The organism is Kitasatospora sp. NPDC127035 (genome assembly GCF_042726075.1).
In the GTDB taxonomy this organism is placed as follows: Bacteria; Actinomycetota; Actinomycetes; order Streptomycetales; family Streptomycetaceae; genus Kitasatospora.
The window spans coordinates 1-46,155 of sequence record NZ_JBHXDN010000075.1 but is presented as its reverse complement, the minus strand read 5'-3'; the positions used below and the strand labels follow the sequence as shown (position 1 = coordinate 46,155).

Sequence of the window (46,155 nt, the reverse complement as noted above, 5' to 3'; positions counted from 1 at the left end):
GGCATACCAATGGGCAGCTTTAAGTTTGTTGGCTACCTCAAGCACACCTGGTCAGAGCGGCATCAGTGTTGCAACTAGAGAGAAGACTGACACGCCAGCCTGATCGTTCCGGTCTTCCTCAAGCCCGGAGAGGAGCCCGGGGACATCCTGGAGTCCGATTCCTACGGCCCGCTGGTCAAGATCCTGACCGCTTTGCGCAGCCACGACGCCAAAGTGGTGGAGGCCCTCGCGGTGCCGCAGAAGTCCGGCAAGCGGACCAAGGGGCGCAGCGCCGAGGCTGCTTCCGGCCCTGGTGAGAGCATGGTCGGGGCGGGTGGTGGAGGGGCGTTCACGCTGCCGGTTCGGTTCCAGGCTCCGGTGGACGAGAACGTGCTCGCGCTGTTCATCGCCTCGCGGGTGCTGGTCGGTGAGACGCAGTTGTGGCGTGAGGGGATCGGTCACGCGCGACGCTGGTTCGAGGAGACCGGCGGCCTCGACGTCCCCTATTCGGCGCTGGTCGGGGAGAACGGGAATTACCCGCTGGGAAAGTGGCTGTCGGACCGGCGCGGGGAGAATGCGAATGGTGAGCTGGCGCCATACCGGGTGGAGATGCTCGACGCGCTCGGCATGATCTGGTCCGTGAGCGACGCTCGCTTCGAGGCCGGCCTGGACTGGGCGCGGGTGTGGGCGAAGGGCCACGGCGGCTCCTTGGCGGCGCCGGCGCGGGCGTCGGTCGGCGGGTACGCGATCGGCACGTGGCTCTCGGAGCTGCGGGCCGCGGCGCAGGTCCCGGCCGGCGAGCCGGGGGCGCTGGCGCCGGAGCGGCGGCGGGCGCTGGAGGAGATCGACCCGTGGTGGTGCCCGGTGTGGCCGGTCACCTGGCAGCGCGCCTACGCCACCGCCCGCATGTGGTGGCTGGACACCGACGGCCTCGTCGACTGGACCTCCCTGCCCCTGGACACGGTGTTCGAAGGCGAGCAGCTCGGCCGCTGGGTGCAGGCTCAGCGGGCTGGCTGGCCGGATCTGGAGGAGGACCAGCGGGACCTGCTGTCGGCGATCGGCATCGAGGCCGACCCTGAGCTGGTGGCCGCGAAGGCCGCCGCCCAGGCGAAGCCGACCGTGTCCCGCGGCGACAGGTTCGCCCAGGGCCTGGCCGCGCTCGCCCAGTTCGTCGAGCGCGAGCAGCACCCCCGGGTCCCCCGCCCGCACAAGGAACAGGTGGAGGCCGTGGAAGCCGGCCCCGGCGGCGACGAGCAGGTGGTGGTGTCGCACTTCGCCCTCGGCACCTGGCTCAACAACCAGAAAGCCCGCCGAGCCAAACTCACCCCGGGCCAGCTCGCGCAACTCGCCGAACACGGCGTCGAATGGGCGTAACGGCAGCGTTGGGATTCCCGGGACATTCACGTGATTCCCGTACACCGGCGAAGTCGGCAGGTCAGGGCCGGTCGGGCCTGATCGTGGATGAGGGCTCGACCGGGAACACCAGCTCGACGCCCCTCGACGGACGACCCACGCAGTTCCTGCTGGACTCACGAGATGCATCAGTCAGAGGCCTCAGAGGCCACTCAAGCGTCGGCGCAGCGGTAGGAACTCACACAGCTCGGCCGCTGGGTGCAGACGCAGCGCGCCGGCTGGCCCGCCCTGGAGGTCGACCAGCAGGACCTGCTGACGGCGATCGGCATCGAGGCCGACCCTGAGCTGGTGGCCGCCAAGGCCGCCGCCGAGGCGAAGCCGACGCGCTCCCGCACCGACCGGTTCCAGCAGGGCCTGGCGGCGCTGGCGGCCTTCGTCGAGCGGGAACGGCATCCCCGGGTGCCCCGCCCGCACAAGGAACCGCTGGAGACCGTCGAGGCCGGCCCCGGCGGCGAGGAGCAGGCCGTGGTGTCGCACTTCGCCCTCGGCACCTGGCTCAACAACCAGAAAGCCCGCCGGGCGAAGCTCACCCCGGGCCAGCTCGCCGAACACGGCGTGGAGTGGGCGTAGCGGCCCGTCCTACCGCCGGGCGGTGAGTTGCCCGGCGGTAGTCTGCTGCGGCCTTGAGAAAGCGCCAAGAGGCCGTCACCTGTGGCTGGCGGCCGGGGTCTACAGTTCGACGTCCAGCCAGGCGATGTCGTTCAGTTCGACGTCGAGGCCTCGGGCTCGGTGGCCGTTGTCCTTGAAGTAGTGCTCGCGCAGGCCTTCGGCGAGGATGCGCTCCTGCTGGGCCTGGGTGGCGCCGGCGTCGCGGGCCTCGTACAGCTTCTTGGCGACGTCGCCGGGCATCTTCTGGGTGATCGTGCGGGCCCGGGGGTCGTCGGTGGAGCCGGCTGCAGAGCTGTAGCCGAAGGTGCCGCTGATGTGGAGCATGAAGCCGTTCTTCTCGGCGGCCTTGCGGGTGCGGTCCTTCACTCTCGGCTGCCACTTCGCGCGGACCTGCTGCTCGACCTTGGCCGCGGCCGCGGGCTTGGGGACGCCCTGGCCCTTGAGCCAGCGCTGCACAGTGCGCTGCGAGACGTCGAGCTCGGCGGCCAGGGCCTTGGTGGAACCCTTGGCGCCCTTCAGCAGGAACCGCATCCGCGCCGGCACGGACTGCGGAATCGGGCGGGTGCGCTCGGCGCGCTCCAGGCCCTCGTCGATCTCCCCCATCGGACTTCTCCTTCCTCGTGCTGGTGATGTTCGTGGTGGCTGGTTGCCGGTCGGCGGTCCGCTGGTGGTCGTGGTGTGTGGGGCCGGGCACGCGTGGTGCGGGCCCGGCCTGGTGCGGCTACTCGTCGGCGGAGACCTGGCCGCCGGCCTTCATGTGCCGGGCCGGGTTGGTCCCGTCGGCGATCAGCTCGGTGATCTCGGTCATCGGCCGGGAGCCCTCGTGCTTCACGTGCCCGGGGCTGACGCCGAGGCGCAGCGAGGTGGTGAGGGTGCCGTCCGGGCGGGTGAGGACGTCCAGGGCGCCGGGGCCCGGGGCGGCGAAGACGGCGCAGTCGGAGAGGACGGCGAAGGCGTGCAGGCCGGTCTGGGCGTACATGCGGATGAGCTTGCGGTGGAGGTTGACGGTGGCGGTGTCGATGACCAGGGCGCGCATCAGTGGGTCCCAGGTCGGGCGGTCCAGGGCGGCCCAGCGTTCGCCGGGCTTGTAGCCGTGGCCGCGGGGGCGTTCGCGCATCTTGCCGATGGTGCCCTTGGCGGTCTGCTTGATCGCGGTGAGCACGGCGAGCTCGGCCGGGTCGCCGGTGGTCTTGAGGTTGGCCATGGCGTCGAGGAAGGCGAGCGGGTCGTGGTCGGCGAGGGTGAGTGGGACGCCGAGGGCCGCCATGGTGTCGACGTACGCCTGCCGCAGGCGCTTGTGCCACGGGTCCAGGTAGGGGCCGTGCTCGTGCCGCAGCCAGCCCTCGGTCGGCTGGACCCGGGCGCCGAGCTCGGTGGCGTAGGCGACCTTCACCGTGGAGTACCAGGCAGGTCCCGTCGGGCGGGAGCCGTCGGCGGTGAACGGCGAGGGGAGCAGCGGGTTCGTGTCGACGCCGGACAGGTCCACCAGCCAGCTGCCGGGGATCTTGGGGTCGAACACCGGGTTCAGCTCGTGCACGGGCCCCGAGAGTGGCAGCACCAGGCGGCCGGCGGCGGCCAGGAAGGCCATGTTGATGTCCAGGCCGACCGCGAACGGTGCGGCCTTCTCGGTGTCGGTGAGGGGGCGGTGCCAGTCCCATGCCTCGGTGACCAGTTCGCCGCCCGCCTCGCGGTCCTGGGCGAGGGGGTGGACGTCCGGGACCTCCGGCGGGGCCGGGTCGAACGGGTCCTTGGGCCGGGAGCCCTCCACCGGGCCGGAGGTCCAGCCGGACTCGGTGCGCACCGCGCGGGTCGGCGGGCGCAGTGCGGTGACGAGTTCGAGGCCGGAGACGGCGGTGGAGCCGCGGGGGGTGAGGACCCGGGTGGCGTAGGTGCCGAGGAGGCGGGCCAGGTCGGCGGCGTCCAGGTGCTCGGGGATGGTCCAGCCGCCGGAGGCCAGGGCGTCCCAGGCGGGGATGCACAGCTGGACGCACTGGCGGCGGCCGTCCTCGGGGGTGCGGTAGATCCGGGCCCACGGGCCGAGGCCGCGCTGGGTGAGCAGCCAGCCGGCCTTCTCGACTGCCTTCACGGCCTTGTGGGTCTTCGGTAGCTGGCCCAGGCGCTGGACGTACTCGGTCTTCTCGTCGCGGCCCATCCGGGGCAGCCCGAGCTCTGCGAGGGCGGCGTCGGAGACGACGACCAGGGCGTCGCCGTCCTTGCCGTGCCGGTGCAGCCGCGGCGAGCCGAACTTGGCCTCCAACGCCCACTCCACGACAGCCGCCAGCGTGCGGCCGGCCGGAGCGGTCGACGCCACCGTGCCATCGGCGAGGTAGGCGACGAACGTCTTGCCGTCTGGGGCGACGTCGAGCACCGCGAGCGGACCGGCCGGGAACCGCGCCGCCGCAACCGCCTCCCAGTCGGACGGACCCTCAGCCGCCGAAGTGGCCTTGGCCGGAGCCTTGCGCGCCCGTGAGGAAGCCGCCGGACGCGACGGCGTCGCACGACGCGCGGGTCCAGCCGCAGGAGCGCCAGCGGGGGCGGCCTGGCGGGGAGCGGCGGCCGGAGCCTGCTCGGCGGCAGCCGGCTGCGCGGCCGCGGCCGCGGTGCACCAGCCGCCCATGTGCACCGGACGGCCACCCGAGCGGTACGGCGTCGGGCGCCCGCACCGCACGCACGGCTGCGGCTGACCGGTGACCAGGTCCCCGGCCGCGTCGCGGTCCAGCTCCACCGCCTGGTCCGCCTGGTCCGCCTGGTCCGCCTGGTCGCCGCCGAACGCCGCCGGCACGGGAGCGGGCACGGTCGGCGCCGCCTCGACCGGGCCAGCCGTCGTCGGCACGGCCGACGGAGCCTGAACGCTGGCGGGTGCGAGGCCGGCGGCCTGGGCCCGGCGCAGCCACTCGGTGGGCTCGACCGTGCCGTGGCGCAGTGCCAGCGTCGCGAGGAACCGGATGTACACCTCACGCTTGGGCGGGCGCGGGTCGGTCGACCCGGCCTCCCAGCGCACGATCGTCTCCCGCCGGGTCTTCAGCGCCTTCGCCAGGTCCTCCTGGGTGTACTCGGCGGCCTTGCGCAGCCGCTCCCGTTCGGCGGGCACCGGCAGGTCGTCGGCCGGCTTCGGCCGCTCCAGCAGCGCGTCGATCGCCGCGAACAGGTCGTCACTCATGCAGCACCTCCCCTTCCATCACCCACCCTAGCGTGAAAGTAACTTCTGGATCGCACATTTGAGTCACGCCACCCCGGCCGGAGGCACACGGCACTGCCCCGCCGACGAGAGAGGTCCAGTCACCAGGACGCGAGAGGAAGAAGAGGAAGGAACTGCCTTCAGGACCTGCGGCTCTTCGAGAGGCTAGGGGCCATGGTTTCCGGGATCTTCCGTGTGTCTCCTCTCGCCGGGGAGACGACCCTCTCGCTTCTTGACCGGGTCGCTGCCCGCTACGGCCTCAACTCTGCGGCTCTGCTGACGACCTGGCAGTGGAAGGGGCAGCGCCCTCGGCATGAGAGCGGTGCAGGGCGGGCGGATGCCGAGATGCTGCTGGACACGGCCGGGCGGCGAGCCCTGGCCGGGTTGTGCGGGGTGCCGGAGGAGGTGCTGGAGCGGGCACTGCCGGCGTGGGGCGTGGACGACGAGAAGCTGGCCGCAGCGGCGGGTGCGGACGGTCCGCGGGCGGTGTGGCGGGTGGCCGGCGCGGCGGTGGGGCCGGCGGCGTTCGGATGCCGGTCGTGCGCGGCGCGGCGGACCGGGGCGCCAGTGCGGGTGGTGCGGTACGCGCCCCGCTGGGAGCGGGTGTGCGCGCGGGCACGGCCGGTGGCTGCTGGACACGGACGCCGACCACGGCCTGGAGTTTCTGGATGTGCGCGGCCTGCCGGAGATCGCCGAGGCACAACGGCGATGGGCGGGAGTGGTCCGCCGGGCGCAGCGTGGCGGGGTGGAGGCGGCGGCGGTGTTCGCGGTGGCGCGGGCGGTGGTGTGCCAGTGGTGGGACCATGCGCTGGGGTGGGAGCAGGAGCGGATCTGGCCGGCCCGGCTGCACCGCCTGGCCGGCGGGGACGCGGGGCCCGAGTTCTGGTGGTGGCGGGCGGTGGCCCGGGAGGCCGCGACGTTCCCCGAGGTCGTCGCGGTCGCCGGGACGCTGGTGGACCCGGTGGTGGCCGAGTTGGTATGGCAGGACAGCGGCGGCGAGCGGATCCGTCCCTTCCCGCCCGACGGGGCGCTGTGCCGGGAGCTCGGCCGCAGGCTCGCCCGCCCCTGGCTCGGTGAGGTCGGCGCGGTCCCCGACAGCAGCGCGCTCACCGCCTGGTGGGGAGCACTCGTGCGCCGGCGCCGTGGCGCCGGCCGGAGCGGTGAGCGGTTCCTGGACCCGTGGTGGGTCAAACGCGAGGACCAACCGGTCTCCGTGGCGGCGCAGCTGCGGAAACTGGCCCAGCGCGCCGACGGCACCATCAGCTGGCGTGCCGCAGTCCCCCGCCCTGAACGCACCTGGATCAAGGACAGGCTCCGCGACGCCTCCGGCCTCCTGGCGCAGCTGGACCTCGACGACACCGCACCACTCGCCGCAACCACCCAACAGCTGCTGGACACCCTCGACAAGGCCATCGGCACCCTGACCGAGGCCAGCACCGGCATCGCCAGCGCGGCGCAGACCGCAGGCATCCCCCTCGACCAGCTCAGCACCTGGACCCACATCCCCGCAGAGAACCTCCGACAGAACATCGACGACCACCGCGACAACCTCGAGGAGCAATACGGGTGACGACGCGGGAGAGGCCAGTCCTCGACGGGGGAAGTCACCGGTGCATGCTCCTGGACCGGGGCCCGGTGTGTTCCGGGTCGCTCCCCTGCAGGGTCTGTCGAGCCGGTTGACCGTACAGGCCCGCTGCCTCCGAGTCGGCGAACTCCCCGGCGAGCGGTGGTCGAAGTCCTTAGCGCATGGTCAGGGGCGTTGTCAGTGATACGGGGGTTCCGGGCTATGAGGCTGCGGCCTGTGGGACATCTGGAGGATGGATGCGGCAGGTGAGGATGCGACAGGTGAGGATGCGACGGTGCTCGCGGGCGGACGTGATCCGGGCTCCGACCGGGTCGAGGCGCGGATCGTCGGCGCAGGTACCGAGCTCGAACGCATGCCCTGGACCCGGGCCGCGCACGGGGTCGCGTTGGAGGAGTTGGCGTCGGTGCGAACCTTCCCCGTGCAACGCGGGCGTCGGATCGCTCCGGGGTGGTGGTGGTCGGCGTCGACCGGGCGCCTGGTGCACTACGGCTTCGGCGCGATGCGCACCCAGATCATGCTGCTGGACCACGATCCACAGGTGGTCGCGCTGGCCTGCAGCCCGGTGGAGCTGGCGTGGCTGGGAGAGGACGACACCGTTGCCGTGCATGCCCCGCACCTGATGGCACGGCTGCGGGACGGCAGCGGCCTGCTGGTCGACTGTGCGGGTGGCGAGGGCGTCCCCGCCCGCCTAGCCGACCATGCCGCTGCGATGGCTGCCGCGGCCCGGGCCGTCGGTTGGCACTACCGCATCGCGCGGCCCCCTGACCCGGTGCTCGCGGCCAACGTGCGGTGGCTGTCGGGCTACCGGCATCCGCGCCATAGCGGCAGCACCCCGACGGGGCGGGTCGCCGGCCTCTTCGCTCAGCCGCTCCCGCTCATCGAGGGTGTACGGCGGCTCGGGGAGCCCATCGCGGCATGGCCGGTGGTCTTCCACGCACTGTGGAGCGGGGTGCTCAGCGCTCCCCTGGACCAGCCGCTGCACGAGCGGACCGTGGCCACCACGACGGCAACCGGGGCCGCAGGATGAGCGGCACCGCGCTCGCCGTGGGAGACCAGGTGCGGTGGGACGGCCGCGCCTGGACGCTCGCCGCGCTCGAAGGCGCCCGCGCACGCCTCCTCGGGGAGGCGGGTGCCATCTCCACGGTGCTGCTGTCCCACCTGCTGGCCGATCCCCAATTCGAGGTCATCGGCGGCCCGCTCCAGGTCAAGATGGCGGCGGCCGGGCTCCTGGACACGCTTCCCGACCACGTCCGTCAGCAGGCCTTGGCCTGGGAGCGGCACGTGCGGGAAGTCGAGTCGGGCGCAGCCGTCCCCGGCGGGGTGCCGCGGGCGGTGTACGACCCGGAGGTGACCACGTTGGCGCAGCGCGAGAGGGCCAAGGCTGCGGAGCTGACGGCGGCCGGGGCGGCGACGAGCGTGACGACGGTGCGCCGGATGCGGGCGCGGTACCGGGACCAGGGGGTGTGGGGGTTGGTGGACCGGCGCACCACACGCCCGGCGTCTGCGGTGGGGCGGGCCGATCAGCGGGTCGTGGAGGGTGTGATGGCGGTGCTGGGGCGGCAGCGGGATCGGTCGACGGGCACGCTGACGCGGTTGCGCGACCAGGTCCGCTGGCACCTGGAGGAGGTGCACGGTCCCGGGGTGGTGGCTGTGCCGCCGGCGTCGACGTTCAACCGGCTGGTGCACGTGCTGGCCGATGGCCAGGGACTGCTGGGCAGCGCGGCGCAGCGGCGCTCGCACGGCTCACGGCCGGCGGCGCCGTTCAGGCCGACGGTGGCGCTGCGGCCCGGTGAGCTGGTGATGATGGACAGCACCCCGTTGGATGTCCTGGCGGTGCTGGCGGACGGGGTGACGGGCCGTCCGGAGTTGACGATCGCTCTCGATGTGGCGACGCGGTCGGTGTGTGCGGCGGTGCTGCGGCCGCCGGGTACCAGTGCGGTGGACGCGGCGGTCCTGCTGGCGGAGATGGTCGCGCCGACGCGGATGCGGCCGGGCTGGGACGCGGCCTTGGCACTGCAGCGCTCGGTGGTCCCCTACGAGCGGCTGCTGAGTCTGGACGAGCGGTTCAAGGGGGCGGCGGCGCGGCCGGTGATCGTGCCGGAGACGGTGGTCGTGGACCAGGGCGCGGTGTTCGTGTCCTCCTCGTTCCTGGGCGCGTGCGAGAGTCTGGGAGTCTCGCTGCAGCCGGTCCCGCCCGCGAACGGACCGGCGAAGGGTGCGGTGGAGCGGACGTTCGGGTCGATCAACCACCGGTTCTGCCAGTACGTCGCCGGCTACACCGGGTCCAGCGCCGCCGAGCGCGGGCGCAGGGTCCAGGACGAGGCCCGGTGGACGCTGCCGCAGCTGCAGGAACTCTTCGACGAGTGGCTGGTGTCCGGGTGGCACGCGCGCAAGCACACCGCGCTGCGGCACCCGATGCTGCCGCACCTGTCGCTGTCGCCCATCGAGATGTGGGGTGCTCTGGTGGGCATCGCCGGCTACGTCCCGCTGCCCCTGGCGTGGGAGGACCACATCGAACTGCTGCCGGTGCGTTGGCAGCCCGTGAGCGATTACGGGATCCGCTTCGACTACCGCACCTACGACAGCACCGTTCTGAACGGGCACCGGCGCAGCCGCACCTCCGCCGGAGCGGCCGTGCAGTTGGAGGTCCACCACAATCCCTACGACCCGGCCCGGATCTGGGTCAGGCTACCGGGCGGCTTCCAGGAAGTGCCCTGGATCCACGCCACTCAGGTGAGCATGCCGTTCACCGACGCCGCCTGGCGGCACATCGTCAGCACGGTGGCGCGCACCACTGACCGCGACGCCCACGAAGTGGCCCTGGCCCGGGCCCTGGACACGCTGCTGCGGCGCGCCGGGGCAGGAACGGGCACCCGCCGCGAACGCACCATCGCGGCCCGCGCCGCAGCCGCGACCTCCCTCGCCCCGGCCGGCCTGGCGCTGGCGCCGGCGCCTGCGGACACTGCTGCGACTGGCGGCGCCCCGGAGCAACGGAGCGAAGGCCCCGATGTCGAGGACGCGCAGCGATTCCAGTGCGCCGAGGACCTGGCCGAATCCGGATTCGACGAGAGCGACGACGAAGGCGAGGAGGGCTGCGTTCCCGATCCCGGGCCGACGCGCCCCACTCATGTGCTGAACCCCTACCTGGAGGCCCAGCAGTGGCTGTAGTGAATCCCGCCCCCGGCCAGGGCGAAGACGAAGCGTTCGACCCGGTCAGCACCTGGGTGGGCTGGCAGCGCTACGTCGACAACGCCCCCGGCGACCAGTCGGCCGACGCCAGCGGCTGGACCCGGGAGCAGCGCCTGGACTACCACTCCGAGTTCGTCGTGGTGCGCACTCCGGCGATGAAACGGGTCTCGCTGGAACTGCAGAAGATGCTGCTCGTCAACCGGCGCCACCAGGGCACCGCCCGGCGCGGCCTGATCGTCTCCGGGCTGCCCAGTACCGGCAAGACCACCACTTTGATGGAGCTGGGACGGATCTTCGAGCTCACCGACCGGCGCAGGCACCCGGGGGTCAAGGACCGGCTGCCGGTGGCGTTCGTCTCCGTCCCGCCCGCCTCGACTCCCAAGATGCTGGTCAGCGAGTTCGCCCGGTTCCTGGGCGTGCCCGTGCTGCGCCGGATGAACCAGGCCCAGATCACCGACTCGGTCTGCGCGACCCTGCGCGAGCTGCGGACCCAGCTGGTCCTGGTCGACGACATCCACCTGCTGGACACCCGCACCCGCTCCGGCGCCGAGACCTCCGACCAGATCAAGCACCTGGGCGAACGTATCGCCGCGACGTTCATCTACGCCGGCGTCGACGTCGACACCTCCCCGCTGCTGGTCGGCCCCCGCGGACAGCAGCTCGCCGGGCGCTTCAAACTCCTGCGCAACGACCCCCTGCCCCACGGCACCGCCGAGCAGCGGCAGACGTGGCTCGAGCTGGTCACCGACCTGGAGAGCGCACTGCGGCTGCGGCACCACCGCCCGGGGACCCTGGCCCGTCTCGCCCCCTACCTGCACCGGCGCACCGGCGGAGTGATCGGCAGCCTGTCCCACCTCATCCGAGAGGCGGCCATCACCACCATCGCGGACAACACCGAGCGCATCACCAAGAAGCTCCTGGACGGCATCGAGCTCGACATCCGCGCCCAGCAGCAACTCCTCGCCCCTGCCCCGACCCGGCGCAGCCCCACCGGACGGGACGGGAGAAACCGATAGCCGCCCGGGCGCGGAGTGCTGGAAGCCAAGCCGGACGTCCTGCGCCGTGCGACTGCCTCGCGCGGACCCCTTCGAGAGCGGAGCAGTACTGCTGTGACCATAGAGGCGAGGCGCGCGCCGTCCTCACGGCTGTTCCCTATGGCGCCGTGCGCCGTCCGGGCGCGGCCCCTGGGCCGGGAGACGACCCTGTCGTTCCTGCAGCGGCTGGCCGCCCGCCTCTGTACCACCGCCCCGGACCTGATCGCGGAGTTCTTCGCCTTCGGCAACCGCCGCCCCATGTCGTCCTTCCCGCGAGGCGGCGAGGTGTACTTCAACACCGAGGCCCGTAACCGCCTCGCCGCCCTCGCGCAGGTACCGCCCGCGCACCTGGAGCGGGCCCTGCCCGCCTGGGCGCAGCTCGAACCGGCCGGGCGCCACGACGCCGGACCGGCCGTCACCTTCTACAGCGCCACGTCCATCGCGCCGACCGCGGCGGCCTGCGCGCGCTGTACCGCCGCACGCACAGGCCGCGCCGAAACCGCGAGTCTGTACACCGCCGGCCACCAGCACGTGTGCCGCCGCCATGCGGTCTGGCTGACGGATCCTCACGACGCGGTCCAAGGAAGGGGCGGGCTCGGGCCCGCCGATGCGGGCCAGGCGGGCGGTGAACCGCGTCGCGGCCTCGCCGGGCAGGTCCTCAGCCGTCGGCAGGACCAGGTCCGAGAGCTCAGCCTGGCGGGGCTGCCCGAGATCGCCGCTGCCAGCAGCCGTCACGCCACCTGGCTGCGGCGTCGTTGCGGCATCGCCGACGCCTTCCCGCTCGCCCAGTCCGTCACCGCGACCTGGTGGGACGCCGCCTGGCCGCAGGAGCAACGCTGGCCCCGGCTGCGCGACGCCCTGGCCCACGCCAACCCCCACGCGGACATCCCCGAACACATCGCCCGCGCCGTCGCCACCTACCCCGACAGCGTCGTCCTGGCCGGCTTGCTGGCCGGCGGCTTCTGGCAGCAGCAGGTCCGGGCCCAGAAGCACAAACCCCACACCCCGGCCGACACCCCCGACCTCACCCGCGAGCTGGCCACCCGCCTACGACGGCCCTGGCTGGTCCAGGCCCTGGCCGACGAGTCCTCCGGTCCGCTGACCGCCTGGCTGCACAACTGCTGGCGCCCACGCCCCGCCAAGGAGGGCAGGCGCAGAAGCCTGTGGTGGATCGCCCCCGCCTACCGCACCCCCGCCACCGCCCCCGCGCGCCGCACCGCACCGCGCTCCTCGACAGCCCCCGCGGCCGAGGGCGACACGGGCCCGGCCGCGGAAGACGACGCCACCGTGCAGGGCTTCGCCCGCGGCTACGCGCTCGCCGAGGCCTTCGCCCAGGAACACGGACACCTGTCCATCCCCTACCGGCACCGGCGCGACGGCTTCCAACTCGGGCTGTGGCTGTCCAACCAGCGCGCCTACGGCCCCCGGCTGGCGCCCGAACGCGCCCGCGCGCTGAGCGCCCTGGACCCGTGGTGGAACCCTCCGTGGAGCACCCGGTGGCAACGCATCTACCAGCGCGCACACCACCAGGTGCAAACCGGTGTCCTGGTCGATCCCGGCCAGGGCTTCGACGCCTTCAGCGAGAACATGGGCAGCTGGCTGTTCGACCAGTGCCTGAAGTACCAGGACCTGCACCCCCAGCAACGTGCCCTGCTGGCCCGCATCGGCATCACCGCGCACAGCGCCGAAGCGGCCCGCCGGCGCCGGCGCAGCATCGAGGACTCGCGTACCGAAGGACTCGCGCACGCCCGCGCCTACGCGGCGCGCACCGGCCACCTGTGCGCGCACCCCGAGGACACCCACGACGGCTTCCCCATCGGCCAATGGCTCTCCAACCAACGCAGCCGCACCCGCGCCGGAACCGAGGCCGCCGGCATCGCCGACCAGCTCACCGCCCTGGACCCCTGGTGGGCCGCACCGTGGCCCACCCACTGGCAGCGCACCTGCTACACGGTGAGCACCCTGGTACGGGCCGGCCATGTCCTTGACCCCGCCGATGCGTTCGCCGGCTTCGACGACGCCGTGGGCCAGTGGCTGTTCACCCAGTGCGCCACCTACCAGGACCTCGATCCCGGACAGCAACAGCAACTCGCCGCCTTGGGACTGACCGTCCAGGTTGCGGCCACCGCCCGGCCCGACCCCGCCACCAGCGCGCCGAGCCTGGAGACCGGGCTGTACTACGCCCGCGCCTACGCCCGCCAGCACGGCGACCTCGACGTCGCGCCCCGCGCCCGCCAGGACGGTTTCCCACTGGGGGCGTGGCTCGCACGCCAGCGCCACTACGCCATCACCCGCGCAGCGGCCTCCACCACGCCGTGGCCCGGCGCAGCGCTCCTGGCGGCCCTGGACCCCTGGTGGAACCCGCCCTGGGGCGCGGACTGGAACAAGAGCTACCGCGCCGCACGGACCCAGGCCACAAGCGGCCTGGAGCTGGACCCCGAACGGGGCTTCCCCGGCACCCCCGACTGGACCGGGCAGTGGCTCTATGCCCAGTGCCTGGCCTATCCCGCCCTGCACCCCGAGCAGCAACAGCGACTGGCGCTGCTCGGCATCACCGCAGAACGCGCCCGAGACGCCAAACCGCGGCGCACCACCCAGCAGGAGTCCTTCAACACCGGCCTGGCCCACGCCCGCACCCAGGCCCGGCGCCACGGCCACCTCTCCCTGCCCAACAACACCCGCGCCGGGAACTACCCGATCGGCTCCTGGCTGGCCACCCAGCGCGAGAGAGCCACCGCCGGCCGGCTGCCCGCCGACCGCACCGACGCTCTCGCCGCCCTCGACCCGTGGTGGAACCCGCCCTGGGGCATGACCTGGCAGATCACCTACCACACCGTCAAAACCCAGACCACAGGCCGCACCCTCGACCCCGCCCAAGGCTTCCCCGGCCTGCCCGCACACACCACCCGATGGCTATTCACCCAGTGCGCCGCCTACCCCACCCTCACCCCCGGCCAGCAGCACCTCCTCGCCGACCTCGGCATCACCGCGCAGCACGCCGACGCCCTACGCCCTCAGCACGAACCCCGCCCACGCACCGGCCCCGGCACCGAACGACCCCGCCCCACCACCATCCCCTCCGGCATCGACGCCGGCCTGCGCTACGCCCGCACCTACGCCCACCAGCACGGCGGCCTGGGAAGCGCCCACTACGACGTCGAACACGACGGCTTCCCCCTCGGCTGGTGGCTATACGAACAACGCAAACGCGCCAACGCCCACCTACGCCGCACCGGCCAACCCTGGCGACGGCGTCAGGGCCGGGCTGGACGGGAACGGTGTTGGACATCGGGTCGGCCTTCCGGTCTGGCAGGCCGGGGTGGGCGTGGTGGCCGGCCCCCGGGCAGGGCGAGGGCGCCCGGACGCGGCCGACCCTGCACGGGACCCCCTTGTCCTCCGTCTGGCCCCACGCGTGCCGCGGTCGAACAGTCGCGCATGTGCGCGGTAGTGGCCCCCGTACGCGAGGGCCAGGCACCCGGGCCTCCTGCTGCCCTCGGACTCGACGTCCTGGAGCATGGCGGGAGACCCGGGTTCTGTGCCCGACCCGGTGGTGAGGAGCCGAGCAGGTTCTCGTGACCGGACACGCGCTCCCTATGACCGGCAGAGCTCAGCACCCTGCGTCTGTGGAGCGGAGAAGGCCAGGGCAGGGGGTGGTCGGTGTCAGGAGATGGAGAAGACCGATGCCCAGTTCTTGCTGGCCGAGCTGGCGGATGCGGTATTGGCGGTAACCGCCTGCCCCGCGGTGGCGGTGCCGTCCAGAACGAAGCCGGTGGCCGGGTTGGTCAGGGTGTAGGTACCGACCGCGTTCTGCGTAACCTGCCAGCGCTGGTTGGCGGCGCCGAGGTAGACGGCTTGCAGCGAAACCTGGCCGCCGGCGGTGGCCGGTGCGGTCAGGTAGAGCGGGATCAGGCAGCTGTCGTAGATCCGCACGGTGCCGTCGCCGTTGGACGTGAACTTCCAGCGCTGCGAGGCCAGGCTGGTGTCCAGCGCGGCGAACACGGCCACCGTCGAGACCGTGACGGCGCAGGTCCCGCTGTGCTGGAGGGCGACGCCGCCGCCGTTGCTGAGCACGTGGTAGGCGTTGTCACCGACGACCGTGGGCCCGTAGTTGATGGCGTGGGAGTCCAGCGCGGTCAGCGCGGCACCGGTGGTGGACAACGGCGGCACGGCCGTCGGGCGGACGTTCCTGAACCAGTCGGCGAAGGTCACCGGCGTGTTCGCGGCCAGGGTGGTGATGCTGCGGTTCCAACTGCCGTCCACCTGGTTCCACAGCTGGAGCAGCGAGGCTGCCACGTTGCCCTGCACATGGTCGCCGGTCTGCCAGCCCGCGACGTGGGTGAACGAGGTGGAGTCGCCGTTCGGGAACACGTAGCGCTGGTCGCCCAGGAGGTAGGCGGCCACAGCGTCGCCGAAGCCCTCGGTCCAGGCGCAGGTGGCGGACGACGCCAGCTGGATGTAGTGCGGGTTGCAGTTGGTGACGGTGGGGAACGTGCTGTTGTAGAGGCGGTGCTGGAAGAAGTGGCCCGCTTCGTGCAGCACGGTGTGCTCGGAGTCGGGGTCGCTGTCGCCCAGGTGGACGGTGTTCGCCAGGTCGTAGTACGGGCCGTCGTTGGACCCGGTCTGCCAGCGCAGCGTCAGCGTGGTGCAGCTCGCAGCACTCGTCTCGGCGGTCGTCCAGCACGGTGTGGTCGAGTTGGCGCGTTGCGACCAGAGCGGGTTGACGGTGTCGAAAGCGTGCCAGGCACGGTCCGAAACGGTCGGGTTGACGGCACCGAGAGCGACGTTCGCCGATACGTTCGACAGCGTCGGAGTGTTGAGGGTGTACACCGTTCCGGAGGAGTTGGTGACCCGCCACACCTGGTTGCTACGGGTGGCGAACCGTACGAACACGCGGTCCAGGGAAGTAGTGTTGACCGGGGTGTAGCAGAGGTTGAACGAGCCGTCGGCCGCACCGGTCAGCTGCGTGCCGGAGTTCAGCTTGTGGTCGGTCTCGGTTGCCAGCTCCCGACCCCACAGCTCGACCGAGGCATTACGGGCGCCCCTGGTCAGAGTCGGCTTCGCGGTACCCGCCTCGGCGGACTGGTAGTCGAACTGCAGAGTGCCGCTCACACAGATCGGGGACACGGCGGACGCGGTGCCTGCCGACAGCGGCACCAGGACGCCGGCCGCGAGCACCGCCGGAACCAGCAGGCGCAGCAAAGCTCTGGGTCTACGTAACATAGACAACCTTCCGAAGGGCGCCCAGGCCCGCCGACGGCAGACCTGGCGCGCGGGGGACCGGGTGGATCCCGGCCCTAGAGACGCCGCCAGGTACCGGCGGTCCGAACCGTGAGCCATCGTCGGGGCAACACCACGCCGCTGCCAGGGGCGCACAGAGGCACAGCCAGCAGTCGTGCGGCCTAGGTGAAGACTCGGCAGGGATTTTGCGCGCACACCCGACGGCCGTCTCGACCGGCCGTGCGCCCCTCAGCCGCCGCAGCACTCTCGTCCGGTTTCACCGCTGAGCTGCGATTTTCCGGCAGAGCCCAGAGGTGAAGTCGGCGCGGTGGGGTGCTTGTCGAGTGCACGGAATCCCGTGCGCCCCCGTGGCCGTACGGATCGAGGCGGGCCCCTTGGCGCGGATCTCCTTTGTGGAGAATCCCGGCAGCTCAGTCAGGCAAGCACGTCACCGATGGCATCCACCCGAACCGAGGGAGGCGATCGACGACGCCCTCACCCACGCCCAGAACCCCGCACGCGCCTGACCACCCACCAGGCGTGCGAGGATCGGCACTGCTCGACCCCGGCCGGCCACCGCTCTGCTTGTACCAGAACCCGGTGGCCGGCCCCGGCCGGACACCGGGGCCCCGCCCCTGACAGGCGATCTTGACCAGACGCTGTCCCAGCCTAGTGAAACGACCCAAACCGGACAGGCTGGGACGCTGGTGGGACATGCCGGGGAGACCTCGGCGGCGTCCTCGGGCAGAGACCGGCGGACCTGGCGACGATCAGCCCTTACCGGTACGAGCAGATCCGCCGGGTTGGGGGGCTCCAGCCCCGGCGGGCTTCACATCCCGCCGGGGCTGTTCGATCCGAGGCTGGGCTCCGTCGTCTGACGTGGCGGTGACCGGCGCCCCGATCCCGCGCCGGTGTCATGGCCCCGCACGGCCCGCCCCGGCTACGCGGTCTCCGGTGGTGTCGGGGCGTCGCGGTTCTCCGCGCGGCCCGGCGGCGGTCAGGCGGTGTAGGTGTACCTGTCGTACTGCAGGCCGGAGGCATAGGACGTGGCGACGGTCAGGGTGGTGCCGTCGAGGGTGGCCGCCTGGCTGAGGACCTTTCCGGCGGCGTCCTTGGGGGTGTGCTGCAGGACGGTCCAGGGGCCGGTTCCGGTGGCGGGCTCCTCCAGGATCCACTGCTGTCCGGCGCCCGCGACGACGGCGATCAGCTGCCCCTGCGTCGGTCCGGGCAGCAGCACCGGCCGCACCGAGGGATAGGTCTTGGGTGTGGCCTCGCCGAACGACAGCGGGGCCAGGCCGCTCCAGGTTCCGGAGGTGTTCTGCTGGAAACTGAGCAGGGTGCCGTCGGGGGTGGTGAATATCCCGATCAGGGGGAAGTTCCTGGCGCGGGCGACGGCCAGCGGGCCCGTGATGTTGTTGGCGGGGTTGGTGAACGCCGGCCAGGTGCCGTTGGGCGGGGTCTGCCGGATCAGCCATGCCTGGGCGGCGGTGTTGACGTGGAAGAACGCCTGCCAGCCGTCGGCGGTGGACGTCGTCGCCAGCTCACGTACGCCGCCGCCGAACTTCTGGGCGGGCGGCCAGCCTTCGGCGCCCCGGGTGGTGGCCCAGGGCTCCGGTCCATGTCGAGCCGGGGGTGATCCGGTGGGGAGGAGCCCGATCGCGGCTGGTCGGCGCGGTCGGCAGAGACGAACCTGATACGAGGGCGATCGGCCCTTCAGTGGCACCGGACGTCGCCCACGATCCCGTGAGAGGTGCACATGCGGTCCAGCTCGATGACGAGGTCGCTCGTCAGCCTCACCATCGCCGCCGGTATCGCCGCCGGCACCTCGGCGGGCGTGGCCTTCGCGACGCCCGAGTCTGCCGCCCGGCAGGCGGCAGACTCCCGGGCCGGCGCACGACTCACAGCCGTCGAGAACCCAGGCCTGAGCGCTCGGAGGCCGAGTACGTCCAGGGCCGGCCGGCGAACTGCTGGGGCTACCCGGGCCCAGTCAACGGCCTGTTGGACACCGAGAGCCGGAAGGCGCTCCAGCGCTTCCTCCAGGAGAGGTGGGGCTACGTCGACGCGATCGACGGCATCGCCGGACCGAGACCGTCAAAGCGCTGCAGCGCCAGCCGAGGGCCGAGGAGCGCTACACCGGTCCGATCGACGGCATCGCCGGACCGAGTACCCGGGAGGCGTTCAAGCACTTCGCCGCACCCAAGTACTGAACCCCGCGACGGACCCCGGCAGGGTCCGGGCCGCCGGGCGGGTCCGGGCGCGCTGCCGGTTGCTACGCTCCGGTGCGGCCGGGGAGCGCCCGGCGCGATGCCGTGGAGGTGCCGTGATGACGGACAGGTCAGCGGAGTTCAGGCCCGGCACGATCGACACGCGGCCGGTGCGGCGGGCCGCGTTCGCGGCGCTCGTGAGACCCCCGGCGGGGACCTCGACCCTGTTGGTGTCGGACGCGGACACCGGTGAACTCGTCGAGGTGGCAGGTCTCCCGCACCGTCCGGAGCCGGTGCCGTTGGCACTCTCCTGGGACGGCACTCACCTGCTGGTCCGCACGGGGCCAAAGGACCAGCCGGACCGGGACCTGGTGCTGCTCTGCCTCGCGACGAGGGAGCGGCGCGTGTTCGACGCGGACGCGGACGGCCTCGTCCAGCATGCGGCGCTCTCGCCCGACGGCCGGTCGATGGCCACGCTGGCCGACGAGGACGGCGTCCGGGTGGGCGTCACCGACCTGGCGACGGGCGCGCGGAAGCCGCTGTGGTCGGCCGAGGGCTGGCGGTCGGACGGTGGGGTGGCGTGGTCACCGGACGGCACACTGCTGGCGGTGGCCTTCATCGACGAGGAGGAGGACCGCACCGACACGGTGGTCCTGTCCGTGGCGGACGGGTCGGTCCTCGCCCGCTACGAGGGGCTCGTCATCTTGGGCAGCCCCAACGGCGTGTGGACCGGCGGGCGGGAACTCCTGCTGGTCGAGGAGTTCCCCGAGGAGACCGTCCCGCCGCTGTTCCTCCACGACGTGACCACCGGATCGGTCCGGCGCTTCGACCAGGTGCCCTCCCGGGGCGGCGGGGTGTCCGCGGTGACCGCCGGCAGGCTGGTCCAACACCTGCCCGGCGGCCTGTTCAGCTGCGCGCTCGACCGTAGCGACCCCCGCCCCGTGCTCGGACTCCCCCCGACGTACGGGGTCGAATTCTTCGACGTGAGCGGTACCGGAGCACCGGGACCGGCCACGAGGTTGAGCTCGCCACCAAAGTCCGGCACACCGGCGTCCGGGCCGCCCGAGGCACTCCCCCACCACAGCGCAGCCACAGGTGCGATAAGCCCGCACCGGATCAGCGGCCCGCCACACCGCGGCGGCCGTCCCCCGGTCATCGATAGCCGTCACATCACCGTACTCCCCGCCGGCCCCGGCACCGACAGGCTCTTCTACCGAGTTCGCCCCGGTGCCGAACGAGCCGGCGACGAGCCCACGCCAGCGCCACCGGTAGAAGACACCCGTCATCGCCGGAAACAGCAGCGGGCCGCCAGTGACGGGGCCGGGCAGAGCGGCCCGGCCGAGGGCGCGGCCGACGGCCGGGTAACACCCTCGTCCACCAAGTACGCACCGACCTGCCCGACCTGCTCCCCACCTCGACGCCCTGCGTCTCCCCGGGGCCCGCCGGATCGCCGAAACCCTGCACCTGACCACCGGCAACGACGCCGTCACCGCCCACGACGTGCCCGTCCTCACCGACCTCGGCCCGCTGCGCCGCCTCGGAGGCTTCGAGGGACACCCCGCCTACGGTGCGCCGGAGGCAGGACAGCGAGCGGACACCGACGCCCTGGCCGCTGTCGTCGCCGAGCGCACCGCCTGGATCGAAGCCTCGTTCTCCACCGCCCAGGAAGCGGAGACGATCCCCTGGGCCGAGACCGAGACCGAGTTCCGCTGGGCCGCTGAGCAGCGGGAACCGGCATCCGGCCGGCTCGGCCGCTGGGCCAAGCCGGCCACGGAGGCCCTGGGAGCAGACGCCGAGATGGCCGAGCAGGTCGAAGGGCGGCGTCGGATTCCCGGGGAACGGGCGGCCGACCACCTCAACATCAGCTACAGGTGCGACTGGCCGTACGTCATCGCCGCAGGCTGGATCGCCCCGGCCGGCTCACACCGCAAGAGTGTCGGGACGGTGCGCACCCTGGAGGTCGTGCTCTACCGCACAGGCGAGGGGGTGGAGGGGGCGTGGACCTTGAGGTAGCCCACGGCGTCCGGCTCCAGCCGGCCCTTGAAGAGTTCGGTGCGGGGGTCGTGGCCGATGGCGACGAACAGTCCGGCGGCGGGGTGCTCGCGCGGTGCGCCGGTGAACGTGTCGCGCAGGACGAGGCCGGCGGGCATGCCGTTGTCGGTCTCGCGGAGTTCGGCGACCTCGGTGTCGAAGGCGAGGGAGATCCTGTCGTCGGTCAAGGTCCGGTCCTGCCTGGCCTTGGAGGCCCGCAGGGTGGAGCGGCGGTGGACGATGGTGACGGAGTCGGCGAAGCGGGTGAGGAAGGTGGCCTCCTTCATGGCGGGGTCGCCGCCGCCGACCACGACGATGTCCTTGCCGCGGAAGAGGAAGCCGTCGCAGGTCGCGCACCAGGACACCCCGCGGCCGGAGAGTTTGTCCTCGCCCGGGAGGCCGAGTTTGCGGTGGCTGGCGCCGGTGGCGACGATGACCGCCCTGGCGCGGTGGACGGTGCCCCGGAGCCGGTGAGGTCCTCGATGACGCCGGAGAGGTCGACGGAGGCGAGGTCGTCGTCGATCATCTCGGCGCCGAACCTTTACGGCCTGGGCGCGTATGTCCTCGATCAGCTTCGGGCCGTCGACACCGTCGGGGAGACCGGGGAAGCCGGGGAAGTTCTCCACCTGGGTGGTGGTCAGCGAGCCGCCGACGAATATCGCGCGCTGCCGAACAGCAGCGGCTTGGGCCGGGCGCGGACGGTGTAGAGGGCGGCGGTGTACCCGGCGGGGGCGGAGCCGATGATGATGACCTCGCGCACGTCGGCGCCGGCCCGGGTGGCGCCGGTGACGAGTAGTCAGTTCTCCTGGCCGGTCGCGGTCTTGGCGTCGATCTCGGCGATCAGGCCCTCGATCAGCGTCTTGATCTCGTCGCGGATCGGGCGGACGGCTTCGACACCCTGGCCGGCCGGGTCCTCCAGCTCCCAGTCCAGGTACGTCTTGCCGGGGAAGTACGGGCAGGCGTCGCCGCAGCCCATGGTGATCACGTAGTCGGACGCCTGGACGGCCCCGGTGGTGAGCACCTTGGGCGTCCGGTCGGAGATGTCGATGCCGAGCTCGGCCATCGCCGCGACGGCGGAGGGGTTGATCTGGTCGCCCGGGACGGACCCGGCGGAGCGGACCTCGATCCGGTCGCCCGCGAGGTGGCGCAGGAAGCCGGCGGCCATTTGGGAGCGGCCGGCGTTGTGGATGCAGACGAACAGCACGGCGGTGGCGGGGGCGGTCATCGGTGATTGTCCTTCGCTCGGTCAACGGCCGGGGCCGGGGCGCCGGGCCGCAGTGCGGGTCCGGCCGGGGCGGGGCCCTACTGCCGAACATGTCAGCCCGGGCTGGTATCAGCAGTAGCTGATGTGACAGTATCAGCCCATGCTGATGTCAGTCGACACTGAACTGTTGCGGGTGCTGTCCGACCCGCTCAGGCTCCAGATCGTGACCCTGCTGGCCCGCGAGACCCTGTGCACCACGCACCTGGTCGAGGAGACCGGCGCCCGCCAGACCAACCTCTCCAACCACCTCAAGGTGCTGCGGGAGGCCGGGGTGGTGGACACCGAACCCTGCGGACGGTTCACCTACTACCGGCTCAAGCCGGAGGTCATGGAGACCCTGTCGGGCCAGTTCGCCGACCTCGCCGCCACCGCCCGCGCGAACGCCGGCACCAAGAGGTCCTGCTGATGGCCCGCGCCGAAGCAGCCCGGGACACCAGACCCGACCAGGCGGAGTCCGTCGCCGGAAGGCTGTCCTTCCTCGACCGCTACCTCGCGGTGTGGATCCTCGCCGCGATGGCCGCAGGCCTCGGCCTGGGGCGTCTGGTACCCGGGATGAACGACGCGCTCGCCAAGGTCGAGATCGGCGGGATCTCCCTGCCCATCGCCCTCGGACTGCTCGTCATGATGTACCCGGTGCTGGCGAAGGTCCGCTACGACCGCCTCGACGCCGTCACCGGCAACCGCAGGCTCATGGCCTCCTCCCTGGTCGTCAACTGGGTGCTCGGACCCGCCCTGATGTTCGCCCTCGCCTGGATCTTCCTGCCCGACCTGCCCGAGTACCGCACCGGCCTGATCATCGTCGGCCTGGCCCGCTGCATCGCCATGGTCATCATCTGGAACGACCTCGCCTGCGGCGACCGCGAGGCCGCCGCCGTCCTGGTCGCCCTCAACTCGGTCTTCCAAGTCATCGCGTTCGGCCTGCTCGGCTGGTTCTACCTCGACCTACTCCCCGACTGGCTGGGCCTCGGCGAAGGCGAGCACCTCGACATCTCCATGTGGAAGATCGCCCTCAACGTCGTCGTCTTCCTCGGCGTCCCCCTGCTGGCCGGCTTCCTCACCCGCCGCCTCGGCGAGAAGAAGCTCGGCCGCGAACGCTACGAGACGAACTTCCTCCCCCGGATCGGCCCCTGGGCCCTGTACGGGCTGCTGTTCACGATCGTGATCCTCTTCGCCCTCCAGGGCAGGACCATCACCTCCCAGCCCCTCGATGTCGCCCGCATCGCGCTCCCGCTGCTGGCCTACTTCGCGATCATGTGGTTCGGCACGTTCACCCTCGGCAAGGCCCTGGGCCTCGGCTACGACCGCACCGCCACCCTCGCCTTCACCGCCGCCGGCAACAACTTCGAGCTTGCCATCGCGGTCGCCATCGCCACCTTCGGCGTCACCTCCGGCCAGGCCCTCTCCGGAGTCGTCGGACCCCTCATCGAGGTCCCGGTCCTGATCGCCCTGGTCTACGTCTCCCTCGCCCGGCGAAGGAAGTTCACCACCGCAGCCACCTGAAAGCCACACCCGGCACCCCCGGGTGATCCGGACCTCACGACCGGCCCGACCGACCCATCGACAACGTAGGGCCGCCGGACCGATCGCGGCGGTGAGGACCCGCGCGGGCCGGTGACAGGATGGCCCCGTCACCGGCCCGCGCCGTTCGTTCAGGACGGCAGGGTCACGGTCTCGACCCGGCGGACCAGGACGCTCAACGCGACCAACTACTCCAGGGCCTCGCACTCGGGCAGCCCGGCAGGCCGGCCCCGGGACTGTCGGAGCCGCGGACAGTGGCGAAACAGCTCTCCCCGAAGGCCGCCCCGCGCCGCGGCGGACGCCGGCGAAGGTTCTGCTGCCCCCGTCGACCAACAGCCGCCAGCCGCCAGCAATCTTGCGAGTCCCGGCAGGATGCCGCTCAACCCACCAGGGCGCTGCGGCGCTCGATCACCACCACGTCCCTCCACACGCCCCGGTGGCGGGCGATCCGCTCCCGGGTCCCGATCACCCGGAAACCCGCCTTCGCGTGCAGGGCCAGGCTCGCGGTGTTCTCCGGGAACACCCCGGACTGGATCGTCCAGATCCCCGCCGACTCGGTCGAGGCGACCAACGCCTCCAGCAGAGCGCGGGCGATGCCGAAACCGCGGAACCCCGGGTGCACGTAGACGGAGTGCTCGACCACCCCCGCGTACACGGGCCGCGCCGAGACCGCACTGACGGCAGCCCAACCCAGCACCTCGCCGGCGAGCCCGAGCGCGACGTGGCGGTGGCCGGGCAGGCGAGCGGCGCCGAACGCCTCCCAGGACGGTGCGGCGGTCTCGAAGGTGGCGTTGCCCTCCTCGATCCCGGCCCGGTAGATCGCCAGGACCTCGTCGGCGTGCCCCGGCGCCATCGGGGCGATGAGAGGGATGACGTGCGGCAACAAGCGCTCCCCGGTCAGCGGTTGAGGTCGAGCAGGGCGGCCATGCCGGCCACCACCGAGGGGGCGACCCTGTAGTAGACCCAGGTGCCACGGCGCTCCGAGGTCAGCAGCCCGGCCTCCCGCAGCTTCTTCAGGTGGTGGGACACGGTCGGCCGGGAGACCCCGACGTCCTGGATGTCGCACACGCACGCCTCCCCTCCCGGGTGCGAGGCGACCCTGGAGAACAGCCGCAGCCGCACCGGGTCGCCGAGCGCCTTGAACATCGCCGCCATCCGTACCGAGTCCTCCGCCGAGAGCTCGGCCGAGGTCAGCGGCGGGCAGCACGGCACCACGTCCGGCTCGGCCAGCGGCAGCTCAACACTCAGATTCGACATACGTCTATGTTGACATCCGTCTAATCCCGGCGGCAAGGTCGGAGACGCCACCACATCGATAATCGTCGAATCAAGAGGGTGGGGGCGGCCCAGCGCCGCCCACCCGACGCGAAGGGAAGACAAGCCGCCATGACCTCCGACACCGGCTTGCCCGTCCTCGTCATCGGCGCCGGCTGGCCGGACCTGGAGGAGGAGCAGCGGGGCCTGCTGTCGGCGGTCGGCATCAAGGAGGACGCCGAGCTGGTGGCCGCGAAAGCCGCCGCTGAAGCGAAGCCGACGGTGTCCCGCATCGACCGGTTCGCCCAGGGCCTGACCGCGCTGGCGGCCTTCGTCCAGGAGCACGGCCACCCGCGGGTGCCCCGCCCGCACAAGCAGGCCCTGGAGAATGTAGAAGCCGGGCCCGGGGGTGAGGACGCCGTTTCCGTGTCGCACTTCGCCCTCGGCACCCGGCTCAACAACCAGAAGGCACGCCGGGCCAAGCTGACCCTGGGGCAGCTCGCGCAGCTCGCCGAACACGGGGTGGAGTGGGCGTAGGTACAGCGGCGGGGTAGTGGTCGGCACCTCGCCGGGCGGGAAGTCGCCGGCCGGTTCCGCCCGCGCGCGGGTCGGCCGGTGGCTTCCCGTATTCACTCACGGTCACGAGGGAGGGTGCCTGCCTGCGCAGCCGGGAACAGACCCGGTATGCGTCTCGGCGCTCTGCTGTGGGCCGGGTTACGGTGGACTTGATCACGGTGCGGCGCTCCTTCCCGCTATGGGGCCGCAGTGGTGATGGGAGCTGGGTATGGACGGTCTGGGCGGCGGATCGGCTTTCTCCGGGGGGTGTGCGTTCGCGGGTCGCGAACGTGAGATGCGGGAGTTGCTGGGCGCGGTGGGCGCGGGGCGTCCGGCGGTGGTCCTGGTGGAGGGGGAGGCGGGGGTCGGCAAGTCGCGGCTGGTCGCGGAGGCGTCGGCGGTGCTGCGTGCGCAGGGGCTGCGGGTGCTGGCGGGCGGGTGCCATCCGCTGCGGGAGCCGCTGGCGTACGGGCCGGTGGTCGACGCGCTGCGCCGGGTCGGGCCGTGGCTGCCGTCCGTGGAGCGGCTGGACGTGTCGGCGGGGGCGCTGGCGCCCCTGCTGCCGGACCTGGCCGGCGCGCTACCCGAACCACTGCCCGAACCCCCGCCGGGTTCTTCCAGGTCGGGCGCGCACCGGTTCCGGATAGCGGCCGGGGTGCGGACGCTGCTGGAGGCGATCGCGCCGGCGGTGCTGGTGGTGGAGGACGTGCACTGGGCGGACGAGGCGACCCGTGAGCTGCTGCTTCTGCTCGCACGGGACATGCCCGCCGATGCGGCGCTGGTGCTGACGTACCGGGCGGAGGACCTGCCCGGCGGCGGGCCCGTGCTCGGTGCCGCGTTCCGGCGTTCGCCGGGCACGGGCGGGGCCGAGATCCGGCTCGGCCCGCTGGGCGAGCCGGAACTGCGGGCGATGGCGCGCGAGGTGCTCGGCGACGAGCCGGCGCCGGCGCTGGTGCGGACTCTGCTGGAGCGCAGCGGGGGTCTGCCGCTGGTGATCGAGGAGGATCTGGTCACCCTCGCCGGCTCGCCGCGCGGTACGGACCTCGCGGTGTTGCGTGTGCCGCGGAGTCTGGGTGAGGTGCTGGCCGAGCGCCGGGCGCGGTTGGGGCCGCAGGCGGCGGTGCTGGTGGATGCCGCGGCGGTGCTCGCGGTTCCGGCCGGGCAGGCGTTGCTGGCCGAGGCCGCGGGCCTGGACGAGGAGCGGGGTGAGGCGGCCCTGTTGGAGGCGCTCGGCGGGGCGGTGCTGCGGCAGGTGGGCCCGGACTCCTACGGGTTCGGGCATGCCCTCGCGCGGGAGGCGGTCTACGGCTCTCTCCCGGGGCCGGTGCGCAACCGTGTCCACCGGCGGGTCCTGGAGGTCCTGCAGGCTCAGGACCCTGCGCCGCTGGTGCAGATCGCCCACCACACCCGCGCCTCGGGTGACCGGGCGGCGTGGCTGTCCCGGGCCCAGGCCGCCGCCGACCAGGCCAGCGCGGTCGGCGACCACGGCACCGCCGCCACGCTCCTGCAGGAGATCCTCGACCAGCCCGGCCTCACCTCCGAACAACTCACCCGTGCGGCTATGGCCTTGGCCTTGGCCGCACACTTCCGTACGGACCGCACCGCCTCACTCGCGGGGCTGCGCCGGATCATGCTGCTGCCCGGCCTGCCCACCGCGGCCCGTGGCCGGATCAGAGCTGCCGTCGCGACGGCGCTGATCTACGACGAGGGTGATCCGGGGAGCGAGGAGGAGCTGCTGACCGCCCTGTCCGAGGTGGAGGAGAGCGACCCGGTCTCCACGGCCAGGACGCTCGCCCTGCTGGGTCTGTCCCGGACCGGCCGTTTCTCACTCGCCGAGCAGCGGGCCATGGTCGAACGCGGACTCGCCCTGCCGGCAGCCGGCGAGGACCACTACGCCCAGTCGCTGCTCCACCTCGCCAGGTTCAGCCAGCAGTGCGTGGCCGCCGATCCCGCCGCCGCCGAGCTGGTGGCGGCGCTGCCCCGCGAGAGCGACGACGTGCGGGTACTCCAGGGCACGGTGCTCTTCCTCGGCACAGGTGCCGTGGACGCGCTCGCCGTCGGCAACGACGCGCGGGCAGCGGCGGCGCTCGCCGAGGAGAGCGCGATGGCGGCGCGTACCCACATGCGGATGATGGACCCGTATAGCCACTCCTTCCAGGTCATGCTCGACTGGCAGGCCGGGCGCTGGAACGAGGCCGAACGGGGCCTGGAATCCTTCCACGAGCGTTATCCGGACAGTCCGCTGGCCGAGGGCGGATTGCTGGCCACCGTCCGCGGCCTGATCGCCGCCGCCCGTGGCCGCACCGCCCAGGCCGCTACCGCCTTCGGGCAGGTCCTCGCCCGCGAGGGCCTGCACCTGGAGGCGCTCGGCGCAGCCGCCGGCGCCGCCCGCCTCCACCTCAACCGAGGCGACCCCCACGCCGCCTGGCGGGCTCTGACCGACCCGCACGACTTCCTCGCCTTCCTCGACCGCAAGGAGGCCTGGGCCCACGCCTGGGACCTCGTCCCCACCGCCGTCGAGATCCTCCTCGCCCTCGACCGCACCGACGAGGCCGAGGCCCTGACCACCCGCCACACCACCGGAACCGAGGGCCGCGACGCGCCCGGCGCCGTCGCCGAACACCACCTGTGCCACGGCCTGCTCCTGCAAGCCCACGACCCCGACGCCGCGATGACCGCCTTCGACCTCGCGGCCGCACGATGGACCGCCATCGGCCGCCCCTACCCCGCCGCCCTCGCCACCGAACGCGCCGCCCGCACCCGCACCGACCTCGACGACGTCTCCACCCGCCTCACCGCACCGATCACCACCTTCGAACACCTCGGCGCCACCTCCGACGCCGCCCGCTGCCACCGCACGCTACGCGAACTCGGCAAAGCGACCTCCAACCCCCGCGGCCGGGCCGGCTACGGCGACCGCCTCTCCCCCCGCGAAGAACAGATCCGCGACCTCCTCACCACCGGCGCCACCAACAAGGACATCGCCGCCGCACTCTTCCTCTCCACCCGCACCGTCGAGAACCACGTCGCCCGCGTCCTGGCCAAACTCCGCACCACCCGCGCCGACCTCACCCACGGGTCCCTCTGAACCCGGCCCTGTTTCCGTGCCTGCTGCCTGGTGCCTGGTTACCGGGGGTGGCGAAGGCGTCGGAGATGCCGGGGCGTCGCCGGATACGTTCGCGCGATCCTGCGCTGAGCACGGTCGGACCAGGGGCGCCGTCCCATGCCCTTGCGGGGGTTCCGGCGGCGGTCCTGGGCCCTGCCCGAAAGGGGGTGCTGCCCGTTCCCGCATCACCCGGTGAAGGTCAGTGACGGGTGGCGCCGACGATGACCCCGAGGCCGATCAGCGCGATGCCGCCCGCGCCGCCGATCGCCGACAGGCGGCGGTCCGAGCCGGCGAGCCAGGTCCGGGCTGCCGACGCGCCCAGGCCCCAGACGGCGTCGCAGAGCAGGCCGATACCGGCCGGGATCAGGCCGAGGACCACCATCTGCAACGGGACGGGCCCGGCGTCGTGGTTGACGAACTGCGGGAGGGTCGCGGCGAAGAAGACCAGGGCCTTGGGGTCGGTGACGCCGACGAACAGGCCGTCCAGGACGGTGCGCAGATCGCCGCGCCGTTCGCCTCCCTCGGATGCCAGGTCCGTGCGCAGCTTGTCTCGGTGGCGGAACGCCTGGACGCCCAGGTGGACGAGGTAGGCGGCGCCGGCGAGCTTCACCGCTGTGAACGCGGTGGCTGAACTCTGAACGAGGGGGCCCAGGCCGAGGGCGACGGCCAGGGCGAGGGTGTAGCAGCCCAGAAAGTGCCCAGGACGGTGGCGAGCGCGGTACGGCGGCCGTGGGCGAGGGCGCGGCCGACAACGAACAGGACGCTCGGGCCGGGGATCGCGATCATCACGAGGGACAGCGCGGCGAACGCGAGGAGGCTTTCGGGATTCACCATGGGCCGTACTTCCTGATCTGGCCACGCGGCCGGCGAGAGTGCGCGGCGCGTGCTTGCTCTGTGCGGGGGGGGTGCCTCTATGTCCTTCGTCAAGGATGTGGCGCCGGTTTTGGTGCTGTTTGGGGTGGTCATGCGGCAGGGGTGACGGCTGGGGTTCGGGACTCGTAGAGGGTGCCGTCGCGGAGCATGGCGAACAGGACGCTGATGCGTTGGCGGGCGAGGCGCAGGAGTGCCTGGGTGTGGGTTTTGCCGCGGGCTCGTTGCCGGTCGTAGTAGGTGCGGGAGGCGGGGTCGGCGTTCATGCAGGCGAAGGCCGAGAGGAACATGGCGCGCTTGAGCTGCCGGTTTCCTCCTCGGGGTGCGTGTTCTCCGTGGATGGAGGTGCCCGAGGACTTGGTTGTGGGCGCGAGGCCGGCGTAGGAGGCGAGGTGGGCGGCGCTGGGGAAGCCGGTGCCGTCGCCGACGGTGACCAGCAGGACGGCGGCGGTCCTGACGCCGACGCCGGGCATCGAGGTCAGGACCGGGTGAAGAGGGTGGGCCTCCAGCAGGGTGTTGATCTGGGCCTCCAGGGCCCGGCGCTGTTCCTGGACGGCCGCGAGGGATCGGGCCAGGGACGGGATGACCACGTCGAGGGTGCCGGTGCCGGGGACGACGACGGTCTGTTCGTCGAGGGCGTCGAAGACGTCGTCGATCAATCGTTGGGCCATGCGCGGGGCTTTGGGGCGGATCAGTTCGACGAGTCTGCGGCGTCCGGCTTTTCTCAGGGCTGCCGGGGATCCGTGGCGCTCCAGGAGCCAGGTGACGGCCTGGTGGTCGAGCCGTGGTCCGAGCACGCGCTCCAGTGACGGGTGGAACTGGGTGAGCAGGCCGCGTATCCGGTTGGAGGTGCGGGTGGCCTCGGCGGCGAGGTCCTGGTCGAACCCGGTCAGGACGGTGAGTTCGGCGGTGATCTCGTCGGTGAGTCCCAGCGAGCGCAGGGTGTGGGGCATGGTGCGGGCCGCGTCGGCGATCACGGCGGCGTCTTTGGCGTCGGTCTTCGCCTCGCCGGGGTAGAGATCGGCGATTCGCCGCATGGCCAGTCCTGGAAGGTAGGCGACCTGGCAGCCGGCGTCGCGGGCGACGGTCAGGGGCAGGGCGCCGATGGAGGCGGGCTGGTCCACGATCACCAGGACGGTGCCGAACTTCGCGGTCAGCTTCTCGAAGACGGCCCGCAGCTTCGGCTCGCTGTTGGGCAGCGGTTTGTCGAAGACCTTCTTGCCGGCCGGGGTCAGGCCGTGGCCGTGATGAGCGCTCTTGCCGACGTCCAGGCCGAGGAACACGCCCACGTCTTCGGTGTCGAACATCGCACCCTTCCAGGGGAGTCGGACGGGCCGGCCTCGACGGTGGTGTCGTACGCGCGCATCCACGTTATGCAGACCTGCCGCCCGCGGGCCGTCCGGCATTGCGCCGGACCGGGCGGTGGCCGGACCTCTCATCAGCGTCTCCGACGACACCCCCGGGCCCGGTGACACCACCCCCCAGGTCATCTCTTCGACAGGGGGACACAGTCATGCCGGGCCCGGAGGCCGGCGGCCCTCTTGCAGGACCGCGAAAAACATAACGGGGGACATCGCAGCTCAGCCGAATGTGACGCCGCCGCCGCTTCGGCGGACCGGTGAGGCAGCGCACCGGAACCGGCGAAGCAGGAGGGACTAGTTGGAACTACAGCGCCGCACAACTGCACTGTCAATACTCCGGCACCCGGACATCCACCGAAGGCGGGGAATAGACGGCGCGATCCCGGCACCGGGCGAAAAAGGTGGACCACTACTCCGGTTCTTGATCCACTCCGGCCGATTCCCTCGGCGGCAGTGACACCCCCGGGGGAATCCGCAGGCGGGCCGCCGGGCGGGCGACGACCTGCGATCCACCTCCCGAAGCGGCCACCCCGGGCAGGGTTCGCGCGGTGAAGTACCGATCAAATCAAGGAAGTTGTTGACAATTCGCCGCCCCTGGCCGGCCGACGCGTCCACTGGGCCCGGAGGTGACGTTCGTCTCCCTGCGAACTTCACACCGGACCTCCCGACCGGACGACCGGCACGCCCGACCGACCCGCACAGGGCGTCACAAGCGGAGAATTCCCGGCCCGCACCCGCCTCTTCTCCTACCCCGCGGCGAAGGCGCGCGGCGCACAGAGGAGCCCATACGATTGTGCTATCCGCCCCACCAGCATTTCGGGCCTTGACACCACTCCCCCTCACCGGCCGAAGATCAACACCCGCCCACCGCACCCTGCTCGCCCACGCCGACCCGCTACGCCCGGCACGGCCCCGGAGGCGGCCGCAGTGTTCGAGGGCGAGCAGCTCGGCCGCTGGGTGCAGGCGCAGCGGGCCGGCTGGCCCGGTCTGGAGGCCGACCAGCGGGACCTGCTGACGGCGATCGGCATCGAGGCCGACCCGGAGCTGGTGGCCGCCAAGCAGGCGGCCGAAGCGAAGCCGAAAGTGTCCCGCACCGACCGGTTCGCCCAGGGCCTGGCGGCGCCGGCGCAGTTCGTTGAGCGGGAGCGTCATCCCCGGGTGCCCCGCCCGCACAAGGAGCCGGTGGAGGCCGTGGAGGCCGGCCCCGGTGGCGAGGAGCAGGTGGTGGTGTCGCACTTCGCGCTGGGCACCTGGCTCAACAACCAGAAGGCACGCCGGGCGAAGCTGACCGCAGGGCAGCTCGCGCAGCTCGCCGAGCACGGCGTGGAATGGGCGTAGCGGGCGGTGCTGGGATTCCCGGGATATTCACGTCATTCCCGTGCACCGACGAGGTTGGCAGGTCAGGGCCGGTTGGGGCGCCCAAGCAGCATGGTGGCCCACCGGGGACACCCGCTCGATTACCCCCCCCGCCGAGCCGGACTTTCCCGCCGGCTCACGAGAAGCGCTGGTCAGAGACCACTCAAGCCTCGACCCGGCGGCAGGAACTCACAGAGGTCGAGCGGGCGGAGGCGGCAGCGGCCGGGCCGGGGCGGGGCGGGGCGGGAGAGGATCGGCAGGGGCGCATCCAGGCGCCAGGCCGCGGGGGCGATCGCTCGTGTCGGATCCGCCGGGACGGGCCACGGCGAACAGGCGAGCGACCGGTCGTCGGGCTGCCTGTTTCGGCATGGCGGACGGTCGGTCTGGCGCTTCCCGAGGGTGCCGCGCCGGTCGCGTTCGGCGGTGACCAGGCGGGCGCCGCCGACGACGGCGATGTCACTGGTCACTGAGGCCGGGCGGGAGGCGGAAGGGCTGCTCCCGGTCGGCGAGTGGTGGTCCGGCGCTCGGGTTGCGCACGCTCACGGTGCCCTGGGACGTTCCCGACTCGACGTGGTTCAGGTCCAGGCGGGCGTGGGGAACACCTCGAAGGTCTCGCTCACGGGACGGTCGACCTCGATGAACAGCCACATCGCGGCCGGCTGGGCGGAGGCCGCGCTGGCATTTTGCATGACCATGCGATGGATTACTCGAATTTGCTCGTAATGCTTTATGTTTTACCAACTCTTGACAAGCTGTTTGCGAAGGCGCTGTAGTTGCCCCACTCACTCCCGCTCTAGCTCTTCTGGAGCCCGCATGATGTCTTCATGGCGTGGGGGAATGCTGGTGGCCTCGGTCGGCAGCGCAATCCCTCAGCCACGGCCAAGACCTTCACGGTGGACCCGCAGCAGATCTTCGAGCTGCCCGGCGGCACCCAGGGCGCGTACCGCTTCACCGAGAAGGACGGCCTGCGCGCCGCCTTCACCGCTCAACGCGGCACACCGACCGGCATCACGCTGCAGCCACACGAAGTGGTGGTGTTCGAGGCCGCGCCCACCACCGGCACCGCCGCCTACACCGCCATCCCGCGCGACGGCTGGACGGCCACCGCCGACAGCACCGAAACCGTACGGGAGAACGGCCAAGCCGCCAACGCCATCGACGGAAACAACTCCACCATCTGGCACACGCAGTACGGCACCGGCATCACCCCCATGCCGCACTGGATCGACATCGACCTGGGCCGGTCCCGAACCGTGGGAAGGCTCGACTACCTCCCGCGCCAGGACGGCGGCACCAACGGCACCATGGCCGACTACCAGATCCTGACCAGCACCGACGGAAACAACTGGACCGCCGTGGCGAGCGGCACCCTCCCGCCCGGTTCGGGCGTCAGGACGATCACCTTTCCCGACACCACCACCCGCCACATCCGAATGAAAACCACACGAGCCGCCAACGGTGCCGGCTACGCCTCAGCCGCTGAGATCAGCCTCCACCAGCGACAGGCCACCGCGCGATGACCGTGCCGGTACCGGCAACACCATCGGCATGATCGGAAGGCCGACCCACCCCATGGTGGGTCGGCCTTCACCCCGGCCCACACGGTGCGCGCCCAAGAATCAGAGCGTTGCAGGAGCCCCGACCGAGCCGCGCACGAGATCTCCCCACGCCTACTTGACGCCGTGTTCGGCGAGCTGCGCGCGCTGCCGCCATCAGTTCCTCCCTCCTGCTCCGCTGTCTTCTCCGCCGAGGCGTCCAGAGCGAAATGCGACACCACCGCCTCCTCCTCACCCCAGACCCCACCTCCCGCCGACCCGCCCGTCGCCACCCGAGCGGCCTTATCCGCCCACGCCCCGGTGATCCGCAGCTCCCACGGAAGGGACAGCCGGTACCCGGCGCGGAGCCTCAGGCACGAAGCGGCTCTACGGCCAGGCTCACCAAGATGTTCGACGCAACACCCCGCCCAGCCGTCCTTCACCCTGGACATCCCGCACCTTCTCGGGGATCTCGGGTGACCCGCCGAAGCACCGGACAAAACCCCAGACCGATCCGCGAGCGGCCGACTACCGGTCCGCGCGGAGAAGGGACACGACATGCGCAAATCCTGGCTTCTCCTCATCGCCGTCATCCTGAGTCTGCTGGTACCAGCTGTACCCGCGGCCGGCGACACGGCCACCACGACGACCACCACGGCCGGCCTGGCCGGAAGCCCCGGCACCACCTACACCTTCGCCGCCCGGCACAGTGGCAAGTGCCTCACCATCCCTCGAAGCGACTCCGCCAATGCCGTCCAGGCCGAACAACGGACCTGCGTCGGCGATCTGAACCAGCAGTGGAGCCTGGAGGACGCCGGTTCCGGATACGTCCGTGTCACCGCCCGACACAGCGGACGTTGCCTTACCGTCAGGGGAGCCTCCACCGCCAAGGGGGCGGCCGTCGAGCAGTACGATTGTACCGGGCAACCGAACGCCCAATGGAGGCTCGACAAACAGGGAAACGGCACGTACCGCCTGATCGCCCGGCACAGCAACAAGTGCCTGAACGTCCAGGGCGCTGTGGCGGGTGACGGTGGCCAGTTCATCCAGTGGCCCTGCGGCCAGAGGGGCAACGAACAGTTCACCCGCAGTTCCGCCACGACGCAGGTCGTCACCTGGGCGGCGAGCGCAGACATCGTCGAGCCCATCGGCCACGACCTGACCCACCGCCTCATCGTCCGCACCGCCACGGCAGGCAGCGCGGTGCGGATCCGGCTGTCCAACGCCTTCGGCAGAGAGCCGGTGACGTTCGGCGAGGTACGGATGGGACTGCGGTCGTCGGGCGCCGCCCTGACGCCCGGCAGCAACCGGCCGCTGACGTTCGGTGGTGCCACCTCGGTGACCGTCCCCGCAGGGGGCTCGGTGTACAGCGACCCGCTCGACACCCCGGTCGCGGCCGGCTCCGACCTCGCGGTCAGTCTCTACGTCCCGCGGGAACCCGCTGTCATGTCCGGCCACCGCAACACGCGGCAGACGTCCTACGTGGCCCACCAGGGAAATCACGCGGCCGACCACGCCGGCACCGCCTTCACGAAATCCGTCGAGACCTGGTCCTACCTGGATGCCGTCGTGGTCGACGCTCCCGCCGGTACCGGCACGGTCGCCACACTGGGCGATTCCATCACGGACGGCTGGTGGTCCTCCCTGAACGCCAACCGCCGCTGGCCGGACGTTCTCGCCGCCCGGCTCCAGAGCGCTCCCGGGAACCTAATCAAGGGCGTGGCCAACGAAGGCATCGCCGGAAATGAGGTACTGAGGGACCGCTACCCGTTCGGCGGCAAAAGCGCGATCACCCGGCTGGACCGCGACGTGCTGTCACAGCGCGGACTGCGCACGATCGTCCTGCTCGAAGGCATCAACGACATCTTGAACGGAAAGCCGACCACCCAAGCGCTGACCGACGGCTATCGCGCCATCGTGGGCCGCGCGCACGCGGCCGGCGTCTGCGTGGTGGGGGCGACGATCCTTCCCTTCGGCGGGGAGCAGGCCACCGCAGACGAGAAGATCCGCCAGGAGACGAACGCGTTCATCAGGAGCAGCGGGCTCTTCGACGCGGTCGTCGACTTCGACGCGGTGATGCGTGACCCTGCCCAGCCAACGCGATTGCGTCCCTCGTACTACAGCGGAAGCGACACACTGCACCCGAATGACACGGGCATGCACGCCATGGGAGAGGCAGTGAACGTGGACAGCCTGCGCTGCAACCGCTGACAACCGCCGCGACCCCGTCAGTCGGCCCCACGGCTCGTAGCCCGGCCGCCGCACCATCCGGCACCGGACCAGCGCCGACCACGACACGCCTGCCACACCCCCGGGATCTTCGTCGGCGACCCGTCTCGGTCGCCGACGGGGATCCGGGGGGCCTCCGGAGGCCTCTCTGCCGCAGGCTCGCTGCCAGTCGTAGTAGGCCCTGGAGGCAGGGTCGTGCAGGGCGGCGAACGCGGAGACGAACATGGCCCGTTTCAGCAGCCGGTAGCGGCGACAGGGTTCGAGGGCGTTGCGGAGTGCGGTCGGTCGCCGGGTCCTTCCGGGTAGTCGGGAGACACGGGTGGCCGGCACCGATGGACCGGTGCCGGCCGGGCCGGGCACCGACAGAACCACCCAGTCTGTCGGTGCCCGGAGTTCTTCCGGGGGCGCTCAGAGCTCCGTCCGGGCCAGACGTCCCCTTGAGCGATTGCAGGTAGTACCGGGAGCGTGCCCTGGAGGGTCGGATCCACGACTAGTGCTGCGTTCCTCAAAGCAGGTATACGTAGCGGCGTCGTGCTTGTCGGATTGGCGGGGCTGGACGGCCCCATATCCAGGGACGGGCAAGTACGTTGAGCTGGGCTGTGGCAATGCGGATGGCTTGGGCGATCTCGTCGGGGCCGGAGAAGGACCGCCCGGCGAGGGCGGCCTTGCGGAAGATGCGCCACCAGCCCTCCTGCAGGTTGAGCCAGCACGCACCGACCGGGATGAAGACATGTCGGATCCGTGGGTGGTCCTCCGGCCAGGTCCGGGTGGACAGACTGTTGTGGGATGACAGGTTGTCGGTCACCACGTAGATGTCGCCCGTGGGATTCGTGTCCTCGAGCATGTGGAGGAACTGCTGGTAGAAGGCGCTGTTGCGGGATCGGGCGGTCATGGTGACCGCCTGTTGCGGCAGTACTTCCCAAAGGGCACCGACCTGACCCGCCACACACCCGACGAACTGCTGTCCGCCGCCGCAAAGCTCAACAGTCGCCCACGCAAAACGCTCGGCCTGGGAGACCCCAGCCGAGCGCATGCATAGACTGCTCGCGGCCTGATCAACCAAACACGTGTTGCAACGACCCCTCGAATTCGCCCCGCGTGGCGGCCTTACCGCCTTCTACCGTGCGGTGTGCCACAGCGGGGCGGCGGTGCGTCAGGCCGGGCGCGGACCCTCGGCGCGGGCGAGCGCCGCGCGCCAGCCGCCGTAGGAGGTGATCTCGCGGGCCCTGTCCAGGGCCTGAGGTTCGCACAGGAATCCGGTCACGAAGGTGCCGTCCGCGAGTTCCACGGTGCCGAGGGTCATCGGACGGGGCAGCTTCGCGAGGAGCGTGCCGAGCCCCTCGGTGGAGAGTTGCCACACCTCCGCCTCGATCGCCGCACCGCCCTCGCGGGTCCGGACCAGGCCCGGTCTGGGCGGGACCGTGTCCAGCGCGTACAGCCGGTAGACGGGCGCGGTCGTGGTCGTCCGCACCAGCCGGGCGCCGAGGGCGAGCAACTGTCCGTTCAGGGGCTGTCCGCCGAGATGCGCGCCAACCACGGCGAGTCGCACCGGCGGCGCGGTGAGCGGGTGGGCGATGCGGGCGAGTCGCGCGTCCGTGAACGCCGGGCCGATCAGCATGACGCCGAACGGCCGCCCGTTCACCTCGCCGGCCGGGACGGCGACCGCCGCCATGTCGAAGAGGTTCGTCGAGTTGGTGAACCGGCCGAGGCGGGCGTTCGTGCCCACGGGGTCGGCGGCGACCTCGGCGAGGGTCGGGTGCCCCGGCGTCGTCGGAAGGAGAACCGCGTCCGCGTCGCCCATCGCCGCCAGCGCCCTGGCCTTGAGGGCGGACAGCTTCGCGCGGTCCTCGTAGAGCCGGTGGGCCGGGACGTCACGGGCGCGGGAGATGATCGCGGTCACGGTCGGGTCGAGGTCGGCCGCGCCCGCGCGTCCGTCGAGGAAGGCCCCGACGGCGGTGTAGCGCTCGGCGACGAACGCGCCCTCGTACAGCAGCGCGGCCGCCTCGATGAAAGGCGCCGGGGCGAGGGGCAGAAGCTCGGCACCCGCGTCGGCGAGCACGGTCGCGGCCTCGCCGAACGCCTCGGCCCAGCCCTGGTCCAGCTCGCCGAGCAGCCCGGGCTCGGGGACGGCGATCCGCCACGGACCGGGGCGGCGCTGCTCCAGCGGGGGGAGCCTGCGGGCCGAGGGCGCGGACATGCTGGACAGCGCCCGCTCGGCCTCCGCGAGCGTGCGGGCGAAGACGCTCACGCAGTCGATCGAGGCGCAGGCCGGAACGACGCCCTCGGTCGGGACCAGACCGAAGGTCGGTTTGAGGCCGACGACGCCGTTGAACGCCGCCGGTACCCGGCCCGATCCCGCGGTGTCCGTCCCGAGCGCGAAGTCGGCGATGCCGAGCGCGACCGCCACCGCCGAGCCGGACGAGGAGCCGCCCGAGACGTAGGCCGGGTCGACGGCGTTGCGGACGGCGCCGTACGGGCTGCGGGTGCCGACCAGGCCGGTCGCGAACTGGTCGAGGTTCGTGCTGCCGAGGACCACGGCGCCCGCCGCCCTCAGGCGCGCCACCACCGGGGCGTCCGCCCGGGGCGCGTAGGCGTACGAGGGGCAGCCCGCGGTGGTCGGGAGGCCGGCCACGTCGATGTTGCCCTTGACCGCGCACACCGTGCCGGCCAGCGGCAGCCGCTCGCCCGCGCCCTGTCGCGCGTCGACCGCGGCGGCGTCCGCCTCCACGTCCTCCCGGGGGCGCAGAGCGATCCACACCTCCGGCCGGTCCACCTGCGCGATGCGGGCGTACGCGGCCCGGACGCGTTCCACCGCACTGATCACGTGCGCACCTCCGTGGCCTCGACGGCGGCCAGGACGACGAGCGCGGTGCCCGCCTCCACCTGACTGCCCGGTGTGACAAGGACCTGAACGACGACGCCGTCGTCGGCGGCCCGCACCGGTGCCTCCATCTTCATCGCCTCCAGCGCCACCAGCTGCTGACCCGCCGACACCCGGTCACCGACCTGGACGTCGACCCGCCAGACGGACGCGGCGAACTCGGCTTCGACCAGGCGGCCTCCGTCGGGCACCACGACCTCCGCGGACGGCGGTGCCGTCCCGGTGGCCGTGTCGGCGCGGTCGAACTCGCCGGCGGCCTGCCAGGCGTCGCGCTCGGCGCCGAACGCCGCGCTCTGACGGGCCCGGAACGCGGCGATCGACGCGGCGTTCCCGTCGAGGAAGGCCCGGTACTCGGCGAGCGAGAAGGTGCCCTTCTCGACGGCCGGCACGAACCGGCCGGAGGTGATGTCCGCGCGCAGCTCCAGAAGTTCGTCCGCGCCGACCGGGTACCACCTGATCCGGTCGAAGAAGCGCATCAGCCACGGCCTGCCCGGCTCGAAGGCGCCGCGCTGACACCAGCCGGACCACACCTGCGTGGTCCGACCGACGAACTGGTAGCCGCCAGGGCCCTCCATACCGTAGACGCAGAGGTACGCGCCGCCGATACCGACGGAGTTCTCCGCGGTCCAGGTACGGGCCGGGTTGTACTTCGTCGTCACCAGCCGGTGCCGAGGGTCCAGCGGGGTGGCCACCGGCGCGCCGAGGTACACGTCACCCAGGCCCAGGACCAGGTACTCGGCGTCGAAGACAATGCGGTACACGTCGTCGACCGTCGCCAGGCCGTTCACGCGGCGGATGAACTCGATGTTCGACGGGCACCACGGGGCGTCGTCGCGCACACCCGCCACGTACCGGTCGATGGCCTCGCGGGTCGCCGGGTCGTCCCAGGACAGCGGCAGGTGGACGACCCGGCTCGGCACCACCAGGTCGTCGGTCGCCGGCAGCTCCTCCTCCACGCGCCGCACGAGGCCGAGGAGTTCCTCCTGCGGCAGCACGTCGGAGTCGGCCTGGATCTGGAGCGAGCGGATGCCCGGGGTCAGGTCGACGACTCCGGGCAGCCCGAGCGCGGCGAGTGCCTCCAGGAGCGCGTGGACGCGCATGCGCAGCGCCAGGTCGAGCCGCATCGGCCCGTACTCGACGAGCAGGTTGTCGTCGCCGCTGCGCCGGTAGGTGACCGCCGGGCGGTCCCCGGTCGCCTCCAGGCGGGCGAGGACTCCTCCGTCGACGACCGGCTCGCGGTCGGCCCGCGGTGTCGCGCTGGGGTTGCGCCGCAGCTCGGCGGCGGCCGCCGCGGTGACCGGGACGAAGCGCACCGTGTCGCCGGGCCGGAGCTGGCCGAGCTTCCAGCGCTGCCCGATGACGACCGTCGCCGGGCAGACGAAGCCACCGAGGGAGGGCCCGTCGGGGCCGAGGAGGACGGGCATGTCGCCGGTGTAGTCGACGGCTCCGACGGAGTACGGCGTGTCGTGGATGTTGGAGGGGTGAAGGCCCGCCTCGCCGCCGTCGGGGCGGGCCCAGCGCGGGGTGGGACCGATCAGGCGGACGCCGGTGCGCGCCGAGTTGAAGTGGACCTTCCAATCGGCGGCGTAGAAGTCACGGATGTCGCCCTCGGTGAAGAACTCGGGCGCGGCGTGCGGGCCTTCAACGGCGCCGACCTCCCACTGCCGGCCGAAGGCGGGTCGTCGGCCGAGGGGGACGGCGGAGGTCTCGGCGCGGGCCTCGCCGCCGTGCAGGACGTCTCCCACACGCAGGGCGCGGCCCCCGTGTCCGCCGAACCGGCCGAGGGTGAAGGTGGCCGCGCTGCCCAGGTAGTCCGGCACGTCCAGCCCACCCGCGAACAGTACGTAGGTGCGCAGGCCCAGCTCGTCGGGGGCTGAGACGCGGAGGGTCTGTCCGGCCGCGACGGTGACCGGTTCCCACTGCGGCACGGGGGACTCGTCGACGCTCACACGGGCGGGGGCGCCGGTGACGCAGACCGTCGTGGGGTGAGTGAACCGCAGGGTGGGTCCCTGGAGGGTGCACTCCAGACCGGGGGTGCCCGCGTCGTTTCCGAGCGCGGTGTTGCCGAGCCGGAAGGACAGGTCGTCCATGGGCCCGCACGGCGGGACGCCGACCTGCCAGTGACCGGTACGACCGGGCCAGTCCTGCACCGTGGTCAAGGTGCCGGGTGCGAGGACCTCGATGCGCGGCGTCGGGTCGGCGATCGCGGCCAGGGAGGCGGTCGAGTGCCGGGCGGAGCGTACGTCCCGGTCCCGGAGCGCGGCCCGTACCAGGCCGAGGTTGGTCTCGATGCCGTCGAGGCGGGTCGCGGCGAGCGCCGCGCCGAGCCGGTCCAGGGCTTCGGCGCGGTCGGCGCCGTGCGCGACGATCTTGGCGAGCAGCGGGTCGTACGCGGTGGTGACCTCGGTGCCGGTCTCCACCCAGGTGTCCACGCGGACGCCCGCCGGGAAGTCGACGCGGGTCAGCAGGCCCGCGCTCGGACGGTGGTCTCGTGAAGGATCCTCGGCGTAGACCCGGACCTCCACGGCGTGTCCTCGCGGGGCCGGGGGTTCGGTGACGACTGCCGGGTCGCCCTGCGCGAGGCGCAGCATCCACTCGACCAGGTCGACGCCGTAGATCTCCTCGGTGACCGGGTGCTCGACCTGAAGCCGGGTGTTGACCTCCAGGAAGTACGCCTCTTCGTGTGCCGCGTCGTAGACGAACTCGACCGTGCCGGCCGAGCGGTAGTCCACCGACGCGCACAGGTCCCGCGCGGATGAGACGAGTCGGTGGCGGATCCGGTCCGGCAGTCCGGGCGCCGGGGCCTCCTCCAGGACCTTCTGGTGGCGGCGCTGGAGCGAGCAGTCGCGGTCGCCGAAGGTGACGACCCGGCCCCGCCCGTCGCCGAAGACCTGCACCTCGACGTGGCGGGCCCGCTCCACCAGCCGTTCCAGGAAGACGCCCGCGGAGGAGAAGGAGGCCGCGGCCACGCGCTGTACCCGCTCCCAGGCGCCGGCGAGTTCGGCCGGACCGTGACAGGCCCGCATGCCGATCCCGCCACCACCGCCGGTCGCCTTGAGCATCACCGGGTAGCCGATCTCCTCGGCCGCCGCGAGCGCCGCTCCCACGTCGGGGAGGAGCCCGGTGCCCGGGGCGAGGGGCACGCCGGCCGCCTGCGCGGCGGCGCGCGCGGTGTGCTTGGCCCCGAACAGTTCGAGCTGTCTGGAGGTGGGGCCGACGAAGGCGATGCCCGCGTCGGCGCAACGGCGCGCGAAGGCGGCGTCCTCGGAGAGGAACCCGTAGCCGGGGTGGACGGCTCCGGCGCCGGTGGCCTCGGCGGCCTTCAGGACCAGGGTGGCGTCGAGGTAGGACTCCTTGGCGGGCGCGGGGCCGAGGCGTACGGCCTCGTCGGCCAGCCGCACGTGCGCGGCGCTGCGGTCCGGGTCGGAGTAGACCGCCACGGTACGCAGGCCGAGCCGCCGGGCGGTGCGGATGACGCGTACGGCGATCTCGCCGCGGTTGGCGACCAGCAGGGTGTCGAAGGTCATCATGTGCCGTCCTCGTCGCGCGCGCCCGGTGCGGTGATCGTCATGCGGACGGCCGTCGGTGCGAATCCGTTGCAGGGGTTGTTGATCTGAGGGCAGTTCGACACCAGCGCGAGGACGTCTGTCTCCGCGCGCAGCGCGACCTGCCGGCCCGGGGCCGAGATGCCGTCGACGATGCCGAGGGTGCCGTCCTTCTCGACCGGGACGTTCATGTACCAGTTGATGTTGGAGACCAGGTCGCGCTTGCCGAGGCCGTGCCGGGCGCCCTCGGCGAGGAAGTTCTCCACGCAGGCGTGCTGCGACCAGGTGTGATGGCCGTAGCGGAGGGTGTTGGACTCCTTGGAGCAGGCGCCGCCGATGGTGTCGTGGCGGCCGCAGGTGTCCTTGACGACGGTCATCAGCGGGGTGTGCTCGTTGGACATGAGAACCGAGCCGGTGGTCAGGAAGACGGTGCCCTGAGCCTGGATGGTGTCGGGGGCGCTGTAGCGCAGGGAGGTGTCGTGCGCGTCGTAGAGGAGGAAGTCCACGGCCTGGTTGCCGTGCAGGTCGGTGATGGTCAGCAGCTGACCCGCGCGGACGATCGCGGACCAGGCGGCGCGGGCGGGCACGGTGTCGTCGGAGACGACGTGGCCGGATCGGGCGGTGCCGGTCATGCGATCGCCCGGGCGGTGAGGTGGGCCACGGTGTTCAGGAAGGCACGACGGCCCTCGGGCGAGGCGTCCCACCGGGCGTCGCCGGGACGGGTCGGCCGGCCCCGGTACGCGAGGACCTGAAGGTTCCCGCAGCTGTACGCGGGACGCGGGTCCAGCGGGTGCGGGACGTTGGCGAGCAGGACGGTGACGTCCTGCTCGACGAGGAGCGTGACGGTGGCGCCGGGGCCGGCGGAGCCGGTGAACTCGGTGGAGCCGTCCTCGGCGATCCGCACGCCCTGGAAGAAGGAGAGGGAGGGCGGGAGGTCGCGCGGGCCGAGGCCGTGCTTCAGGGCGGCGAGCTTGAACAGCTCGCGCCCGGCGGGCGAGGCGCACTGCGCGGTCCCGTCCCCGTATCGCCGGGTGTTGCGGGCGAGGGTGGACGTGCCGGTGAGGGCGTCGTGCCGTCCGGAGGTGTCCCCGGTGACGGAGGCGAGCACCCGGCCCTGGTCGGACAGGAGGAGGCACCCTTCACCGAGGTACGCGTTCCAGAGCACCTTCACGGTGTCGGCCACGTTCAACCGCTCCCAGGGGCGGTCGGCGCAGTGGAGCAGCAGGTGCGCACAGGCGTCGCCGGTGAGGTCGGTGAGCCGCAGCCTGGTACCTCGGGCGAGCACCGCGTGGGTGTAGCCGCCGCCCGTCACCGTCTCGGCCCACACGATGTCCGCGGCCGCGACACCCTCCGGGGGTGACGGCCAACTGCTCGCGGGCAGTACGGGCATGGCGTCGACCCGGGTGCCCTCCTGGGCGCGGGCGTGGTCACGCGCGCCGTACGCCGACGCTGTCGTTGACGTTGTCGCCATGGGATCGACCTCCGGTCCGGGAGTGATTTCTGTCGCTCGACAGAAATTAAGGAGCGGGCGATTCGCGCCCATTGCCCGCGCGTTTCGGGTCGGTTACCGGAATCTCACCGAAGGGCTCGGGCCGCGGGCGGGCGCCGGCCCTGTGCGAGGATCAAGGAGTGAACACGCCGACCAGCAGGAGAGTCGGCCGCCCGCGCGCCCACGAGCGGCCCGCGAGCGGCCTGGACCCTCGGGACGAAGTCCTGGGCGCGGCGGCCGAACTGTTCACCACCCACGGGTACACCGCGACCTCCACCCGGACGATCGCCGAGCGGGCCGGCCTGCGACAGGCGTCCCTGTACCACTATTTCGCCGGCAAGGAGGAGATCCTCGCCGAGCTGCTGGAAGGGACAGTCCGTCCGTCCCTCGATGTGGCGCGTGGGCTCGCACCCCGAACGGACGCGCCCCCGGAGGCGCGGCTGTGGGCGCTGTGCCACTCCGACGTGGCGCTACTGTACGGCGGTCCGCACAACCTCGGAGCCCTGTACCTGCTGCCCGAGGTGCGGGCGGAGCGCTTCGCCGCTTTCCACCGGGTGCGGTCGGAACTCAAGGACTTCTACCAGGAGCTGCTGGCCGCCACCCCGGCGGGCGCGGAGCTCGGCGCAGCGGACCTGGCGCTGCGCACCGACCTGCTCTTCGGTCTCACCGAGAGCGTGATCCTCATCCGGCGCACCGACCCCGACCGCGACCCACGAGCGCTCGCCGTCGCGACGGCCGACGCGGCGTTGCGGGTAGCGGGGGTGGCGCGGCGCTCCCTGGCAGGGCTGCGCCGCGAGGGCCGGCGGCTCCTCGCGGCTGGTGCCTGACCGGGTGGCCGGTGCTCCCGACAGCTCAGGTCCGTAGAGTCTCGCTCACGTGCCCCGGCTCGGTCTCACGGCCGGGTTGCATCACGGCGGAGGCACTCCCGCGGCTGTACCAGCGGTACGCCGCACCCACCGCGACCGTCACGCCGACGGTCAGGACGGTGAACCACTGGAAGTACCAGTGGCCGCCCTGCGGGTCGTACACCTCGGCACGCGGCCAGGACAGGTTCACCGTCATGAAGAGTCCGTAGCCGACGGCGAGCACGTTGACGGGCAGTCCCCAGCGGCCGAGGGAGAACAGCGGTCGTCCGAGTTCGTCGCGCTCACCGTCGGCCGGCGGCGGCCAGTCGCCCTTCAGCCGCCGGACCAGCATCGGGCCGGTGACCATCGCGTACGCCAGGTACACCAACGCGATGCAGGTGGTGCCGATCGCCAGGAACGCCTGCGGCGAGGCGAGGTTGAGCAGCAGCAGCCCGCCCGCGAGCACACCGACCACCACCGCCGCTGTGCCCGGCATTCCGGTCCGCCGGGGCACCCGGGCCAGCCGGGCCGACGCGGGGAGGACACCGTCGCGGGCCATCGAGTAGAGCATCCGGGTCCCCGAGGTCTGGATGGCCAGGGTCGCCGCGCAGATGGCCAGGGCCACGTCGGCGAGGAGGACCTTGCCGAGGCCGTCACCGAGGGTGCTGGTGAGTACATAACCCAACCCTTCGGTCGCGAGGCGCCCGTCGATGAGGCTGGGGGCGGCGAGCAGCCCGGCGAGCAGCAGCAGCCCACCGCAGACCCCCGAGGTGGTGAGGGCGCTGAACGTCGTGCGGGGGGCGGTGCGCCGTGGGTTGACGGTCTCCTCGCTCATCTCGCTCGCGCTCTCGAACCCGATGAGGACGTATGCGGCCGTGAACGAGCCCACGAGGAGCCCCGTGATCAGGCCGCCCTCGCCGCCTGTCTGCAGGATGATGCCGGGGTCGCGCTCGGCGTGAGTGACGAGGAGGACGACGATCAGGGCGACCCCGGCGATCTCGGCGGTGACACCGACCATGTTGACCGCGGACAGCGCGCGATTGTCCAGCACGTTGAGCAGCGTGGTGAGGGCCAGCAGTGCCAGACCGAGGACGGCGGCGTTGGCGGCGCCGGTGGTCGTCGTGGGCGACGGGTCGCCGCCGACCAGTTGGAAGCCGGGCCAGATGGCAGGCAGGACGACCTGCAGCGCGAGCGCGGCGGCGGCCACGACCACGATCCGGCCGATCACCATGATCCATCCCGCGTACCAGCCGAAGGCCGGGCCGCCGAGGCGGCTGGACCACTGGTAGATCGCCCCGGCGATGGGCAGCCGGGCCGCCAGCTCGGCGAAGCAGGCGGCGACCAGGAGCTGGCCGAGGAGGACGGCGGGCCAAGTCCAGAAGAAGAGCGGCCCGCCGAAGGAGTAGCCGAGGGAGAAGAACTGGAAGACGGTGGTCAGCACCGAGATGAAGGAGAAGCCGGCGGCGAAGGAGGCGTATCTGCCCATCCGGCGCCGCAGCTCCTGCGGGTAGCCGAACGCGGCGAGGGTGTCGTCCTCCGCCGTGCCGGGCGGAGGCGTGGGTCTGGGGGTCACGGTCACGGCTGTTCCCTGTCGTATAGACGGAACCTGCAATTCCGGTCGGGTGACAGAAATTAGGGACCGCCCGTTTCCACCACGTGTCGCACCCATGTCCCGCCCGTAAGTGACTTCTCTCAGGGCCCGCGATTCCGCGCTCCCCCGGCGCCGCGGTGCTCGCTCCCACCCGGCGTGGCGCCACCGCACTACGACGCCGAGCGCACCGCCATTTCTCCTGGGCGGGCTGCCGCCGCTCGGCACCAGTCGTGGGGGGGGGGGGGGGGGCGGGGGGGGGGGGGGGGCCCCCCCCCCCGGCGGCGGCGCCGGGGGCCCGGGGCGCGCGCCGCGCGGGG

General features: G+C 72.1%; 31 protein-coding genes and 3 pseudogenes. 18 read left to right on the top strand and 16 right to left on the bottom strand.

Translation table 11 applies throughout. The features are described from left to right. Positions 1 to 192: 192 nt before the first annotated feature. Positions 193 to 1,353 (top strand): helicase associated domain-containing protein, encoded by a 1,161-nt coding sequence (locus tag ACFWIC_RS34670; RefSeq protein WP_380520910.1) that lies wholly within the window; start codon positions 193 to 195, stop codon positions 1,351 to 1,353. A 237-nt stretch (positions 1,354 to 1,590) separates the two neighbouring features. Then, positions 1,591 to 1,962 (top strand): helicase associated domain-containing protein, encoded by a 372-nt coding sequence (locus tag ACFWIC_RS34665; RefSeq protein WP_380520908.1) that lies wholly within the window; start codon positions 1,591 to 1,593, stop codon positions 1,960 to 1,962. 99 nt (positions 1,963 to 2,061) lie between these two features. Here the strand turns inward: ACFWIC_RS34665 and tpg are convergent, their stop codons facing one another. Continuing rightward, positions 2,062 to 2,604, bottom strand: coding sequence for a telomere-protecting terminal protein Tpg (gene tpg / locus ACFWIC_RS34660; protein ID WP_380520907.1), 543 nt, complete (start codon positions 2,602 to 2,604; stop codon positions 2,062 to 2,064). Between the two features lie 118 nt (positions 2,605 to 2,722). Further along, positions 2,723 to 5,161: a telomere-associated protein Tap gene (gene tap, locus ACFWIC_RS34655; RefSeq protein ID WP_380520905.1), complete on the bottom strand. Its 2,439-nt coding sequence runs from the start codon at positions 5,159 to 5,161 to the stop codon at positions 2,723 to 2,725. Between the two features lie 688 nt (positions 5,162 to 5,849). Between tap and ACFWIC_RS34650 the strand changes: the two genes are divergently transcribed. The 5 genes from ACFWIC_RS34650 (at position 5,850) to ACFWIC_RS34630 (ending at position 14,563) form a co-directional block, all read left to right on the top strand. Beyond that, complete coding sequence (locus ACFWIC_RS34650; protein ID WP_380520904.1) at positions 5,850 to 6,749, top strand: DNA-binding protein; 900 nt, start codon at positions 5,850 to 5,852, stop codon at positions 6,747 to 6,749. Positions 6,750 to 7,038: 289 nt separating this feature from the next. Further along, on the top strand, positions 7,039 to 7,791 hold the full coding sequence (locus ACFWIC_RS34645; RefSeq protein WP_380520902.1) for a TnsA-like heteromeric transposase endonuclease subunit: 753 nt from the start codon (positions 7,039 to 7,041) through the stop codon (positions 7,789 to 7,791). Continuing rightward, positions 7,788 to 9,932: a transposase gene (locus tag ACFWIC_RS34640; protein ID WP_380520900.1), complete on the top strand. Its 2,145-nt coding sequence runs from the start codon at positions 7,788 to 7,790 to the stop codon at positions 9,930 to 9,932. The genes ACFWIC_RS34645 and ACFWIC_RS34640 overlap by 4 nt, the downstream gene beginning before the upstream one ends. Then, positions 9,923 to 10,969 (top strand): ATP-binding protein, encoded by a 1,047-nt coding sequence (locus ACFWIC_RS34635; RefSeq protein WP_380520899.1) that lies wholly within the window; start codon positions 9,923 to 9,925, stop codon positions 10,967 to 10,969. The genes ACFWIC_RS34640 and ACFWIC_RS34635 overlap by 10 nt, the downstream gene beginning before the upstream one ends. Positions 10,970 to 11,107: 138 nt before the next feature. After that, complete coding sequence (locus tag ACFWIC_RS34630; RefSeq protein ID WP_380520897.1) at positions 11,108 to 14,563, top strand: helicase associated domain-containing protein; 3,456 nt, start codon at positions 11,108 to 11,110, stop codon at positions 14,561 to 14,563. Positions 14,564 to 14,647: 84 nt separating this feature from the next. On the opposite strand, the gene ACFWIC_RS34625 is transcribed toward ACFWIC_RS34630, so the two are convergent. After that, the gene (locus tag ACFWIC_RS34625) at positions 14,648 to 16,186 is read right to left on the bottom strand and encodes an RICIN domain-containing protein (RefSeq protein ID WP_380520895.1); all 1,539 of its coding nucleotides are present in this window, start codon (positions 16,184 to 16,186) and stop codon (positions 14,648 to 14,650) included. A 1,015-nt stretch (positions 16,187 to 17,201) separates the two neighbouring features. Continuing rightward, positions 17,202 to 17,927 (bottom strand): hypothetical protein, encoded by a 726-nt coding sequence (locus ACFWIC_RS34620; RefSeq protein WP_380520894.1) that lies wholly within the window; start codon positions 17,925 to 17,927, stop codon positions 17,202 to 17,204. A 322-nt stretch (positions 17,928 to 18,249) separates the two neighbouring features. On the opposite strand from ACFWIC_RS34620, the gene ACFWIC_RS34615 reads away from it, so the two are divergent. Both ACFWIC_RS34615 and ACFWIC_RS34610 read left to right on the top strand, forming a co-directional pair. Continuing rightward, positions 18,250 to 18,411 (top strand): hypothetical protein, encoded by a 162-nt coding sequence (locus tag ACFWIC_RS34615; RefSeq protein ID WP_380520892.1) that lies wholly within the window; start codon positions 18,250 to 18,252, stop codon positions 18,409 to 18,411. 1,497 nt (positions 18,412 to 19,908) lie between these two features. Then, on the top strand, positions 19,909 to 20,421 hold the full coding sequence (locus tag ACFWIC_RS34610) for a hypothetical protein (protein ID WP_380520890.1): 513 nt from the start codon (positions 19,909 to 19,911) through the stop codon (positions 20,419 to 20,421). Here ACFWIC_RS34610 and ACFWIC_RS34605 read toward each other — a convergent pair. Then, positions 20,394 to 21,199 (bottom strand): annotated as a pseudogene (locus tag ACFWIC_RS34605) (FAD-dependent oxidoreductase); the annotation flags it as partial. The gene ACFWIC_RS34610 and the pseudogene ACFWIC_RS34605 sit on opposite strands and share 28 nt — an antisense overlap. Before the next feature lie 36 nt (positions 21,200 to 21,235). Beyond that, positions 21,236 to 21,664: an arsenate reductase ArsC gene (locus ACFWIC_RS34600; protein WP_380520888.1), complete on the bottom strand. Its 429-nt coding sequence runs from the start codon at positions 21,662 to 21,664 to the stop codon at positions 21,236 to 21,238. Between the two features lie 139 nt (positions 21,665 to 21,803). Here ACFWIC_RS34600 and ACFWIC_RS34595 point away from each other — a divergent pair, with 139 nt between their 5' ends. Next, on the top strand, positions 21,804 to 22,109 hold the full coding sequence (locus tag ACFWIC_RS34595; protein WP_380520886.1) for an ArsR/SmtB family transcription factor: 306 nt from the start codon (positions 21,804 to 21,806) through the stop codon (positions 22,107 to 22,109). Then, complete coding sequence (gene arsB, locus ACFWIC_RS34590) at positions 22,109 to 23,203, top strand: ACR3 family arsenite efflux transporter (RefSeq protein WP_380520884.1); 1,095 nt, start codon at positions 22,109 to 22,111, stop codon at positions 23,201 to 23,203. Before ACFWIC_RS34595 ends, arsB begins: the two co-directional genes overlap by 1 nt. 397 nt (positions 23,204 to 23,600) lie before the next feature. Here the strand turns inward: arsB and ACFWIC_RS34585 are convergent, their stop codons facing one another. Both ACFWIC_RS34585 and ACFWIC_RS34580 read right to left on the bottom strand, forming a co-directional pair. Then, entirely contained in the window at positions 23,601 to 24,074 is a 474-nt protein-coding gene (locus ACFWIC_RS34585) for a GNAT family N-acetyltransferase (protein ID WP_380520882.1), read from the bottom strand. Positions 24,075 to 24,118: 44 nt separating this feature from the next. Further along, entirely contained in the window at positions 24,119 to 24,478 is a 360-nt protein-coding gene (locus tag ACFWIC_RS34580; protein WP_380361416.1) for an ArsR/SmtB family transcription factor, read from the bottom strand. A 129-nt stretch (positions 24,479 to 24,607) separates the two neighbouring features. Here ACFWIC_RS34580 and ACFWIC_RS34575 point away from each other — a divergent pair, with 129 nt between their 5' ends. Continuing rightward, complete coding sequence (locus ACFWIC_RS34575) at positions 24,608 to 25,012, top strand: helicase associated domain-containing protein (RefSeq protein ID WP_380520881.1); 405 nt, start codon at positions 24,608 to 24,610, stop codon at positions 25,010 to 25,012. A gap of 247 nt (positions 25,013 to 25,259) precedes the next feature. After that, the gene (locus ACFWIC_RS34570; RefSeq protein WP_380520879.1) at positions 25,260 to 28,118 is read left to right on the top strand and encodes an ATP-binding protein; all 2,859 of its coding nucleotides are present in this window, start codon (positions 25,260 to 25,262) and stop codon (positions 28,116 to 28,118) included. Positions 28,119 to 28,335: 217 nt separating this feature from the next. Here ACFWIC_RS34570 and ACFWIC_RS34565 read toward each other — a convergent pair. Together ACFWIC_RS34565 and ACFWIC_RS34560 are read right to left on the bottom strand one after the other, a co-directional pair. After that, positions 28,336 to 28,970: pseudogene (locus ACFWIC_RS34565) on the bottom strand (LysE family translocator). 128 nt (positions 28,971 to 29,098) lie between these two features. Next, on the bottom strand, positions 29,099 to 30,313 hold the full coding sequence (locus tag ACFWIC_RS34560; RefSeq protein WP_380520877.1) for an IS110 family transposase: 1,215 nt from the start codon (positions 30,311 to 30,313) through the stop codon (positions 29,099 to 29,101). A 981-nt stretch (positions 30,314 to 31,294) separates the two neighbouring features. Here ACFWIC_RS34560 and ACFWIC_RS34555 point away from each other — a divergent pair. From ACFWIC_RS34555 to ACFWIC_RS34545, 3 genes are all read left to right on the top strand, one after another. Then, on the top strand, positions 31,295 to 31,705 hold the full coding sequence (locus ACFWIC_RS34555; RefSeq protein ID WP_380520875.1) for a helicase associated domain-containing protein: 411 nt from the start codon (positions 31,295 to 31,297) through the stop codon (positions 31,703 to 31,705). A gap of 842 nt (positions 31,706 to 32,547) precedes the next feature. Continuing rightward, positions 32,548 to 33,243: a discoidin domain-containing protein gene (locus ACFWIC_RS34550; protein WP_380520873.1), complete on the top strand. Its 696-nt coding sequence runs from the start codon at positions 32,548 to 32,550 to the stop codon at positions 33,241 to 33,243. A 573-nt stretch (positions 33,244 to 33,816) separates the two neighbouring features. Continuing rightward, the gene (locus ACFWIC_RS34545) at positions 33,817 to 35,469 is read left to right on the top strand and encodes an RICIN domain-containing protein (RefSeq protein WP_380520871.1); all 1,653 of its coding nucleotides are present in this window, start codon (positions 33,817 to 33,819) and stop codon (positions 35,467 to 35,469) included. A 523-nt stretch (positions 35,470 to 35,992) separates the two neighbouring features. Here the strand turns inward: ACFWIC_RS34545 and ACFWIC_RS34540 are convergent. After that, on the bottom strand, positions 35,993 to 36,331 hold the full coding sequence (locus ACFWIC_RS34540) for a transposase (RefSeq protein ID WP_380520869.1): 339 nt from the start codon (positions 36,329 to 36,331) through the stop codon (positions 35,993 to 35,995). A gap of 33 nt (positions 36,332 to 36,364) precedes the next feature. On the opposite strand from ACFWIC_RS34540, the pseudogene ACFWIC_RS34535 reads away from it, so the two are divergent. Further along, positions 36,365 to 36,542 (top strand): annotated as a pseudogene (locus ACFWIC_RS34535) (IS30 family transposase); the annotation flags it as partial. Between the two features lie 98 nt (positions 36,543 to 36,640). Here ACFWIC_RS34535 and atzF read toward each other — a convergent pair. The 4 genes from atzF to ACFWIC_RS34515 are packed head-to-tail and all read right to left on the bottom strand — an operon-like array spanning position 36,641 to position 43,384. After that, entirely contained in the window at positions 36,641 to 38,311 is a 1,671-nt protein-coding gene (gene atzF / locus ACFWIC_RS34530; RefSeq protein WP_380520868.1) for an allophanate hydrolase, read from the bottom strand. Beyond that, positions 38,308 to 41,895, bottom strand: a complete 3,588-nt coding sequence (gene uca / locus ACFWIC_RS34525; RefSeq protein WP_380520911.1) for an urea carboxylase — start codon at positions 41,893 to 41,895, stop codon at positions 38,308 to 38,310. Before uca ends, atzF begins: the two co-directional genes overlap by 4 nt. Then, positions 41,895 to 42,545 (bottom strand): urea amidolyase associated protein UAAP2, encoded by a 651-nt coding sequence (locus tag ACFWIC_RS34520; RefSeq protein ID WP_380520866.1) that lies wholly within the window; start codon positions 42,543 to 42,545, stop codon positions 41,895 to 41,897. Before ACFWIC_RS34520 ends, uca begins: the two co-directional genes overlap by 1 nt. Beyond that, complete coding sequence (locus ACFWIC_RS34515; protein WP_380520863.1) at positions 42,542 to 43,384, bottom strand: urea amidolyase associated protein UAAP1; 843 nt, start codon at positions 43,382 to 43,384, stop codon at positions 42,542 to 42,544. Before ACFWIC_RS34515 ends, ACFWIC_RS34520 begins: the two co-directional genes overlap by 4 nt. Before the next feature lie 158 nt (positions 43,385 to 43,542). Here ACFWIC_RS34515 and ACFWIC_RS34510 point away from each other — a divergent pair, with 158 nt between their 5' ends. Then, complete coding sequence (locus tag ACFWIC_RS34510; RefSeq protein ID WP_380520861.1) at positions 43,543 to 44,229, top strand: TetR/AcrR family transcriptional regulator; 687 nt, start codon at positions 43,543 to 43,545, stop codon at positions 44,227 to 44,229. Positions 44,230 to 44,254: 25 nt separating this feature from the next. Here ACFWIC_RS34510 and ACFWIC_RS34505 read toward each other — a convergent pair whose 3' ends face one another. Further along, positions 44,255 to 45,916 (bottom strand): amino acid permease, encoded by a 1,662-nt coding sequence (locus ACFWIC_RS34505; RefSeq protein ID WP_380520859.1) that lies wholly within the window; start codon positions 45,914 to 45,916, stop codon positions 44,255 to 44,257. Between the last annotated feature and the right edge of the window lie 239 nt (positions 45,917 to 46,155).

Bases quoted from the DNA above. Each gene is read 5' to 3' on its own strand.
- tpg (WP_380520907.1), bottom strand. From the start codon at position 2,604: ATGGGGGAGATCGACGAGGGCCTGGAGCGCGCCGAGCGCACCCGCCCG.
- tap (WP_380520905.1), bottom strand. From the start codon at position 5,161: ATGAGTGACGACCTGTTCGCGGCGATCGACGCGCTGCTGGAGCGGCCG.
- ACFWIC_RS34640 (WP_380520900.1), top strand. From the start codon at position 7,788: ATGAGCGGCACCGCGCTCGCCGTGGGAGACCAGGTGCGGTGGGACGGC.
- ACFWIC_RS34630 (WP_380520897.1), top strand. From the start codon at position 11,108: ATGGCGCCGTGCGCCGTCCGGGCGCGGCCCCTGGGCCGGGAGACGACC.
- ACFWIC_RS34600 (WP_380520888.1), bottom strand. From the start codon at position 21,664: ATGACCGCCCCCGCCACCGCCGTGCTGTTCGTCTGCATCCACAACGCC.
- ACFWIC_RS34595 (WP_380520886.1), top strand. From the start codon at position 21,804: ATGCTGATGTCAGTCGACACTGAACTGTTGCGGGTGCTGTCCGACCCG.
- arsB (WP_380520884.1), top strand. From the start codon at position 22,109: ATGGCCCGCGCCGAAGCAGCCCGGGACACCAGACCCGACCAGGCGGAG.
- ACFWIC_RS34585 (WP_380520882.1), bottom strand. From the start codon at position 24,074: ATGGCGCCGGGGCACGCCGACGAGGTCCTGGCGATCTACCGGGCCGGG.
- ACFWIC_RS34580 (WP_380361416.1), bottom strand. From the start codon at position 24,478: ATGTCGAATCTGAGTGTTGAGCTGCCGCTGGCCGAGCCGGACGTGGTG.
- ACFWIC_RS34575 (WP_380520881.1), top strand. From the start codon at position 24,608: ATGACCTCCGACACCGGCTTGCCCGTCCTCGTCATCGGCGCCGGCTGG.
- ACFWIC_RS34570 (WP_380520879.1), top strand. From the start codon at position 25,260: ATGGACGGTCTGGGCGGCGGATCGGCTTTCTCCGGGGGGTGTGCGTTC.
- ACFWIC_RS34560 (WP_380520877.1), bottom strand. From the start codon at position 30,313: ATGTTCGACACCGAAGACGTGGGCGTGTTCCTCGGCCTGGACGTCGGC.
- ACFWIC_RS34550 (WP_380520873.1), top strand. From the start codon at position 32,548: ATGGCGTGGGGGAATGCTGGTGGCCTCGGTCGGCAGCGCAATCCCTCA.
- ACFWIC_RS34545 (WP_380520871.1), top strand. From the start codon at position 33,817: ATGCGCAAATCCTGGCTTCTCCTCATCGCCGTCATCCTGAGTCTGCTG.
- ACFWIC_RS34540 (WP_380520869.1), bottom strand. From the start codon at position 36,331: ATGCTCGAGGACACGAATCCCACGGGCGACATCTACGTGGTGACCGAC.
- uca (WP_380520911.1), bottom strand. From the start codon at position 41,895: ATGACCTTCGACACCCTGCTGGTCGCCAACCGCGGCGAGATCGCCGTA.
- ACFWIC_RS34520 (WP_380520866.1), bottom strand. From the start codon at position 42,545: ATGACCGGCACCGCCCGATCCGGCCACGTCGTCTCCGACGACACCGTG.
- ACFWIC_RS34515 (WP_380520863.1), bottom strand. From the start codon at position 43,384: ATGGCGACAACGTCAACGACAGCGTCGGCGTACGGCGCGCGTGACCAC.
- ACFWIC_RS34505 (WP_380520859.1), bottom strand. From the start codon at position 45,916: ATGGGTGCGACACGTGGTGGAAACGGGCGGTCCCTAATTTCTGTCACC.